Here is a 57,671-nt window from a genome sequence, read left to right on the forward strand (position 1 = left end):
TAACCAGACGGGACACTAGTGGGATTCGTAAACGCGTGCCAAACTCGCCTCGCGATGAACTTCCCCCTTAATATAATGTTGTGAGAAGGTGGGCTTTTACGTGACGTATGAAAGAAGAATCATCGGTTTTATCGACATCCTCGGATTTGGCCAGCTCGTATTAGATAGTGAAGATTCTTCGGCAAAATTTGATCTGATAAAGAGTGTTCTAGAAAAAATAAACAGCGTTGACGACGTTTACGGTTCCCCCGAGAGTTTTTTTGCTCATTCAAATTATGCCTATCTCTCGCCGACAGCAAAAAAAGAGATGGATGAATTCTATGAGTCAACGAAAGCCGCAGCAGGTCCGAGGAGGGTTCGAATCACCACTTTTTCTGACTCGATTGTGTTTTCATGCTCCGCAGATTCTGAGGGGCTAACAGATTTTCGCTATTTTCTAACGAAGCTTCTAGTTCACACCAGTCCGTTCAAGCTCCTGATTCGCGGCGGCATTACATGTGGGTCGCTTGTCCATACTGATGAACTGATATTCGGGCCAGCTATGAACAACGCTTATTATCTCGAGAGTAAGATCGCAAACTATCCCAGACTTGTGGTTTGCAAGAAATTTGAGGAGTTCATTGAAGAGCTTGGAGAAAACACTCTCACTGCTCTGGTCAAACACGAGCTTATTCGAAATGAAAATGAGACAGTCTCATACATAGACTGTCTAGCCTTATCCACGAATAAAGTGGCTCAGAACATGTGTGGAGCGAATGCATACGAGATGCTTCTCAATGAAAAGAGCACCATAGAGACGCTGATCAAAGATGCACCCGATGATCCGAAAGTCGCGTCGAAGCTAGAATGGTACGTCGAATATTTTAACGAGTTTCTCACGAGAACGTCTGAGGTAGAGGTCGTTGTATCCCACGTCCAAGGCATGCCTTTAGAGACAGTTTTGATTTCCGTGTCGGATCTCCGAATACGGATCCCCTCACATGTCGCTGTTGTCGGACCCACCTGCGCTGGCGCTTCGACAAGCCGAAAAGCAAAGCGTTAGGTCCATAAAAGGATGAGAATGCCAGTGGACACGATCGAATCAAATAATCTGAAGGTGTGCGTATGATCAGTCGCGGTTCGGAATGGCACAGATGGGAGCCACATATCCATGCCCCCGGCACCATCCTCAATAATCAGTTCGGTGCCACCGATCCTTGGAGTGCCTACCTTACCACCTTGGAAGGTCTGACGCCGGCAATCGAAGCGATCGCCGTCACCGACTATTACGTCACCGATACCTACGAGGAGTTCATCAAGCATAAGGCGGCCGGGCGGTTGCCCGGCGTTATGCTGCTCTTCCCGAACATCGAACTGCGCCTCGATGTGGCTGCGAAGTCTGGCTTTGTGAACATCCACTTGCTAGTCAGCCCTGAAGATCCCGACCACCTGTCCGAGGTGAAGCGCATCCTCAAGCGCCTACAGTTTCGCGCATTCAACGACCGCTTCGACTGCACCCGCGAGGAACTGATCAAGTTGGGCAAGCGCTCAAACTCAACAATCACCGACGACGGCGCGGCACTTCGACACGGTGCAACGCAATTCAAAGTTAACTTCGACGAATTGCGCAAAGTCATCGACGAAAGCGAATGGGCGAAGAAAAACATCCTGATTGCTGTCGCTGGCGGCGCTGGAGATGGTACGTCAGGCATCCGCCAGGCCGCCGACGCCACCGTCCGCCAAGAGATCGAGAAGTTCTCCCACATCATTTTCTCGAGCAGTCCGGCGCAACGCGAATTCTGGATCGGCCAGCGCGACTTGACGACTGAGGGCCTGCGCGCTCGGTATGACGGGTGCAAACCCTGTCTCCACGGCAGCGACTCCCATGACCAGAAATCTGTGGGCCAGCCCGTTGGCGATCGCTTCTCGTGGGTCAAGGGCTCCCTAGAATTCGATGCGCTCCGTCAGGCTTGCATCGACCCAGAAGGCCGCGCGTATGTCGGGGATCAGCCGCCGCGTTCGGCCATGCCATCGCAGGTCATCTCGCACGTCAGAATCGACAATGGAGATTGGGCAAGCACCCCTGACATCCCCCTCAACCCCGGCCTAGTCACAATCATCGGCGCGCGAGGATCGGGAAAGACGGCCTTGGCCGACGTAATTGCCGCCGGCTGCGACGCGATCACACCCGCTGGCTGGGATGCAGACGAGAACATCAGCCCGTCCTTCCTCGCTCGGGCGCGTAGACTCATCGGCGACGCGACAACGACATTGAGCTGGGGCGGAGGCGCTACGACTACGCGATCACTCGATGGTCGCGACGCCAACGGCCACACGTCATTTCCGCGTGCCCGGTATCTCTCCCAACAGTTCGTCGAGGAGCTTTGCTCGGCGAAAGGTGTCTCTGATGGGTTGGTCGACGAGATCGAGCGCGTGATTTTTGAATCCCATTCGCAGGAAGATCGCGAATGGGCGCTCGATTTTGCCGAGCTGCGCGACCAGCAAATATCACGGTTCCAGCAGGCGCGCGAGCGCGAATCGGAGGCGATCTCCGATATCTCGAACCGCATCGCTACCGAACTCGAAAAGGAAAGCCTCGTCGCCAGCCTTACCTCTCAGGTTGGGCAAAAGAAGAAGCTTATCGCGGGATATACGGCTGATCGGGCGAAGCTTGTTGTCAAGGGCACTGAAGTACAAGTGGCCCGGCACACCCAACTCAGCGAAGCCGCGCAGAAGCTTCGCAACCAGATCCAGGCCTTCGGGAATCAGCGCCGCACATTCGTCGCCCTGCAGGACGAGGCTCGCAGCATGCGCACAACGGGGGCCCCGGAGATGCTCCGCCAAGCCCAGACGCGACATAGCAACAGCGGCTTGAACGCACAGCAGTGGGACGACTTCCTACTTATCTTTAAGGGCGACGTTGACAAAAGCTTAGCGGCCTACATCGAGTGGGCAGATGGCGAGGTCCGCAAGCTCAACGGCGTTCCGCCACCGCCCAACGATCCGAGCATTGCCCTGATCTCCGACAACGCTGATGTCTCGAAACTTCCGCTCGCGCATATTGCGGCTGAAATGAGTCGGCTCGAAGCAGTTTTAAGCGCCGACAAAATCGTCCGCGAGCAATATAAGGCACTGACCGGTCGCATTGCGCAAGAGAATTCAGCGCTTCAGACCTTAGACACCCGACTCACCGACGCGAAAGGCGCGGCGGCGCGGCGTAAAGGCCTTCAAGCCGAGCGCGATGACGCCTACGGCCGCGTCTTTGAGGCGATCATTAATGAGCAGGACGCGCTGGCGGGCCTCTACACGCCACTGATGGCGAGGCTTGCAGCGTCATCAGGCACGCTCAGAAAGCTCAGCTTTTCGGTTCGGAGAATAGCCGACGTCCAAAAATGGGGCACGTTTGCCGAGGAGGAACTTCTTGACCGGCGCAAAACTGGACCCTTCTACGGCCGCGATTCTCTCATCGCCGCTGCGACCGAGGCGCTGAAACCCGCGTGGGAAATGGGTTCTGCGGCCGAGGTTCAAGCCTCCATGACAGCCTTCATGGTGAAATATCTCAGCGACCTGCTGTCCCATGCGCCTTATGCACCGACGCAACATGCCGAATTTCGTGCTTGGTTGAATCAGTTCGCGCACTGGCTTTTCGGCACCGACCACATCACAGTCCGGTACGAGATCACTTACGACGGCGTCGATATTCGTAAGCTGTCGCCCGGCACGCGGGGGATTGTCCTGCTGCTGCTCTATCTAGCGCTAGATGATTCAGATGATCGGCCTCTGATCATCGACCAGCCCGAGGAAAACCTCGATCCGAAGTCTGTTTTCGACGAGTTGGTCGCACTCTTCATCGCCGCGAAGGCAAAGCGGCAGGTGATCATGGTGACGCACAATGCCAATCTTGTAATCAACACTGACGCGGATCAAATCATCGTGGCCGAAGCCGGTCCGCACCCGTCAGGCGGCCTGCCGCCGATCCGCTACACAGCGGGCGGATTGGAGAACGCAGAAATCCGCAAGGCAGTCTGCAATATCCTTGAGGGCGGTGAAGCCGCCTTCCGCGAGCGAGCGCGGCGGCTTCGTGTACGACTTGATCGATAGGCTTAGGACGACTGTCGGGCTGCGCAATAGCGATCACAGCTCTGCCCCCGGTCTCGGTATAGTTACACGCTTTCGAAGTTACCGGGGGTGTTCGTGTCCTCATCGCTGGCGCTGTTGTCGAGCGTAATGAGCCAGACCTTTCCGCACACTAGTGTTCCCGCTCTGGTCAGCTTTTGGCTCGGCTCTTCTTGTACTACCAGCTTCTGCTTGCGTATTGGGCCTAGCGACAGACTTGAGAAACGGTCGCCGCTGCACATTTTTTGCTACACTCTCACCTATCCCTGCAGGCGGGTTCGCAATGCTACTGACCGTCCGGATACTCACCCTTCTTGCTGTACGGCTGTCCTACAGCTCAATTGTGCTTGCCGGAGTAGGCTCGATCACGGCCCCTATCACTGTTGATTATCGTCACATTCAACAGCTGCGCATCCAACATGTATCACTAGAGCGGGCGTCTTGAGACGACCGCCCCTCACGACGAACAGCTATAGTGAGACGACCCACCAAGCTCAAAAAGCTCCGATGGCTTCAGCCTGTAGTATTTCTTCTCTACGTCTTCCGATTGCTCAGCGTATGGCTGCGTCATCACCGCCTGCAGTTCTCGCAGCAAAGCGTAATTACCCGCCGCCGCTTGCTGATAGGCAGGCACAACGAACCACTCCCTCAAGCTGTACTTCGGGTTGATCAGCTTCATCTGACTGGACAGCTGCTCACGCGTGCCAGGTCGAGTGCGCGACTTCCATTTTGCGAGCCACGCTGACCAGCGCTGGTCCAGCCCTTCGGAGTCTGAAGCACAGGCTGGCCCCCTGTAGAAGCTCTTCTCGAGGGGCCCAATGTCGTCGGGCAAGTACGACAGCTCCCGGAAGAACATGGTGTAATCAACGGCCGTTTCCACCATCAGCGTTGCCAGCTCGCGGAACAAATCCGTATCAAAGGCGTCAAGTCCGAGTTTGGCCGCCCACATCTGCTCCATTTGCGCTTGCATCACCTTCGGGAAATCACTTTGAATTTCCTCGAGCTGCCGCAGACACTCTGGATGCCCGGCCAACAACGGTCGAACCGCCGAACAAAACGAGCCAAAGTTGCGTTCTGCCGCTGCTGGCTGATTGAGGAACGCGAAGTGATGCCCGCCACCGGTCCATGGTTGGAACTGCGGATCAAACACATCGCAGAATCCGAAGGGTCCATAGTCGAGGGTAAAGCCGCCCGCCGCACAATTGTCGCTGTTGAAGTTACCCTGGCAGTAGCCCACACGGATCCAGTTCGCTATAAGCGACGTCAGTCGGTTGCGGAACTCACCTGCAAGCACCACCACTTTTTCGGCGGTCGGCAGTGACTGGTCGATGGCGTCACCGTACTCACGATCGATCAGGTGCAGGACAAGCTTCTCGAGCTCTTCCATCGCCTGCGGGTGCTCCTGCTTGCGGGCGCGGCGACCAAAGAGCTCGAGCTGGCCTACCCGAATGAACGAGGGCGCGACACGGGTAGAGATGGCAACGGGATCGGACACCATCACATCCGGATCTTCTGAGCGCGAGCCCTCCGAGTACCACGGGCGCCGGACCTTCTCGGTAAGCGACACGTACAGGCTCAGGGACCGTGACGTGGGCACGCCGAGCGCATGCATATGCTCCTGGGCCAGGAACTCCCGCACACTGGACCGCAGAACGGCCCGGCCGTCCCCGCCGCGGCAGTAGGGTGTTCGCCCTGCCCCTTTCAACTGCATTTCCCAGCGTTGTCCGTTGATGACGCCTTCAAACACGGAAATTGCGCGACCGTCGCCGTAGCCGTTACCGGTCTGGAAGGGGCATTGCTGGTAGAACTCGGTACCGTAGATAGACAGTGCGTAGCCACTCGCCCACCCGACCTTGCGCAGAGGCTCCGGAACCCGGGACAAGTCGCCGGAGAACATACGCACGAAGTCGTCTGACTGCGCCAGGCTGTCGGCGAAACCCAGTTCGTGAAACAGATTTTTTCCGTGCGCGACGTATTCTGGGTGTTCGATTGGCGTGGGCCTGACCGGCACATAGTGGCCCGAATAGACCTGTCTTGGCGCGTGGTCAACGCCGCTTGCTTTCCCCTCAGGATCGCTGTTGAGCGTGTCCATGAGTGAATAGTCTGCCAACTGTGCGAGATCGTCGAGGGTCGCTACAGTGGTGGGCGTTTCCCGGTGACGTGGCGTTGTCATTGGGGCTCCTCATGGGTTGGTGATGATGGGCAATAGTGTGAGTGTGCATCAAGTTGGGGGTGTGTACGTGACAAGACGCAGAACGTGTCGGCCAGGACGGTGTTGATGGCGTTCACCCTGTGCGACGCGAATCCACCGACACAACTTTCCGTGCAGAGCTTTGCTATGCTCTCAGCTGCCCCTGGAGAAGCAACCGAATTTAGTTGCATCAGTAGTTTCGACGTACTAAAGTTAGTTGCAATGGATGAACAATTTGACGCAAAGGATTTCATGAGCAAATCAGAGAAACTCATAGCCAAATTTAAAACAACCAGAGGCGTGTTTGTCTGGAACGATTTGGTAGCAATGCTCGGTTCCATAGGCTTCGAAATGGAACAGGGTTCAGGTTCTCGGGTTCGCTTCGTCAAAGGCGACTTGATTATCAAACTGCATAAGCCGCACCCAGGCAACGAGGTGAAAGCCTATGCAGTCAAGCAGATTCAGCAAACGCTCAAAGCGGAGGGCTTGATATGAGTTTCATGGAATACAAGGGCTATCTTGGCTCTGTGGAATATAGCCAGGAGGATCACTGCTTATTTGGCAAGCTTATGTTCATCCGCGATCTGGTGAACTACGAAGCTGTGGATGTCACCTCTCTCGAAGCGGAGTTCAGGACGTCGGTAGAGGAATATCTGGCCGATTGCGCCAAACTTGGCAAAAAAGCAGATACGCCACTGAAAGGCTCCTTCAATGTCCGCATTGGTCCCGAACTTCATCGGCAAGCTGTGCAGGCCGCTGGCGACAAAAGCTTGAATGCGTTTATAAGCGAAGCTATTCAGGAAAAATTGCAACGCGCCGCTTACTGAGGAGATCAGAGGTCACGCCATTCCCGCACGACCGTCGATGCCCATCACGCGTCGATTACAAAGTCAGGGTGCAACCTGCCCCAGTGCGCTGTTAGCGCTTTCTTATGAAGCCGATTCATCGGCAGATGTTCTAGTGCCTCTGGCCATAGCGCCCTTGCCTTTTCAACGGCATCATCAAGGTGGGGCTTGATAGCTCGCCAGGGCACATCCGCTTTTCTTGCCCAGTGCTCGAAATGAGCAAACGAGACCTCATGCCAGGCCTTGGTCTTCCCCAGGTTCAGCGCAAAGTGTTTTTCGCCATCGATATACACGCAGGTCGTCAGAATATCGTAAGCGGGGGACAGTCGCGGCGTGAACCGATCAGGGTACAACAGGCTCCAGTTCTTGATGTGGGCGTCTCCGTTCGCCAGCAGAATATTGGCAAGCAGCCGTCGCGCAAACTGCTGTACATCGGCAAGCCCATCTCCGGAATATCGATAGATGATTTTGCCGATCTGCTCATAACTGGCGGAGCCGTACTTTTCATGAGGATATTTCACGAGGACCTGTGCAAAATCCTCCATGTGCACGCGCTGATTACCCCTTCTGTCAAAACGCTTGATCGCGAACGCGTTCTGCTCATCGGACAACTTTATTGCGGGAAGTGAGTCCAGCGTATCGACGGGCACCATCCGGATCTCCGGAATATCGACACCAATCACGGCTGCCAGGGTCATGGCGGTAAATTCATTGGCCGGCACGTCATCGTGTCTGGTGGAAGGCGTTTTGACTATCCATTCCCCTGGTCCATCCCCTGGCGACATGTTGAATCGACCTTCGCGCGCCTTCATCGAAAACTTCATCTGCACACCGGCTAGCGAGAATCCACCGACAGTCGATAAGTCTTCGAAACCCACGACGTGTTCGCTGTCCCGAAGTACAGCATCAGGCACCTCATCAGGCGCCATAGGCTCAACGATGATAGCGCCTGGCAGATCGCGACCGAGATGCGACAGCATCCTGAACTCATCGTCGATATGAATCTTGAGAACCCGTGCGAGGAATTCTCTCAATGCGCCTTCGGGCAGAAGATTGGACAAGACGGGATGGAGGCGTTGGTGCCTTACCCAGGGTTCCGCCATGACTTTATCTGCGTGAGGGAAACGAGGATGTGTTGTCAGGCTCAATGTGGGACGGTCAGGCGCTGATTTGAACTGGTCGGAGAAGCTCAGAGTGTTGCGCCCACCCTCACCGCCGGTCAGGTATCCGACAAGTGTGTCGTGCAGAGTGACCTTGTGGACTCGAACTCGCTGACCGCCGCTGCGCCTCACGTGTCGTCTCCCAATAACCCCTGCCAAGGGTCGTCTGCGAGAGACGGTGTTGCCTCAGCAACCTGGCTCGTTTCGCGCGCCCTTTTTTCGAGTACTGCTCGTACTGCATCAAGATGCTCGTCAGGTATGAGCAACACTGAACTATTCAATCCCTTGGCAATGAGCTCAAGTGTATCCAGCCGTGGGTTGCCCTGGCTCTCAAGACGCTGATACTGCTGTCGAGAAATACCCACCCGAAGATACATATCCGCCTGGCGGAGACCCAGAGCTTCTCGTCGGCGCTTGATCGCAGCTAGAAGGGCTCGCATGAGGTCACCATATAAGTTGCTTTTAAAACTATAAGCAACATTTTAGTTGCTAGTGACGAGTTAAAGCAATATTTATGTTTCTTAATGCGACACCTGAGGTGAGTTACATCCCACACTACTGGGCTGGGAGAGCGCTCCCGATTTATGCGGGGAGTATGGCGTCGTCAAGGCCGCCTCCCGCATAGGACGTCATCCTGGCCAACTTGAATTACGCACAGTTACCTGTAACATGCATAATTATCTATTAAGCAGATAACCATGCATAATCTTGAAGGGTTCCCATGAGAGAGTGGCACTATCCCCGCAACGATTTGACTCGGCAGTACCTCGGACTGCTTGAGCTTGGCATCACATCGAGCCTCGCTATCACTGCCCCTCGGCGTAGGGGGAAAACGCTGTTTATCCTTCAGGACCTTGCCCCCTTGGCACAGAAAAGCCACTACATTCCTGTTTACGCAAGTCTGTGGCAAAACATCAATGCACCTCATGAAGGCCTCGCCTTGGCCCTGAAGGAAGCTATCGCTGCTCTTGATAAGAAAGCGACATTCAGCCGACTGCTCAAGGCCAGGGTCACGAAAACCACAATCAGCAACGAGCTGCTGGGCAAGATGGAAGTCGAGTTTTCCAACAGCCCCAGCAAGCCTACCAGTGCTGAACTTGCGGAGCTTGACCAGCTGCTCAGTGCACTGGAAGAAAAGGCTGGCAAGTCCACGATCTTGCTTCTGATCGATGAGGTTCAACACCTTGCAACCACCAGTCAGTTCGATCCGCTTGCCCACGCCCTACGGACTATGCTCGACAGGCGACAGGGGCGCGTGAAAAGCATCTTCACTGGCTCTTCCAGACACTACTTGAATCTCTTACTGAACGAATCAAAATCGCCGTTTTACCATTTCGTGGAGCAGCATGATTTCCCCGATCTTGATGAACAATTCATACACTTTCTAAGAGCCAAACTGGCTAATGACCATGGTATGGCCGTCGCAATTCAGCCTTTGATGAAGGCATTTTCAGACCTCGATCAATCGCCGTACTGGATGATGAAGCTCATCGCCCGAATGATCACCTTCAAGGCCACGACGAACGAAGCGCTCGATCATGTTCTTCTGTTGATGGAAGCTGCTGAAGATTTTGAAGGCGTTGCCAGTCGACTGAAACCGATCGACAGGCTTATTTTCCAGGCGCTTTGTGAGGGCGCAAACCCATTTTCACAAAGCATCATGGCTCGGGTCGATCGGGAGACGAAGCTGAAAGGCGTTCAACCGAATATCCAGCGGGCCATCAGGCGCCTCTCCGAGGCTGGCCTGATCAGCCAATCGCCCAAAGGCCGCTACAATATCGAGAAGCCGGGCTTAAAGCGCTATCTGCAGCAATCGTAATGACTGTCTGCCGCCGAACAGAGGGCAAAAAAGCTGGGACGAGCTGATCGCTTATCTCAGCTATTCCTCCTCGGGTGCGCTTCGTCAGAGACCAAGAGCTTTTCGTCGGCGCTTGATCTCAGCTAGGAGGGCCCGCATGAAGTCACCGTATGAGTTGCTTTTGAAACTATAAGCAACATATTTTTTGCTTATAACGCGTCAAAGCAATCTTTATGTTTCTTCTTACCGCACCACAAAACGATTCCTGATCGTACACGAAGGTGCTGGCAGCCAGGCCAGTTTCAGGTCAAATCTTCTGTAGCTTTGCTATGCTCTCACCTATCCCTCCACCTGGATTCGCAATGCTACCAACCATCCGGATTCTGACCCTTCTTTCTGCACTGCTGTCCTTCAGCGCGCCGCTGTTTGCCGAAGTGCGCCCGGTCACGGTCCCTATCAATGTTGATTACCGTCACATCCAACAGCTGCTAGTCCAGCAGGTTTTCACTGGCACCGACAATTCGCTGCGGCCGTGGAGCGATGGGACCGGTTGTAACTACCTCACACTGACTGACCCTGTGGTGGATGGCTTTGAGGGCAGGCTTCGGGTCATCTCGAAAGGCCGCGCTCAAGTGGGTGCTGCGCTGGGCGGTAGCTGCATCAGCGTATTGAGCTGGAGCGGACATCTGGAGACGATCCATGAATTGGTGCTGCCGGAAGGACAGAATCGAATCGAGGCGCGCATCGTTGACACGCAACTCCTGAATGATAATGGGCAAGCCGAAAATATGCCGAACCAGCTCTGGACCATCATCAAGAATCAGGTTCACCCTCGCCTTGAAAACCTTCGCGTCGACCTCAATCGGCCCTTCCAGGACCTGAAACAGTTTCTTAGCCTGCTGACCCGGCCGCAGTCGGCCCAGTCTAGTTTGGCGCTGATTGAATCTCTTCGCCTCAGCGAAGTCACTGCTGGCGACGATGCAGTGAAGGCCATGCTGATGGCCGATGTGGCGTTGCCAGACAGCCTCCCGGACGCTTCGGAGGCACCGGTTGCTGTGCTGACTGCCGAGGAGCTGGCGCAGTGGCACCAGCAGCTCGACGCCTGGGACGGCTTCTTTACCTATGTCACAAAGAATCTGGCAGCCCAGGCCGGCTCACCTGAGCTTCAGGACGAATTACTGGACCTTCTGCTCGACGCGCGTTATCGGCTGAACGAGGCGCTTGTTGAGACCGAGCAGGGCGACTCAAGCCACAGCGATCCGGTGCGAGGCATCTTCCTGCACACCTGGCGACGGCTCGGACCCATCGTTCAAAGAATCGATCTGGAGCAGAACAACCCGGCATCGAGCCTGCACTACCTGAGCTTCATTGCGGCGGGTGATGCCCTGAAAGCGCTGGACGAGCTTGAGGGGTCTACCAATATTGAAGTCTCGCTAAATGGCCTTCGCCGATTGGCGCGGATGGTGGCGCCAACTGATCAGCTCGATCCGCTAGATTATGAGGAGGAAGTCGATCCGGAGCTGCGCAAGTCCTTCAATTTTGGCGAGCCGCCGCCCCTTCCCGACGCCCCGATCGAAATCAATTTTCTGAACTGGCTCTTCTCGCCAGCCTACGCCGCCGATGTTCCTGCCGCTTTCGATCCAGAGCTTACAAACCGTCTCAATATCTGGATTCCGCAGCACAAGGATATGCCTGAATATCTACCGCTCGCACATAAGGCACTCAATCATGCTGCCAATGCGACGCTGGTAAAAAAGCCGCTCGATCAGAGCTATCAGCCGATGTTCCGTCATGCGATGCTCGCCACGGCCTGGCAGGAGAGCTGCTGGCGCCAGTTCGTGAACAAGGGTGGTAAGCGTTTACCCCTGACCTCCCCTTCAGGCTCGGTGGGCATCATGCAGGTGAACCCCAGGGTGTGGCGCGGCTTCTACGATGTGAACGCCCTGAAGTGGGACCTCGTCTACAACGCCATGGCCGGCTCGGAAATCCTGATGCACTATCTGAATGATCTCGCCATCCGCAAAGGTGAACACACGATCACCAAGAATCCTGAAAACCTCGCACGAGCCAGCTATAGCGCCTATAACGCAGGCCCAGGCAAGCTGACCCGCTACCGAGACAGCAAGGCGACAAAACGCGAGCAGCGAGTCGACAAGGATTTTTTCAGGAAGTTTCAGGCCATGAAGAAAGATGATCCCATGGCGGTGCTGGCGTGCTACGGCGGCTGAGCACGACATCAGGCACCTCGTCAGGTTTCATCGGGTCGACGATGAGGACGCCTGGGAAATCAGCTCCAAGATCAGCAACCTTCCTGGCATCAGAGTGATGTGCTACAATCATCACTCTGATGCAAACGCAGGATGGTCATATGCTAGCCAATAACGACGGGTCCGCTATTTACGGTTTGTCAGCCTCGATCTTTACTAGTCCCAAGTCTTACATTGAGGCGGTTCGACAAGGTCTTCCGGGTTGCACGGTCAAAGCGGCTGTGGACGATTTTGGCGATCGCGATTTGTTCGTACGAATTCTCAATACCACGGCGCCAAATCTTCATCGTTTCTACAGCAAGAAATCGCTCGGACGCGAGGCATCAGAAGAACTGCTGGATGCTTTCCGTTTGATTCTTGAAGCGACCAGTGTTTGGGGCAGCAAATCGGCAGCGAAGCAGTGGCTGTCCTCACCGGTGCCTGCGCTTGATGGCGAACGGCCTATAGACCTGTTCGACACTTTCGAGGGACGGCGTTGGGTCACCGGAGTCCTGAGACACATCGAGACCGGCGATTTCAGCTGATGGAACTGTACAGAATCGCGCCTGAACGCTATCTGGAAAACTATTCTGGTCGCGGTGGAAGTTTCGAGAGTGGTGGACGTTGGAACTCTGCGGGGCATCCGGTGATGTATATGGCCCTCGCAGCCAGTGTCGCGCTGCTTGAGATCGCCAACTACATCTCTTCACCGAGGATGATTCCGCCATCCTTCAAGCTTGGGACGTACACCCTCGACACCAGCGTTGTAAACGTCGATGAGCTTGCCCACGATAAGCTGCCTGAAAGTTGGCGCGCCTTCCCCTACCCTCAGACAACTCAGGCAATCGGTGACGCCTGGATCACTGCGGGTCATGCGCTTGTGCTGATCCTCCCCAGCGCAGCATCACCATCGCTGCACGACCGGATCGCCCTGATCAACGCACTTCATCCCGACATAAAGCATCTTTCGCTGATCTCCAGCAGCGAAACGCTCTATAACGGGAGGATGTTCCGTTAGGGGTACTCTGCGTCTGAGATTCCGGTTCCAAGCGCGTAACGCGTACTCCGCCCACCACCCGGCAAACGGTGCAAGCACCCCAGCGACTGCAGCTCAACCAGGTCTCGAGTCGCTGTGGCCTTACTGACCTTCGTTAGAGCCTGATACTTTCGCGTATTGATACCATGCTCAAATTCTTCCCCGGCTGTATCCAGTAAGCGGTTCAGCACCTTGACCTGTCGTTCGTTCAGTACCTTGCCGCCGTGCACTTGCCAGAACCGCGCTTTGTTTAGCACCCGCTCCAGCCGGTGGAGTGCCTGCTGCAGTGCGTGTTCAAGTGTGTCCAGAAACCACTTCAGCCAGGGCGTGATCTCGAGCCCCCCGCGCTGTGTCTGCTCAAGAAGGTCGTAGTAGCCGCTGCGGCGGTCCATGATGGCGGCACTGAGCGAATAGAACCGGACCGACTGTCGCTCCGCCTGTGCCAGTGCCCGATCGGTGACGGCACGTATCAGACGACCGTTGCCATCATCAAAGGGATGTATGGTGATGAGCCAGAGATGCGCCACACCCGCCCGCAAGAGCGGGTCCATGCCGGCTGGCGGACTGTTGAACCAGTCGACGAAGGCCTCCAGCTCTGCTTCCAGCTTAAGCGTTGGCGGCGCCTCAAAATGGATTGTTGGTCGATCCAGCCGCCCTGACACCACCTGCATTGTTTGAGCACCACGCAGCTCGCCCACCCCCACCTTGGATAAGCGACCGCTGCCTTCCGGGAATAGCATTGATTGCCACTGACAGAGCTGCTCGATGGAGATGAGCGCGTCGGGCTGATGAGTCGCCTGAAGCAAAAGCGCTACCAGGGCCTCCGACTCCGGCGTAGTTCGGCTCGACATGCCGGCTCGTTCCAGCCCCAGCTGACGAGCAACGGAAGAGCGGACGGACCCTACGTCCAGGTGCTCACCTTCAATTTCACTGGTGCGGATGGCATTCTGAATCAGCGCCTCCATCTCCACTTCGAGATCCGCCTGAGCTGATGCGGCGTCTGTCTGGCCCAATAGCCGGCCCTGCAACAGGCGCAGATCGGCAAGCTTCGGACGAAGCACTGCCTCGTCCCACTCGAAAGCGGGCCAGTCTTTGAGCTCCCAGATAAACATGAGCCGAATACCCCGCTTATTCGAATCAGAATATGAGCCGATTATGGGTTATATTCGGCTCATTGGCAAAGTGATAGAAACAAAGGCTCTAGCTGATGAGATCAGACGCCACGCGGGCCTGTAAGGATCTGGCAGCTCGTTCGTAGGCAATATCGAGATACGCCGCGTAATGCCCCTTCCGCCGAATTCTGCCTTTCGCATACTGGTAAAGGTAGTTCGCAGACATGCCCGCCCGGCCGTCCTCTCTGAACTGTTGCACGTGCTTCAGCTCGTGAGCGATCAGTGCAATGCCGCTTGCGGAATAAGGGTCATATCGCCCAGGCGCGAAGTAGATGTGATGACCGAAGGTGAAGGCGCAGGGATTGCCATAAACATACCAGGGTATGCCGATGTGCGTTCTGGCGCTTTGCAGGTCGATCTCTGCAATGTACGGCGCGAGTTTTGCCTTGACGTCTTCAGGCAGCGGGCGGCCAGGTCGCGCGAATCTTGTGTTCATCAGTCCCTCCGGTGGTTGCTCGATGCACCTGACCTGTTATATGCGCAAGCCAATCTATGGCAGACTGTCGCCTTTCTGCATCGGTTGAGCAAAACAATAAATGGCTACCCTCGCTTCGGTTTATGAACGCATTGTACTGGCCCATCCCGCACGGGTTCTTGTGCTATTCGCGCTGCTACTCCTTGTTGCCAGCCTCAGGCTCGACCAGTTCCGGCTTGATGCATCCGCCGAGTCGCTCACGCTGGAAGATGACCAGGCGCTGGAGCAGTTTCGCGAAACCAGCCGCCGCTTCGACAACTCTGAAGATTTTCTTGTCGTCACTTACTCCCCTGCCGGCGATCTCTTCACCAGCGAGGCAATTGCCAGGCTGAGGTCACTGCGCGACGAACTGGCCGCGCTGGAGGCCGTAGGCTCGACAAACAGTATCCTCAGTGTGCCCCTGCTCTACAGTCCAGAACTCACTCTGGACAACGTGGATTCGGAGCTGCGTACGCTGGACGAGCACGAGGTACCGCTGGATACAGCCCGGGCAGCACTGCTCAACAACCCCCTGTACCCTGATCTGTTGATCAGCGAGGACGGCCGGTCCACGGCCATTCAGCTCAATCTTCCGACGCCCGAGCGCTACTATGAGCTGCTCTATGCCAGAAACGACTTACGGGATCAGGCCAATGCCGGGGGGCTTTCGGCTGAAAAAGAACGTGAGCTGGATCGGCTCGAGAACGAATTTATCGACCTCAAGGCACAGCTGACCGAACGGCAGGATCGCACGATCGCCGAGGTACGTTCGATTCTGCAGCAGTATCGCGATTCTGCCGAACTGCATCTGGGCGGCATCCCGATGATCGTAGCCGATATGATCGATTTCATTGAAAGCGATCTCTCCACCTTCGGCCTTGGCGTTCTACTGTTCATGATACTGACACTGGCGCTGATCTTCCGGCAGTGGCAGTGGGTCGCGGTGCCGCTGATGTGCTGCCTGTTCACCGTCTGGCTCGTGACGGGCTGCCTGAGCTGGGTGAACTGGCCAGTCACCGTCATCTCCTCGAACTATATCTCGCTGCTACTCATCATGACCTTGTCGCTGACCATTCACTTGATCGTACGCTATCGGGAGTATCAGCACGCCAACCCGGCGTTCGACGAGCGTCAGGTCATGATGGCCACTGCCAGCGCCATGGTCAGGCCCTGTTTTTACATGACAGTCACCACAATTGTCGCCTTCGGCTCCCTGACCTTCAGCGGCATACGCCCGGTGATCGATTTCGGCTGGATGATGACCATGGGCATGGCTGTCGCATTCTTCGTCGCTTTCGTGGTGTTCCCGGCCCTGCTGGTGCTGATGCCGCCACCTCTGAGTAACCTGCCTGCCGATTCAGACCGCGCTTTCACGCGCATCTTTGCCAGCCTGACCGAACGCTATGGCGGTTTCGTGCTCTGGGGCAGCGTGCTGCTCGACGTGCTGTTTGTGGTGGGCATCACCCGGCTGTCGGTGGAAAACAGCTTTATCGATTACTTCAAGTCCGATACCGAAATCCACCAGGGCATGATCACCATAGATAGAGCCCTTGGCGGCACTGCGCCGCTTGATCTCGTGATCAATGACGAACCGGCACCGGAGGGTAGTGACGGCGATGCCGCAGCGCTTGAGTGCGACCCCTTCCTCGATGAGTGCGAGGCGGGTGATGAATGGCGCGACACCTGGTTCACGCCAGACAAGATGAGCCGGCTCGAGGCGGTGCACAACTACCTTGATGGCCTTCAGGAGACAGGTAAGACACTCTCGATCGTGACAACACTGCGTCTGCTGAAAACCATCAATGAGGACCGGTCACTCGATGCCGTACAACTTGCCTTCGTGCCGAAAGTACTCCCTGAGGACCTGGCTTCCACTCTGCTTGATCCCTATATTTCGGAAACACATGACCAGGCGAGATTGACCGTTCGCCTGCGTGACTCTTCACCGACGCTCAGGCGGGACGAACTGCTCAAGCAGATAGAGCATCACATGACCACCGAGTTGGGCTATGAAAGGGATGAATTTACCCTCACCGGGATGACGGTCATGTACAACAATATGCTCCAGAGCCTGTTCGATTCGCAGATCAAGACCTTGGGCATCGTCTTTCTCGCCATTGCCGCCATGTTCCTGATCATTTTCCGGTCCTTCAAGCTGGCACTCATCGGCATCGCGCCGAACCTCCTTGCCCCGGCGAGCATGCTGGGGCTGATGGGCTGGTTGAACATACCGCTGGACATGATGACCATCACTGTGGCCGCTATCGTCGTCGGTATTGCTGTAGATGACACCATCCACTACATCCACAGGTTCGGGGTGGAGTTCGATCGCGACCAGAACTACCTGGCGGCCATGCATCGCAGTCACCAGAGCATAGGCCGGGCCATGTTCTATACCTCGCTGACGATCGTCATGGGCTTTTCGATACTGGTGCTCTCCAACTTCATCCCGACGATCTACTTCGGCCTGTTCACTGGCTTTGCAATGATCGTCGCCATGGTGGCTTCGCTCACGCTCCTCCCGAAGCTCATCCTGATGGTGAAGCCTTTTGGTTCAGAGCGCTCCCCGGTGTCAGGATAGTTGACCAGCAGCAGCTCACTGCCCTGGCGCTTTGAGGATCGATCTCTGCGATGTACGGCGCGAGTCTTACTCTCATCAATATCCCCGAGAAAAGCGATTGCACAGGTGTAAATGCTGGCGAGCGTGTAAACTGTAGACACATATAATAATTAGAAAGCTAGCCTATGCACGAAGTTGTCTCTTTTCAGTCCGCCGCTATCGTAGGTACCGATGAACTGTACCGCAGCCCTCACTCCGTCGTTTATCGCGGTTATTACAAAGACGCACCTGAAGATAGTCCCACGGTTATTCTGAAACAGCTGAATGTAGACTTTCCGACGCCAGAACAGCTGGCCCGTTTCAGGCACGAATTCGCACAGACCCAGGCCCTACAGGGCACCGGCGTGATCGGGGCTCAGGAGCTTTTCCGCCACGAGAACACCATGGTCATGGTGCTTGAGGACATCGGAGGTCTATCGCTGGACAGACACTGGTCCGGCATCGCAGTGCCCCTGGCAGAATTTCTGCCGCTTGCGCTTTCGATCGTTGATGCCTTGATGGCCGTTCACCAGAAAGGGGTTATTCACAAGGACATCAATCCTTCGAACATCGTCTGGAATTCAGCGACAAAGCAAGTGAAGTTGATCGATTTCGGGCTCTCTACTGAGTTGACACAGGAACGCAGCCGGGTCGACAGTCCGGCTCAGCTGGTAGGCACGCTTGCCTATCTTGCCCCGGAGCAGACCGGCCGCATGAACCGCGCGATTGATTATCGCTCGGACTACTATGCGCTCGGCATGACCTTCTATGAGTTGTTGACCGGACAACTGCCATTGGCATCCAATGATCCGCTGGAATGGGTTCACTGGCACATCGCCAGGACCGCTTCACCGCCCCACATAATCAATCCCGCCATACCTGCTGTGCTGTCCGATATCGTACTGAAGCTTATCGCCAAGACAGCCGAAAACCGTTATGCGAGCCTCTCAGGCCTGCGTCACGATCTTCAGGCCTGCCATGATCAGCTTCGAACCAGGGGCGAGATAGTTGCTTTTGACATCGCGACTCACGACATCGCTGACACTCTGCATCTGCCGCAACAGCTTTACGGACGCGAAGCAGCACTCGGAACGCTGTTAAGCGCTTTCGACACCATGCTTGAGGGCCAGAAAAGCCTGGTAAGCGTCACGGGGCCGGCTGGCATTGGTAAATCTTCACTGGTCCGGGAGCTGCTGAAACCTATCGTGGCACAGCGGGGCTTTTTCGTTGAAGGCAAGTTCGATCAGCTGGACAAGGGCGCCCCATACGCGTCACTCGTCCAGGCTTTCAGAGCGCTGATTCAGATGCTGCTTGCCAAGAGCGACGAGCAGATCGCCGAATGGAGAACTCGTTTGCTTGAGGCCGTGGGGCCTAACGCGGGAGTTGTGGCAGATGTCATTCCAGAGCTGGCTTGGATTATAGGCACACCGACAGTTGTCCCGGCTTTATCCGCGGCCGAAAACCGCAACCGATTCACGGTCACCTTCCAGGCTTTCGTCAAGGTCTTCTGCAATACCGACCACCCACTCGTGATCTTCCTTGACGACGTTCAGTGGGCCGATCTTTCGTCCCTGAAGCTGATCGAGCAGCTCATGCGAGATCCGACGACTCATCACCTGCAGATACTGGTGGCCTACCGCGATGACGAGGTCACCGCTTCGGCGCCTGTTTCAGCGTTGTTCAGAGCGCTGGAAAGTACTGATTTGCACGTCACTCGTATCTCGCTGAACCCGCTTGAACAGTGTGACGTGGAGGCGCTGCTCGCTGAAGCACTTCACTGCAAACGAGAAACAGTCGGCGCGCTGGCGCAGCTTGTGGTCGAGAAAACCCTCGGCAACCCTTATTTCATTAATCAGTTTCTGCACAGCCTGTACCAACAGTCACTCCTGAGTTTCTCGCAGGCCGCCATGCAGTGGACCTGGGACACCGACCAGATTGCGCAGGCCGGCATCACCGACAACGTGATCGAGCTGATGGTGGACAAGCTTCGAGAATTTCCGGAAGAAGCTCAGCATCTCCTGTGTGTGGCTGCCTGTATCGGCAACGAGTTCGACCTTGAGTCGCTGGCTGCCATTAGTCGGATGAGGGTTCCACACGCCGCAGCGACCCTGCTCAGCATGCTGCGCTCAGGTCTGCTCCTTCCCTTGAACGACGCCTACAAATGGACCCCGCATCTTAATTGGCAGCAGCTCGAGAATGGGAAGGCAGCCCTTGGTGCAGACACTGCGCTACCACGCTACCGCTTTGCTCACGACCGGGTTCAGCAGGCTGCGTACTCTCTCCTGCCATCGGCGTCAAAGGCAGGCATTCACTATCAGATTGGCAACGCTCTTGGGCAGGACGAGGGCTATCAGAACAGGGGCAACACCTTGTTCGAAGTTGCCAAACATTTCTATCTGGCGAGGACGCTGTTTACCACTTCGGAGGACCGGCTGCGCTACGTGGACATCCAATTTAAGGCCGGTCAGCGCGCAAAATCTTCGGCTGCCTTCGGACCCGCCATGCGCTATTACAGGAGAGGTCTGTCGCTACTCCCCGAAAATAGCTGGAAGGCACACTATAGCCTGACCTTGCAACTCCATACCGGCTTCGCTGAAATGGCGTATATCAACGGTGATTACACTGATATGCACGCCACCATCGATAACGCTCTGAAGCAGACCACCGACCAGCTGGACCAGGTCCCTCTCTTTGAAATCCGTATCCTGGCACTGATTGCACAACACCAGTCGGCCGGGGCCGTCACGGAAGCCGTCGATACCCTACGTCGACTCGGTATTGCATTGCCGGACCACCCCGAACAGAGCGATATAGAGCATGCTCTGGGTGAAACGACGGCTCTGCTGGCGTCCACCTCACCGCAAGCGCTTGCCGACCTGCCCCTGATGACCGATCCTCAGTATCTGGCTGCTATACGAATCATGAACCGGATACTGTCGGCCAGCTACCAGTCATCACCTCAGCTATTTCCAATACTGGTCTTTATCATGGTGCAACTATCCTGTCGCCATGGAAATACACAGGGCTCCACTTATGCGTACGCCACCTATGGCATCATTAGTTGTGGATTTCTAGGCGATTATGAAACCGGATATCGGTTCGGCAAGCTCGCCCTGAAACTGGTCGACCAGCTGTCGGCCGAAAATTTCAGAGCCAAAAGCAGTTACGTCTTTGCGGCATTTCTACAGCATTGGAAAGAGCCTATCGCCGATACGCTGCCGGTGCTCAGAGACAGCTATCAGAGTGGACTCGCCACCGGTGACTTCGAGTTCGCGGGCTGGGCCGCCATGATGACAGGCGTACATGCCTTTTTTGCGGGTGAAACCCTGCCTGAGATAGAAAAGGTGAGTAAGGAACACTGGTCGGTAATAGATCAGCTGAAACAACAGACCGCCTACCTCCACTTCTCGATTTTCCTGCAGGCCATCGCCAACCTGCAGAACGATAGTGATCATTCAACGAGCCTGACCGGCAGCTATTTCGACGAACACGCATCGGTGCAGATATTCCTGGAGGCTGGCGATCGGACGGCACTGTTCATTGTGTACTTCAATCGCCTGGTCCTGTCATACCTGATGGGGGACCATCCCGGCGCTGCCCAGGCTGCGACTGAGGGCGAGCTGTACCTTGATGGTGTGGTCTCGTCTGCCTACGTACCACTATTCTATTTTTACGCCGCACTGGCAGGCCTTGCTCAATCACGCGAGACGGAAAAGCTACAAAACTGTATCGATAAAATGGCGGTCTGGGCCAAGCACTCGCCAGTGAATTACGAGCACCGGCTGGCATTGTTGACTGCAGAGCTCGCGCGGATATCCGGGGATCATTCCTTGGCCACCATTGAAGTCTATCAATCGGCGATTGATACAGCTCGCAAACGCGGCTTTCTGCAGGACGAGGCCCTGGGGAACGAACTGCTGGCGGCGTTTTTCGAGCAGCAGGAGCAACCGGATTTTGTTCAACTGTATCTGACCAAAGCCTATCACCTCTACCGATTCTGGGGCGCCGAGGCGAAATTATGGCAGCTGAGAACGCAGTACCAGTCTTTCGCGCGCCAGCTGGAGGTTTCGCATCAGGAGAATCTGCCGGGGTTCATGGATATTTCCCATGCCCAGCCAGCGAGTGCACTTGACTCGATGTCGGTCATCAAAGCCTCGCAGGCCATCTCCAGTGAGATCCAGTTTGAGAGACTGTTGCAGAAGCTCATGACGGTGGTGATAGAAAACGCCGGCGCCCGACGGGGGTACTTGTTACTCGCCAACGAGAATGACACTACGGGCGTGTGTGAATGGACCATTGAAGCCGAAGCTGTGATGGGCGAAATGGTGGAGGTACAGCTGAGCCGTCCGATTGATTTCTCCAGCGATCAAAGCCTACCGACAACGATACTGCAGTATGTCGCGCGAACACGTGAGCCTGTGATCCTGGGCGAGACGATGCCAAGCAGCCAATTTTCCAGCGATCCCTACCTGCAACACAAGCAGCCAGCATCGGTGCTGTGCGCCCCCATCCTCAGGCGCAGCACGATTCTCGGGATGATTTATCTGGAGAATTCGCTGGCCAGTAATGCGTTCACGCCGGAACACATGCAGACCATTCAGTTCCTGGCCGCACAGACTGCCATCTCTCTCGAGAATGCCTCACTCTATAGCCACCTTGAAGCCAGGGTTGCCCAGAGAACCCGCGAGCTCAATGAAGCCAACGAAAAACTGACCTACCTCGCGACGACGGATTCACTCACACAGGCCTTCAGTCGGCACCACTTTCTCGAACTGGCTACGCAGGAATTGCATCGTACCTTGCGGTTCAACCGCCCTCTTGTAATCATGATGATCGATATCGACCACTTCAAGAAAATCAACGACACCTATGGACATGCCGTAGGCGATCAGGCTCTGCTGATGGTGGCATCAATCATCAGGCAGGGCCTTCGTGACCTGGATATATTTGGCCGGCTGGGCGGTGAAGAATTTGCTGTGCTCGTGCCTGAAACAACACTTGAGGAAGGCCTTCAACTTGCCGAACGTCTACGCGCCCTCGTTGAGAAAACAGCCATCGAATCGCCGCCTCACAGCTTCCATGTGACCATCAGCATAGGGCTGAGTGCTGCGCTCGGTCCGGATGCGACAATTATCAGTCTTCTGCAGCAGGCCGACAAAGGGCTGTATAAAGCCAAGCGGAACGCGCGCAACCGGACTGAAATCGGCTAGCGCTTAAACTTTCGCCCGACGCGCCCGCCAAAAATACCCAGCGCAGCAATCATCGCTAACGGCAAACTGCCAGGCAGGCTTACTTCAGCTGGATTCCCAGGGCCTGGGTTATCAGTGCCATCACCGCTGTCGTAAAACGTGATCAGGGTTTCGCCATAGGCGTAGGCCGCGAGAATCGGCGGGCAGTCCTCATCTTCATAGGGAACACAGTTGGCAGGGATGTAATAGGCTTCGGACTCGTAGGCAAAGACGTAGGTGTCTTCCATGGAGACGCGATTCATGAAATTGTAGGTCTGCCCGTCGAACCCTTCATCAAACAGAAACATGCGGAGCATGTCGGACATATCAAAAGCCGTCTGTCCTGGCTCGTGATGAACATAGCCCACATTAAACCATGGCTCGCTGCGTTCGCTGGCATAGGTGGCGAAGAACGCACCGAAAAAGAGAACCTCCACAGTTGTGTACTCATCGCTGGCGCCGTAGTCGAGCGTGTAGTTCAGATCGATCTGCTCCGGGACCCAGTTGATGTCGATCCTGATCTGCTCCGGCATGATATAGCTGGCGTGGGCGAACGGAGCCAGTAACAAGGGGGCTGTTAACAAGCAGTGTCGAGCGAATGGAATGATGGTATTCGAAGCGTTGAACATGAGCTGATCTTCCCTTTAAAAACGATGGTATGGAACTTCCTTGCGATACCAGACTTCGAATTTCTTGGGGCAGGCGAGTTTCCGCAGATGGTAAAGCGGATCATCCAAATTACCTAGTACTTATGCATCATATTGTGACTTGGATTTGTACGTAATCCCTTGCTGTCATTGAAGTTCCTAGTGTCTTGAGCAGAACTATCGCTATGCACAAATGATTATCGTTCTCATTATTGACTTCATTACCGTATATTCAGACAATGTGTTGCTTTTGAACAGGCCTCCATGAGCGAGCGTCTGACCTCCCCCACTGTCCAGGAAGTACCTATGATGAATAGTAAGGCCCAAAATAATGGGCCAAAGCCACGGCGGCAGAGTTCCACATCCATCTTGCTATGCTGCACCACGCTGACAGCCATTCCCATGACGGCGAATGCAGACGAGACTGGCGACGCCAGTAGCGGGGAAGTGTTCCGCCTGGCGCCAATCATCGTCAATACGCAGGCGCTGTCGGACGATGACTCGATGTCGACCGTTGCGCAGGAACTCTGGGTCGGTGGCAAGGTCGCTACAAGTGTGCTCGACACACCAGCCTCTGTTTCGGTCATTACCGAAAAGGAAATCCGGCAGCGCAACGCCAGTACGACCGAGGAGGTCCTGCAATACACGCCTGGCATCATCACCGATTTCTACGGCACTGATGACCGCAACGATTATTTCAAGGTTCGGGGCTTCCAGGCTACGACCTACCGCGACGGCCTCACCCTGGGCTCGATGCGCGGTGTTCGTGAGGACGCCTTCGCCTATGAGCGCGTTGAAGTGCTACGCGGCGCCAACTCCACGCTGTTCGGTCCGGCAGACCCGGGCGGTTCGGTCAACTTCGTGAGCAAGCAGCCAAAGTTCGAATCTTTTGGCGAAGGGTACCTCGGCTATGGCTCGTTCGATCACAAGGAAGTTGGACTCGATGTTGGCGACGCCTTGAATGCCAATGAGACTGTAGCTTACCGCTTCACTGGCAAGATCCAGGACAGCGATCGCGAGTACGATGAATCAAAGAACGACAGCGCGCTGGTCATGGGCGGCCTGACCTGGAAGCCGACTGTATTTACTTCAGCCACCCTTATTCTTGATCACCTGAAGAACGACAATACGCCTAACAGCGGTGGCTATCCGATGGACCGCGAGTACGACCGCAGCAAGTTCTTCGGTGAACCGGACTTCAACTATTACGATGTCGAACGCACCAGCGTAACCGGGTTGCTGACCCACGACTTCGATAATGGATTCCTGCTGAGCACCAACCTTCGCTACAGCGAACTGACCGACGATTTCGGCTATATCTATCTGACGGATTCTGCTGCGCGGACTGGCACCGTGGTCGACCGTGACTATTTTGGCACCGACAGCGAAGCTCAGGAATTAATCGGCAACGCGATCGTGCAGTACGATGCGCAATTTGATCGATTCGACAGCAGCACGCTGGTGGGCGTCGAATATCGCGATGCTTCCACCGAAGACAGCTCCTTTTATGGTGACGCCACGCCGATCGATATTGCGAATCCTGTTTACAGCGGCGCGCCTTCGGCACTGGCTGTCTACAGTGACAACGAACAGGATTACACGACTAAATCGATCTTCCTGACACAGAACCTGTCATTCAACGACCGATATATTGTGACTGCGGGCGTACGTCATGATGCACTTGATCTATCCAGCAGAAACATCAGTGGCGTCAAGGCTTCCGACGATTTCTCCGAAACCTCACTGCGAGGCGCACTGACTTACAAGATCAACGAGCAGATCTCCAGCTATGTCAGCGTTGTGGAATCCATCGCACCACCTTCGATCGGTACTGATCCTGAGCGCGGCGAGCAATTCGAGGTCGGTGCGAAATATGCGCCTGCTGGCATGAACGCGCTGTTCTCGGCAGCCGTGTACGAGCTCACCAAGAAAGACGTGACGATTGCTGTGGTACAGGCTAACGGTACGATCGAGCAGGAGACTGTGGGCGAATCCCGGGTACGTGGTCTTGATCTGGAAGCCAGGGCAGACTTGAGCAACAACCTGAGTCTGGTCGGTGGCTACGCTTATCTGGATTCGGAAGTCGTACGCAGCGCTCCACTCCGTGATGGCACGGTGATTGAAGGCAAGGAGTTCGCCATAACGCCGCAACACACGGCCTCGCTCTGGAGTTACTACACACTCGCCGACCTGGATATGAGCTTCGGCCTCGGGGCCCGCTATACTGGGGAATATTATTTCGACGCTGCGAACACCAAGGAGAGTGATTCAGCCACGCTGTTCGATGCGGCCTTCACCTACCAGGTGTTCAGGAATACGGATCTGAAGCTCAACATCAGTAACCTGCTCGATGAGCAGCATATGGTGGGTTCTGGCACCGCGGATTACTACAATCCTGGCCGGGAGATGAAAGCTCAGATCGCCTACAGCTGGTAGTCGGTCTGCCAGGCCAGGCGAATGGCCGATGCTACATGGCCATTCGCTTCGCTGTCGGAAAGTTCACCTGCGCTGTATCGATCCTCAAGGACGACCGCCAGGTTTATTCTGGCGGCCGAGACACAATCAGGTGTCTGAAGCAACTGAAAACCTGCCGAAACAGAACAATCGAAAGAGCGCTGGCCGTCTGGCTAATAGCCAGGCCACCAAGACGGCTGACAGGGTCAGTAGCATGAACCAGACCAGTACAGCCATGGATGCATGATCCGCCAGCAGGCAAAATACCCCTGCCAATATGAGCATTACACTGCCAGTGCCACGCATCGCAGAAGTCGCCGGTCGGGTTTTGCCTTGCTCATGCACCTGATGCCAGTGGACCGGCATCGCGAGCGCAAGCCAGGCCATGCCGGTAAAGGCGCTGATGAAGGCGGCTAACAGATATAATGATTCAGACATGAGCCACGTCTCCTGCCTCGAACGACACGTTCGAAGGTTGCTGGGCATACTCGCGCGCAGCCAGCTTGCGAGCCGCAAACAGAGACAGTGCCGAGGTCGCGAGCAGGCTCAGATCCACCCCGGCCACTGGCCAGTAAGTCTCCAGAAAAATGGTCTTGATCAGGTGATCCCCGGTGGTCAACCAGTTCAATACGACGGCGGCCACACCAAGGGCTGCGATGGCATAGCACTGTTCACGCCATGCGGGGTTGAGTAAATTGCGCGCTACCGGGGCACTACGGAAGACCGCGTGCGCAAAGGCCAGCAGCCAGAACCCCCAGAACGATGCGGCTTCCCAGTCACCTCTGCCTTCCATACCTGCCGGTAATAGCCTGTTCACCACCAGCATACCGACCGCAGCGATTACCATGCCCGTGCAAGTCGCAACGGCCAGTGCATCGACAATTCTCGCGCCCTGGCTGCCCTTCTCCGCATGCTTCCGCTTACGTTTTTCAACGAAGAATATAAAGCCAGTGGCAATACAGACACAGCCGATTAGACCACCGAAGACATAGAGCCAGCGCAATAGCCAATGTTCGAAATGCTGTAAATGGAGCCCCGTGAGGAACTCGTTGATCTCGTCGACGACCGAGCGAGGCGGATCCTCTCGTAACAGATCTCCGGTACTGGCCTTGAAGTGAATCCCCTCACCCACAAGCGCGACCCGATCGCTGCCAGCCCGATACACCGAGACATAGCCATTGATGTCGTTGCGATGATTAATCGTCAGCAAACCCACTTCGCCAGCCATGTCACGTTCTGCCCACATGCGTTTGGCCTCGCTGACCATGACATCGACCGAGGCCATCGGAGCAGGCACCCCGGCGGGCTCGAGGGGAAGACCCGTCTCAGCGGATTCCAGTACTTCTCCCTGGTCATGCAGCGGTTTGAGGAGCGAACTCCCGGCGGGAAAGTAGATGAAACTGGCAAAGATGATCAGTCCGGTAAAGGCGAAAAAAAGATGGAACGGCGTACCGACAACACCGGTCAGATTGTGGAGATCCAGTGTACTGCGCTGGGTACGCTTCCACGGCCGGAAGGTGAAGAACTCCTTGAAGATCTTGCGATGCATCACGATGCCGGTGACCAGCGCGATCAGCATGGTGAAAGCGGATAGTCCGACAAGCCAATAGCCAAGATTGTTCCAGCCCAGGTGCAGGCCATAATGCATCGGATAGAACCATTCGCTACCAATCTTCAGCTGATCGTCCGGCAGCATTTCTCCGCTGCGAGGGTCAATCGTCGTCCAGCCGTGAACGTGTGCGTGATCGTCCGCGCTGTCCTTGAGACGATTGGGAATGGCAAATTCGCCACCGATCTGTAGCAAGGGGTCACGATGCGTGGTGTACGCGTAGAGGCTCGTCAAAGTCAGCGTATCTGGATCCGGCATTGGACCCACAACGCGCATTTCAGTGAAAGCCCAGTCATCAGGATGAGGTTTCAGGCGTTCGTACACGTCCTTGAGCATCCCATCGTACGAGGGCATGACCTGCGGCTCGAATCGAGTATCCGGAATGGCCCAGCGATCGATCTCACGATCAAACACCGACAATGCTCCAAAGAAAAACGCCACAATGAGCACGTAGCCGAGCACCAGACCGTACCAGGTGTGAAGCCAGGCCATTGCCTGACGAAAACTGTTCTGCACGATGCGCTCCTAGTCGATGAGAAGAAGTTGGAGTAGCCAGGCCGTAGCCGTCATACCAATCGCACCGCCAGCAAGTACAATCCATACCCGGCGAAGATCGGGGGTAACGAAGGCCCACAGGAAGACGGGAACGATAAGCAGGAAGGCCAGCATCATCATAAGATGCTCGGCGCCATGAAAGCTCACACCCAATGTCACCAAGCCGGCTATACCGAACGCGACGAAGCCCCAGGTAAAGCAATAGCTCCCGAGCAGACTCAGGACGAGCCGATGCAGCGTGTCGAACACAGCGCCGCTGCCTTTGCCTGCGGCTTTTGGATTCACTGCGGCTTTCGATATACCAGTATTTGCGCCCATGTTTACTAGCTTCCTCTTGCTATGGAACAGCACTTTTGCGAATGATAACACGATCCATTCTCATTTATGCTATGAGGCGCTACAATAAATTCAGAATCTGAACGTATCGGTCCTAGACCATGAACCCAAAAACAACTGGCCTCTCCTATGACCGGATCACCCATCTATGGGAGAGTGAAAGTTTCAATCGAGCAAATGGTATCGAGGCCCATAAGCGGGCTATCAGGTTTTCGAAAAATAGAGGCCAGGCGCTCGATGTCGGCTGCGGCTGCACCGGAAGGTTTATCGATCTGCTCATGAGTGAAGGGTTTTCACCTGAAGGCGTGGATATTTCCGTGAGAATGGTGCTCCTGGCTCGAGAACGTCACCCAGACGTGAACTTCCATCATCAGAACATCTGCGAGTGGGTGATTCCGAACAAATATGACTTCATCACGGCTTGGGATAGCATCTGGCATATACCGCTGGAGCAGCAAGAGCAGGTGATAGGCAAGTTGGTGTCGAGCCTTAACCCAGGCGGTGTGCTTATTTTTTCTTTCGGTGGTACGGATGAACCCGGCGATCATACCGATAACTTCATGGGACCAGAGATGTATTACTCGAGCCTGGGCACAAATGGATTCCTTGAATTAATCATTCGCCTCGGATGTGCCTGCAGACATCTGGAGTACGATCAGCACCCGGAGCTACACACTTATCTGATCGTTCAGAAGCTTTGATGGTTGTTGTTGGCATAGAGCACCTATGAAAGTTGAGCTGCAATCATACAACCCCAAGTGGCCGGAGCTTTTCGAGCAGGAAAAGAGCTTCTTGCTTACGAGGTTGGCTGTGTGGTTCAGTTGAGCACGTCGGCAGCACTGCTGTGCGGGGCATGATCGCAAAGCCGATCATCGACATCATGTTTGGCGTCGAACACCTCAAGGCTTCAAGTGGCGCGATTGACGTTCTGCAAAGGAGTGGGTACTGCTACTACCCCTACAAGCCAGACCAGATGCATTGGTTTTGTAAGCCCTCGCCGGATTTTCGTACGCACCACTTACACCTGATACCGTATGGAAGCCCGCTGTGGAAAGAGCGCATCAGGTTCCTAGATATTCTCCGGTCAAATCCGCAAGTAGTCGAGGACTACGAGCTTCTGAAGCGAACTTTGGCGGCTGAAATGGCGTCTGATCGAGAGGCATATACCCGGAATAAGTGGTCATTCATCAAGAAAGTTCTGGACGATTCAGCCCTGAGACAACAAACGCCTTTGACGAAGTGAGCATTTATGCGATTTAAAGCAATCCCGATCATACGAATTTTCGATGAGGCGCAGGCCAAAGCTTTTTACCTGGATTTCCTGGGCATGTCTCTGGATTGGGAGCACCGCTTCGAGGCCGACTTCCCTATCTACATGCAGGTATCCAGAGGTGATCTGGTCTTCCACCTGAGCGAACATTCAGGGGACTGCACGCCAGGTTCGAAGACCTTCGTGAAAACCGATGAGCTCGAGGCCCTGCACCACGAAATTACCTCGCGTGGTTACAGATATTCCAGGCCGGAAATCACCACCGCGACCTGGGGTGACAGGATGTTTGAAGTGGTGGATCCGTTTTCAAACAGGATATTGTTTAATGAGGGTTGAACGAGCGCACTGCCCAGAGGAAGTTGGCTGAAAACTCAAACCTGTGGATGCCTGAAGACACCCTCCGTCTCCCTGAGCATGCATTGAAGTGCTTCAAACGGGATCGGCCTGCTCATGTAATAGCCCTGCAGAACGTCACAGCCCATGCTGGTGAGGATGTCGAAAGTATTCTTCGTTTCAACACCTTCGGCCACGATTTTCAGCGCCAACGCGTGCGCCATCCGAATACTCGTTTCAACGATCACCTGATCGCCGCCTGTGGCCTGGTCCAGATTCATCACAAAGGAGCGATCCAGCTTGATCTCCTGAACAGGGAGCCGCTTGATGTACGCGAGCGAAGAATAGCCTGTACCAAAGTCATCGATAGACAAGCCGACGGCCATCTTGTGCAGGGCGTGCAGCACTGCCAAGGCCCGGTCAGGATCACTCATCATGGCTGTTTCTGTGACTTCCAGAATGAGCGCGCCTGGCGGCAGGTCCTAGCGATTGAGCGAGCGTTTGACCTTGCTGGCAAAGTCCCGGTCGCGTAGATTTACGGCCGAGATATTGATAGCCACTGTGATATGAAAGCCCTGCTTCCGAAGGGTGGCGATACTGCGCAAGGCTTCGTCCAGCACCCATTCTGTCAGCGCATGGATGATTCCCGTCTGTTCAGCAACAGGAATGAATTCGTCTGGTCCTATGAATCCATGCTGAGGGTGTTGCCACCGAAGCAGGGCTTCTACCGAATCAATCGACAAGGCGTGTGCCGTGATCTTGGGCTGAAACGCCAGCGAGAGTGAGTTCTCCTTAATTGCCTTACGAAGGTCGCCAGCCAGGCTGAGCCGGCGTTCGCTATAGGGATTGATTTGCTCGCTATAGAGCGAGTAGAGGGTGTTCAGACGCGAGCAGGCATCGACGGCGATTTGCGCTTTTTGCAACAGCGGCTCGATCTCCAGCCCATGGTCAGGCAACAGGGCGATCCCGGTAAGCGCGCCTACTTCAATAACGAGCTCCCCCGAAGCGCATGGCTCGGATAATTCCAGCACGAACTTGTCCATGGCCGTTGTCAATGCTGGGCCTAATGTCGGGTCTTCGCTGTTGACCGGTATAGCAGGTAACCGTAGACCCAGCGCGAACGACGCCCCTTCTATACTACAGATAAACTGCTTCTCTTCCGTACTCAGCGACACGATGCCCGGCAACGCAGCCGCCTGTGCCTCGAGCCTCTGACACAACAGTTGAAGAACCTGGTCTGCTTCAGTGTGTCCGAGCGTCTTGTTCACCTCGTGAAAACGGGAGAAATGGATGAGACAGATGGCAAAACGAGCCTCTATAGACTCCTGCTGTTGATACCATGATTCAAGGTAGGCACGATTGGGTATCTGCAGACGGTGATGATAGAGCGCCTGTCGAAGTAGACCAGCCTCTGCCGCACGTCGTTGCTCGGTTTCCGCCAGTAAGGCCAGCTGTGATTCAGACCGTTGCCTTCGCTCCTGGGTCAGGCGATCTGCCAGGGCAAAGGACAGCAATATGGCCTCGAGCGCCGAAAATAACGGCGGGCTATTCTCGGTCCACGCCGAACGTGGAATGACATCGAACACGGCCAGGGTAAAAAACAGGATGGCCAGCAAGACGCCAACCCAGGCAATGGTGTAGTAGCGAGCCAGCGTGCTGCCCTTCAGCCACATGTAAGGGCCAGTCAGCATGCAGCTCAGGAATGTTGCAAAGAGGACGACGACGGATGCCAGGATCACCGTCTTGTATTCACCAAACAGGGCTATCAGGAAAATGCAGGCAGTAGCTGCAGCAAGGCCCATGAACCATTGGTACAGTTTCGGTGCATGTATATCCAGCCGCAGGAAGGTCACCGTGAAGAGACCGGCAGATATTACCATTGTGGGTACAGAGAATCTGAAGATGTGATCCTGAATGGCGGCTAGTTCAGGAAAGAAGAATTGCGCCCACAGACCCGTGATGGACATTTGCGTGAACAGCGTTCCGAGAACGAACAGTATGTAAAACAGATAAACACTTTCGCGCAGAGATAGAAAAAGAAAGAAGTTATAAAGCAGCATGGCAAGCATAACGCCGAAATAAAGGGCGTGCTTGAGAATGTCGGCCTGCGCATGTTCGTAGAAGTGTTTCGGGGCCGAGATCGTCACAGGGGTTTGCATGGAGCTTTGCGAACGAATTCTGAAATAGAGTGTCGTCTCGTCGCCCGGCCCCAGCCACATCGGAAAGCTGAAGAAGCGACTATTGATCAAGCGGGTGGATAAAGGACTATGGTCGCCCGTACCGACGTGTTCGACAATAGCGCCGTCCTGAACGCGGTAGTATTCAATGTGGTCGAGTATCGGGTGGTCAATGCTGACGATGCGCTCGATGGGCCGATCGCTACTGTTAAACAGCTGAACTCGCAGCCAGAGCGTACCTGACTCGAAACCGAAATTAAGAGCTTTTGTTCCGTTGAGCTGCCATGGTGCCGAACTCGCCTGCTTCAGGTCGTCGAGGGTTTGCGGGACGCTCCCGTCCGACTGCTGCTTATCGAGCTGATAATACAGGTAGTCGTGTAGTGGCCGCTGTGCCTCGCTGGAGGCGGCGTCGAATCTTTCAACAGTCAATGCATTTGAAGACGCAGAAGCGCTGGCGACGATGAGGATGCAGAGTGCACTGAGTACGCTGAGAACCAGAGCCACCCTCGTTCTGCCAAACGGAATCAATCCACCCCCTTCGCTTGCAAGCCTTGTGAGAACGCTATATCAATCTTTGATATGCGTGAGTTGCAGGAAGTATAGACGCCGCTCTTCTTTCCGCTAAGCTTCAACCGGAGAAAGGCTGGCTTTGGCCCCCATCAAGCGCTGACTTGCACGTCAAGACTGGCAAACTGCTGGACTATGTAATTAAGAAGGCCGTAGATGAAGGTGGCAATGCCCACCTTTTCAAGAAGCTCTTCAGCCGTAGCCAATAGCGAGTAGGTAAGATCCCACCCATGTTCCTGAAAATGAAGTCCACCGATAATTTCGAGGCCGATGGCTGAGCTGTTGCGAGAAAACCTACGATCTCACCGAGCGGGTGCCGCCCTCACATGAAGAAAGTCGCCGCGATCCTGCCCGCCAGCGTCGTGCCTGAACATAGAGTTTCAAGGCCAGTAGCGGCGCTCGCCGTCTCATCCATCGCGCATGCATCAGGCTGGTCCGGCTGATCCGCGCCCGGAAGCGCGCCAATATGGCCGCTGTCTCACGTTCCACCGCATGGCTTTCGATTCGTCGCAATCCATCCAGCCCGGCTGCGAGTTGCGCAGGTTCCATGCGGCAGAAGCCCTGGTACAGGTCGACGGTAGACTGAATGTCGTGCCCAGGCGGCAGCTTGCCAAGATAGGCTTCCTGTAATCGCCCTGGAACAGTGAGGCTGAGTTGACGGCCCTTTGCGCCGCGGCTGCCTGTCACGGAGCTGACATGGACGCGATAATCGACCAGGCAATCCGGGATATTGTCCACCGAGTAGCCCGCCGAAACGAGACGTGCCCAGAGGTCGCTATCCTGAGCCGTCCAGTAAGCCGGATCGTATGCACCCACCGCCAATATCACACTCTTTCTGAACATGACGCCTGGATGAAGCAACGAATTCATGAACATCATCTGGAACGCGAGCCAGTCGGGACCCTGCTCAGGTGTCCTGAGTTTGAGCGGCTGGTCGTTCTGGTCGATTTTGCGGAACCCACAGGACAGCGCGGCGAGCTCAGGTCGCGCCTGCATGGCCGCGAACTGAGTCAGCAGTCGGTCAGGGACGTAGAGATCGTCGGCATCAGCCCGGGCGATGAGCTCCGCACTACAGTGTTCGAGGCCGAGATTGAGTGCCGAAGAAAGCCCTCCCGAGGCAGAGCGCCGTATACACACGGCAGATCGCTCGTCGAGGCCGTTCTGCTCGCGCACAAAGGTCTCGAGCAGGTCAGCGCTCTCATCCGTACTGCCATCGTCTACGAGAACGTATTGCACGCCTCCAGGGGGCGTCTTCAGTGCGGCCAAACTGGCCAGCGTCGATGGCAGATACCGGGCACCGTTGTGCACGGCCATCAACACGCTTACCGGGACCACTGGCTCAAGTTGTGATGCTGTAGTTTGAATGTTACTACCCTTTGGGTTAACGTAGCCGGTTGACTTTCTTGACCACTTGGGTTTACCGCTTTCTCAGTCGTGCGCTGAGGGAGTGTCCACGAAGCGCCCTGAATGTCGACCCGCCAAGATTCACGTGAGCGGGCGATTGCAAGCAGGATATACCAGAGTCTGAACATGTATATATTGAACGTCATCAAAACCGTCTTGTCTGTGCTCGACGGCCCAATGAAAAGAAAATGTATAGCCCTGCAATTTGTTTTTTTGATAGCCGCCTTCTTCGAAGTTATCGGTATTGCCAGTATAGGACCATTCATCGCAATCCTGTCCAATCCGGACATCATTCACAACAACGACATCCTGTCTTCTCTATACCAGCAATTTGGTTTCGAGAGCGACCTTCATTTCATCATGGCCACTGCGCTGGGCTCTCTCATCATGATTCTGCTCTCCAATACCGTGGCAGCCCTGACAATGTGGCTGACCTTCCGGTTTTCGGTGTCACTCGGCAGCAGCCTGCAGCAGAAGATCTACAAGAACTTTCTCTTCAAGGACTACCTTTTTCACAAGACAGGAAACTATAACAAGAGGATCGCCGTAGTATCTGCGCAGGTGCCCAGGTTTGTTTACATGCTCTTTCAACCTTTCCTGGTGCTCACAAGTCAGCTATTCATAGCGATCATTATCCTTATCGGCCTGCTGATTCTGAATCCGCTACTCGCAGTGATTGCCGGCGGCATTATTGGCGGCTCATACCTGCTGACTTATATATTCCTGCGAAAAAAACTGTCATACCATGGCGCGATCATCTCGGAGAAAAACACCCTGGTGCAGAGCATACTGTCAGAGTCATTCATTGGCATAAAAGACGTCAAACTCGACTCCATAGAGCACAGGTATATCGATCGTTACAACACCGTCAATGTGAGAGGATTGAAGTCACAGGCCTTTATTGCGTTATCGGGCTCATTGCCAAGATTTGTCATAGAGTCCATTTCGTTCGGCGCCATTCTCATTCTCGCGCTGGTGCTGCTGACAACGCAGGATGATATACGCTCTGTCGTGCCCATCTTGAGTATCTATGCGCTGGCGGGCTACAAGCTGCTGCCTACGATGCAACAGGTCTACAAATCCGTGTCCAGTCTGAGCGGGCACGGCTCTGTTGCCGGAGTGGTCAGGAAGAGTCTGGACGAAAAGCCGGCAGAGCCACCGGAAGGCAGCAAACCGCTGATACCGATGAACATCGATCAGGTCGAATTATCGGGGGCCAATTTCTTCTACAACAAGGATGGCGCGCCCGCCATTCATGACGTATCGCTGACTTTGCGCCGTGGTGAAATCTATTCCCTGGTGGGCCACTCGGGGTCGGGCAAGTCGACGCTGGCCGACGTCATACTGGGGCTGCTCAAGCTTCACTCGGGCAAGTTGCTCGTCAATGACAAGGCACTCATGAGCGACGACCTGCCCTCCTTTCGCAAGAAGGTAGGCTACGTGGCGCAAACCATATTCATTCTTGACGACAACGTGGTGAACAACGTTGCCTTCGGTGTACCGGAAGACGAGATTGACATGGACCGGGTCAGGCACGCGCTTACCTTGGCGAATGCCGACGAGTTTGTGGACTCACTGCCGAAGGGCATCTATTCGCACCTCGGGCAGGATGGAAAACTGCTGAGCGGCGGACAGAGGCAGCGGATTGGTATCGCCAGAGCCCTATACAAGGAAACGGACCTGCTGGTGCTGGATGAACCCACCAGCGCCCTGGACATGGAGTCTGAACACAAGCTGATGATGACGCTAAATTCCCTCAAGAAGGATCTCATCATCCTGGTCATTTCTCATCGACCAGCCTCCATCAAGATGTCCGACAAGATCATTCTGATGGCAGCCGGTGAACTGGAAGATATTGGCGCCTACAAAGAGCTTGTCGACAGGAACGATCACTTCAGGGAGATGATGGCGCGCACGACCGAATAATGGAGCAGACCAGCGCCAGGCTTCATCGCCACGCAAAGCCGGCGTTGGTCGCGAACTCAATCATTGGACGAACAGAGGAACACCGTGGCAGATCCAAAAAAGACGGGCAATAGCCCAATTTTCATTCTTGGGCCCGGTCGCTCAGGCACCACCCTCTTGCGCAGCCTATTATCGGCGCATTCACGAATCGCAGTGACCCCGGAGACTCACTTTCTGGCCCACGCCCGCAGATGGGGCTTGAGCGAGGGCGCTCCTCGGGATTTCGAGGCGTATTGGGCGGACTATACTTCCTGGCTACGATTCCGGGATCTCGAGGTGGCCCCTGAACGCTGCCGTGAGTTGATAGAGCGCAGCGGCGACTTTTCCTTCAGGACGATTTTTCAATCGGTGCTGATGGCCTATCAGGAAAAGGCTGGCGTCGCACGGATCGGCGAAAAGACGCCCGGTCATTCCGCGTTCATTCCCACCCTGCTCGAATGGTTTCCGGATGCACGCTTCCTGTTCACTCAACGCGACCCTCGAGCCGTCATCGCCTCTCAGCTCAAGACCTGGTATGTAAAAAAGAGATTGACCCCACGCTCACTGCGCCACGGACTCTTCACCGGGAATCGGGAGCAGGAGCTGGTATTTTTCGCGAATGACTGGGTGGATAATTTCGAACAGCGCTTCGCGCCTTATGCCGATGATCCCAGGTTTCGCAAGGTTATTTATGAAGACCTCGTTCGCAATCCGGAGGCAGAAATGCGCTCGATCTTCGACTTCCTGGAAGAGGATTTCGAGGCATCCATCATGGATCAGCGTAACGATGACACCTTGCCAGCTGATCAGGTGCAGCCGGCACAGATGCAGGCGTGGCGACAGGAACATATTGAGCGGAGCAAAGCGCCCATATCCGCTGATTCGCTCGACAAATGGAAAAGTGACCTGACTGCTGCCGAAGTGGCCATGATCGAGGGTCGATGTGGTGACGCCATGCGCGCCCATGGCTACGAGCCTACCCGCTCGTCGAACGCGCGACTGGCGGGGCGAGCGGCGGCCGCCCTCATCGAAGTCACCGACGCTTCAGGAAAACAGGGACGCAAGCTGGCTTCTGTCGGACGGCGCGGCGCTGGCAAGGTGCGCAACGGGATTGCAGATGTGCTACTGGGAATAGCCCGAGCCAGCATCGCCAGAGGCCTTTCTCCAGCGTGGTTCGCCTACAAGGGGATCCAACGCGAGACGGTCCAGGAGTATTTTGCGCGACAGTCTGGCGCTGAGGATGCCGGCGTCTATGACACCGTGCATCCTGAGAATCGAGCGCAAAATGCCCTGCCGGTCAATGTCAGCTCGCGAGATCAGCTTCCCGATGACCAGGGCTGGTGGGGATATTCCTTCTGGGACGTTCCGGAGCGGATCAGTCATGAAACCTTCCTGGCGACTGTGCCCAATTGCCTCATCACCTGGTACAAGGACCCCGCCAAGAAAGACGATTTTTATCCGGCCATACTCAACAAGGATTCCCGTGCCTTCGACATGCGCGAACTGCGCTTCCGCCCCCTGCATGCCAGCACGCTGTTCCGTTCGCCGAAGCCAGCCCGCCTCAAGAAGGCCACCTGGTTCATCGAGCGGGTATATCACAACCATTCACATTGGCTGACCGCCCATCTGCCGAGACTGCTGCTGTTGCGTGAGAAGGGCCTGCTCGATCAGGTGATTTTACCGCCTGAGCGTACCGATGCCATCGATGGTTCACTTCGCATGCTGGGATTGAAGCCGGAAGAGTTTCAGACCTACGACCCGACGCGACCGCTCTTCGTCGAGGAACTCACCATACTGGGCACCGACCGCTTTCGGCCAGAACTACTTCAGATGGTCCCGGCCGCGTTCGGGGTTCATGATGCACCGCCTCCGCACAGGAAGGTCTTCATCAGTCGTCTTCAAGCCGCTCGCCGGCGCCTGGTGAATGAAGACGAGATATGGCCGCTGCTGGAGCCGCTGGGTTTCGAGCGCGTGTTCATGGAAGACCTGTCATTCGAGGATCAGGTCAAGCTCATGCGCGAAACCGCCGTCCTTGCAGCGCCTCACGGGGCTGGCTTGACCAACATGATTTTCTGTCAGAAAGGCACTCATATTGTCGAGATGGCGGATTTGAGCTTCCCGAACCCGAACTTTTATGCACTGGCCGCTGCGATGGGGCATCACTATTGGCTGATTCCGGCGACCTCCATCGGCGACGTTCACCCACTGGAAAAGGATCTACGGGTCGACCCTGCGGCGGTGAAGAAGACCTTCGAGCAGCTGGAAAGATTTTCCACTGATCAGGCCACGGAATTATCCGGAGCCAGCGCAGTCGTATGAAGCATCCCTTGAAACCCCGTCTTGATGACAAGCGTCTCAAACGGTCTAAAAAGTTCTGGCTGCATCGTCTGACTGCCCCGTTCAGGGCACTGCCTGAATTTCTGATCATCGGCGAAATGAAGTCGGGCACATCGAGCCTGTTCTATTACCTGCAACGCCATCCAATGATTGCCTCACCATTGAGAAAGGAAATCCATTTCTTCAACATTGGGCATCGAAAAGGACTTGGATGGTATCGAGCCCATTTCCCCTTGCGAAAGAACCTGACGGAACACCAGATCACTGGTGAGGGCTGTCCTGAATACCTCTTTGCCCCAGGCGCGGCGGAGCGGATTCAGCGAACCATTCCGAATGCGCGGCTCATCGTCCTCCTGCGCGATCCCGTTCAGCGGGCGATATCCCATTATCATCATGAGATCAAAATGGGTCGGGAGTACTTGCCGCTCTTCGATGCCTTGACGGCTGAGGAGGAGCGGATAAATGACTCGGATATGGCTAGTCCGGAAGGTCTGGAGACTTACCTTCATGCCTCCTATAAACTCCGGGGACGTTACGCGGACCACCTGTCCAGGTTGTTTACCATCTTCGACAGGAAGCAGGTGCTGATACTTGGGAATAACGAGCTGCTACGCGATCCGGAAGCCGTCACCAATAAGGTCTATGAGTTCCTGGGCTTGGAAAGAATGACCGGTGACATCGACTTTCCCAAAAAGAATGTCGGCAACAGAGAACCAGTGCCCTCAGAAGTTATCAGTTATCTTGAAGAGTATTTTGAACCCCACAATCAGACGTTATTTACTCTGCTTGGGAAAAAAATAGATTGGTAGCACAGTTCGTTCAGGAGATCGCATGAAGGACACGGATTTGAGCATTGCCGTGGTCATCCCATGCTTCAATGCTGAGGCCTATCTCGCTCAGACCATAGGCTCGGTACTGGCGCAGACATATCCAGCTGCCGAGATCGTAGTTATCGACGATGGCTCCACCGACGGCAGCCTGGCCATTGCGCGGGAATATGAAGCCGCCTTCCCTGGCCTCATCAGGGTGCACAGCGAAAGGTCAAGTAACGCGCCCCGTACTCGCAACATCGGCGCAGCGCTCACCAGCGCTAACGCCCTGATGTTTCTCGACGCTGATGACGTGTTGGCGCCGGATGCGCTTGAAGCCCTTGCGACCGCCTTAGCAGCCAATCCCGGCGCCATTGCCGCTTGCCCATGGCGGCGCCTCGAACTTCAGGACGAGAAATGGCTCAGCCTGCCCGCCACCTGCGCCCCTCGAAAGGCTGATCAGGATGCCTTGAGCGGCTGGCTGACCGGATGGTATTACCCACCGTGTGCAATGCTCTGGTCACGACAGGCCTACACTGATATTGGCGGATGGGATGAAGAAGCCACCTCCAATCAGGATGGTGATCTCGTCATGCGCGCGCTGGTCGACGGCGTCAGCTTGATCGAAACTGATGCCGGTACCGCCTATTACCGCAAGCTGCCCGATGGCCAGACCTCCCTGAGCGGCAAACGACACAGCTTCGACGGCCTGAAAGGTCGAGTTCGGGTGATCGAGAAAATTGCACGAATGCTGGAAGAGTCGGGACGCATCGAACCGTATCGTGCATCGATCAGGCGGGCTTTTCTGCTGCTGTCTGCCGAGGCGGCAGATCGTTTCGATGGTCTGAGCCATTACGCCCGCACAAAAAGCCAGGAGTACGCGCCTTCAATACTGAGTCGTGCGATGGCTCGAGCGGAGGATTTTCGGAGCAGCGCAGCACCATCAAGACCCGCGGCTGCTCCGCCACGTGACCAGGTCGAAGAGATCAGCTTTGGACTGGATGAGGCCCGTGAGCTCTCGAGCGCCATCAATAGCGACGATAGCGTTCAGACAACGGCTATTCAACGCCCCACCGTCAGCGTCATTATTCCGGTGTACAACCGGGCGCATCTTCTGCAACGCACAATTCGTGGCGTTCTACAGCAAACCTTTGAAGACTTCGAAGTGCTCATTATCGATGACTGCTCAAAAGACGATCCGGCTTCGGTGGTCGCCGCGATTCAGGATCCTCGCCTGCGTTATATTCGTCAGCCCGAAAACCGGGGTGTCGCCGCTGCTCGCAACCGTGGACTGCGTGAGGCCCGGGCACCTTTCGTCGCCTTTCTCGACGATGATGATGAATGGTTCCCTCAGAAGCTGGCGCTGCAGGTGAGTCTACTCGAGGCCGCCGCTCCGGAGGTGGGTCTTGTCTACACTGGCACGGAAACGATTACCGATAACGGTAGCCGCACGATAGATACGCCCTCTGCGCATGGTGATCTCTACCAGGAGCTGCTGATCAGGAACATTCTGCATGGCGCGCCGGCCAGCGCCTTGATGCGACGCAATGTGATCACCAACGTTGGCTTTTTTGACGAGACACTGCCTGCGATCGAAGATTACGACTATTGGCTGCGCGTGAGCCGCTATTACAGGATCGAGTGTGTGAGCACACCGCTCGTTCGTTACAACGATTTTCGTGAGCAGTCGGATGGGCAGCAGAACCAGGAGCGGCGTTCGCTCAACATTCAGGCTAACCTCGAGGCGCGGGCGCAGTTCTACAGAAAACATGGCAAACAGATGCGTCTGGCCGGCGTCGCTCACCTTTTCCTCATCGAGACTGCCCGCCGGGGGCTGGTAGATGAATGGCAGGACAGGCAGGCCGCGAGGCGCCTGTCGTTGCAGGCGCTGTTCCTGGCGCCCAGGTCCTGGCCGGTTCGCCATATGTTGATGAGGTCTTTCGGCGTGTTGAAAGCGCTACGTGTCTTGAAAGGTCTGCGACCGGCAGGAGCAAAAGGATGAACAGGATGGACGCATCAGCACCACTTGAAACAGCAAAACCGGTAGCGCTCAAACGCGTGTTCGTTTCTCCAGGACACAACGATCCCTCGGAGCCGATCAACGGGCTTGCGCGCGAACTGCGAAGCCTGGGGGTCAAGGTCTACCCTGCTGACCTGTCGATGACTGACGACCCTTATCAATGGCTGAATTATGCGCTGCGCAGTCAGATCCTCGTCTTCAATCGCTACGACAATGGTGATGGTCGGTATCTTCAGCGCCAGTTGTATCGTGCCAAACTGCTTGGCTGTAGTGCGGTGCGATGGTGGGTAGGTACAGACGTACTGAACTGTCTCGAGTCTCAGCACACCATGCAGGTGGCCAGAGAGGTCGACGCGGCGGTGGACCTGAATATCGCCGTGTCTCCTCACCTGGTCACCGAGTTACGGGACATTGGAATAGAGGCTGAATATGTACCCTCTTTTTGTGATTTCAGCGCACTACCAGATAATGCTCCGTCCCCGCTGCCAAAGGGTGTGCTGACCTATCTACCGACTCACCGGAGAGCTTTTTACGGCGAAGCCGTTCTGATCGCCGCCATAGAAGCAAATCCAGACCTCGAGTTCCTGGTCATCGCCGATGAGTCCCATGCCCTGGCCCATTACCCCAATGTGACCAGCCTCGGATGGATAGATGACCTTCGGGATATCTGGTCCCGAGTCGGCCTCCTGCTGCGCGTGACCGAACACGACGGCATGCCACGCATGGTGCTCGAAGCACTCGCTCGCAGCAGGTATGTCATTTATTCAGAAGTTTTTGAGGGATGCTGGTTCGCAAAGTCCACTGAGCAGGTCCTTGAACACCTCGATAACTTCAAGGCACTTGGCGACCCTAACCTACACGGCCCCTCTATTGTAAAATTTTCAAAAAGTGCGAAATTTCAGTACCTTGAGAAGCTCGAAAACCAGCTCCGGCCCGGCTTTTCCCTGATTCGCTTCTGGCAGCAGCTTCAGGCCTATAAAAAACTGGGCTGACAAGGAGCTCAGTAAGCGTGGGCGCTGGGCGGCCATTTTGATGTCATGACTGCCTGGCTGGAGCAGGTGGGCGTGAGATCTGGCACGAAAATCGCTGCGTATTGAATGCCTGACAGTTCCGCATCATCGAGCCGTGGCTATCAGGCTCTGCGGTTCTCGCATTAATTATACTGGTATATAGCTGAATTTATATCTGCCGCCTATTATCGGAGCAGTTTTGACTTCGTGTTCTTCGATATCAGCCTGGCCACCAGAACCTGATGATATTGCTTGCACTATTTGCATAATTAGAGGGATGATTAATTACGGATGTAGTCCGTCACGGCATTATTGCATATCTTTACAGATTATATCTTTACATCAGCACTGGCTAATGTTAGCTGTTGTTTCGATTATATTATATTTGCAGATGGGTCAACAGAGTTTATTAGCCTGCCAGAAAGACCTGCTATAACAACTGGAGAATAATAATTTCTCATGGCAAAGATAACTGTTGTAATTCCCGCCTATAATGCTGCCAACACCATTCAGTCCTGCCTGGACAGCGTGTGTCAGCAGCGACGACCAGCGGATGAGATCATCGTCGTTGATGATGGCTCTTCCGATGACACCAGCCGACTCGTATCGGCCTATGGCCACGATGTCAAGTTGATCGTTCAGGAAAACCAGGGGAGCGCCAAGGCACGCCAAACTGGCAGCGATGCTGCAAAGGGCGACTATATCGCCTACCTGGACTCGGACGACTGGTGGCTTGACACCCATCTGTCTGAGGTAGAGCGTGTCTTGAATGCGGCCACTGTCGACTTTCTGTTTACAGACTTGAGACGCGCCTGGCCTACGGCCTCTCCTTCCGAATACTCTGCAAGAAATAGCACTTTTTTCCCTTGGTTCAAGGAGAGCTTCCTGGAAAAGGCGAAAGCTGTCCGCGGTGTGGATAACTGCTACAAATTCAGTCAGCGCCAATCACTGAATCTCCTGTTGAGAGGCTTCCCGGTTTATCCATCCACTGTTGTCGTCAGCAAGAGAGCATTAAATAAGGTAGGTGAATGGGATGTCAGATTCAGAAGATGTCAGGACTTCGATTTCTCCTTGCGCGTAGCACGACATTTCGGAATTTTCTATTTTGATGATGTGCACACGATTCTTGGCTTACATGATGTCAATGCTGACGTTAACAAATATGTTCTGATGCAGACATTGGGCGACATCAAGGTATTGGAGACCCACTTGTCAGAAAATCAGCACCATCGAGAATATGCTGAGTCGGTCAAACTCGCGCTGTCTTCCAAGCTATATAACCTGGGTAGACGATATATGGCTCAGGAAGACTACAAGAACGCTATCAACACCTTTATCAGGTCGGCCTCCTTCCCCGGAAAACGCATGAAAGCGCTTATCCAGTCACATCTGAGTGCTTTGTTGGTCTTCAAACATCGCTGGGTCAGTCTGCGAGACAAGACTTCGTAGTCGCTGTTTCGATGAATTTCCCCCTGCAGTTCACGTTCAAGATACTCGCCTTTGCCCCGCAACTTTCGGTCACGGACGCTCGAGGCAAAGAGCTTGCCTATGTGCAGCAAAAACTGTTCAAGCTCAAGGAAGCGGTGACCGTCTACGCGAATTCGGACAAGCAGCAGATCGACTACGAGATCAAGGCCGACCGGATTATTGATATTTCCACCAGATTCAACTTTCGTAGTGCCGATGGCACCAAGGTCGGTAGCGTGAAACGCCGGGGCATGCGTTCACTCTGGCGCGCAACTTATGAAGTCTATGACGCCGCAGATGCGATCAGCTTCACGATCAGTGAGGCGAACCCCTGGACCAAGATGATCGACAGTGTGCTGGGTAATGTGCCCGTGCTGGGCTTCCTCACCGGCTACTTTCTGCACCCCAGTTACAACGTGATCCAGAATGACAGGACCGTGGCGCGTATGACCAAGCAGCCGGCATTCTTCGAGGGCCGCTTTATGGTTGAGCGCCATGAAACACTGTCTGAACAGGAAGAGCAAAGCATCCTCCTCGGCCTGATGATGCTTGTACTCATGGAACGGGAGCGCGGATAGTATCAGTGGCTCTTGAAGGCAGGCATTGCACACTACACCGGCGTAATGTCGAACCCTCCCTCTTCCTGGTTAGCCGACAACATGACTCGATTGCGGCCAGCATCTTTCGCAGCGTAGAGCGCGTCGTCTGCCGACTTGATCAGTCCGTTCATTTCATCATGCGCCTTGGGGACGGTTGACGACACGCCAATGCTGACAGTCAGGGTAATAGTATTACCTTCCCACTGGACTGGCGTACTGGCCACCTTTTCACGCATTCGTTCAGCCACCACGCCGGCACCCTCAACATTGGCGGCTAATACGCTGCTGCTCAGCATCATGAGCAGAACAAGGAGAAGCCATCTATTGAGGTCAGTTATCATAAAGAAGTGAACGCACTCTCAGTTTTTCATTCAGCAGCGAGTATAGCTGAAACCGGAAGGTTGTCCTGGAGATGAGTATATCGTTTCAATGGGCGGCATATAGGGCTGATACCCTTGTCGCCATGAGCAGGTACTGTGCAGCCACCCCACGAAGATCTCCCTTTCGTCATATCCCATGGAAGAAAAGATGAAGCAAAGCTTGAAAGCCCTGATCAAACGTTCAGAACAGTGGGCGTACCATCTCAAACACAGGCAGCAGGCGTCATAACGACATCAAATTCTCGGAGGCTACCACTGGCCCCTACTTTTCGGATCTGGGCTGGGAACAGCTAGGGAGAACCTGATCGACCCATCCTGATGAAGCTGGGGATGTTTTCCCTGACGATCGCACGGTAGACTGGGGCACGCTCAACAGGCAGTCGCTTCAGGATTACCAATCGCATCGCATGAGAACCTCACGAATCTATATCGATCCAGCTGAGCATGGCGGCCTTGCGGCGACCATGGCCCAGCCGGACAGACAGCTCCAGCTCAGCGGCCAGTCCGCGCATTATCTCGCTACCGTGCTTCGCCTTCGTGAAGGCGATGGCATCGTGCTCTTCGACGGTCTCGGCTCAGAGTTCGAGGCGATCATTGGTACGGGTTCAAAACGCAGCTTGAGTGTGCAGCTGCAAAACGAACTACCCGGTCTGCCACCCTCCCCCTGTCGGGTCACGCTGGTTCAGGGCGTATCCAAAGGCGATCGAATGGATTTTGCCGTTCAGAAGGCCACTGAACTCGGCGTGCACCGTATCGTGCCCCTGCTGACCAGCCGTTGCGACGTCAAGCTCGATGACGAGCGCAAGGCCAAGCGTCTCAGACACTGGCAACAGATTGCCATTTCAGCGGCTGAGCAATGTGGACGCAGCGATGTCCCGGCGATCCTGCCCTTCGTTCAGCTGCACCCCTGGCTGGAAGAAGGTCATCAGGGCTATATTCTTCACCCAGCCGATGTGGCTGCATCCAGTCTGGATCCTGCGGCATTCGGCCTCGTCAATCCCTGCCTGCTGGTTGGCCCGGAAGGCGGCTTCAGTGATGACGAGGTGAACGATGCACTGAGAGCTGGCTACCACGCCTGGGTGCTCGGCCCGAGAGTACTTCGCACTGAGACCGCACCGCTCGCCGCACTCACGGTCCTGCAATGGCAGTCAGGTGATCTCAGAGGCAGCTCGAATGCCTGAGCGCAGCAGACGTTTGTGGCCCTGGGGGCTGCTGCTGGTGCTCATCACAGCGGCACTCGTCTACCTCATGTTCGCCAATCGCAGCCAACCGCCGCAGCGGGAAGTGGTTGAAACAAGTTTCACGGTTGACGTGAGAACACTCGAAAATCAGAGCATCGCCCCTGAAATCCCGCTTCTCGGCATCATTGAATCAACCCAGCAGACGCAGATCCGCAGCCGGCTGAATGCGACGGTGGAGACGCTGCATGTACTTGAGGGCGACAGCGTCAAGGCAGGCGAACCCTTGCTCAGCTTCAACGAAGCCGAAGCGCTGGTACCGCTGACGCAACGTCAAAGCGAAGTCGCTGAACTCGAGGCCCTCATCGCTGAACAGAAGGCCAGAGCGGCTGCCGACCGCGCTGCACTGAAGACCGAACAGCGTCTGCTGGCGCTCAGCGAAAAAGCGGTAAATCGACAGGAATCCCTGACACGCTCGAATGTCACCTCGCAGGAACGCCTCGAAGCGACGCAGACATCACTGGCCCAGCAACAGCTTGCCCTCATCAACCGTCAGTTTGCCGTAGAAAACGCAGAGAACCAGCTGGCCCAGCTCCAGGCTCGCCTGGATCGAGCCAAAGCCCTCCTGGCGCTGGCGGAACTGGATTATGCACAGGTTGAATTGCTCGCACCCTTCGATGCACGGGTCGCCTCTGTCGCCGTCGCGGCTGGTGATCGCATCAATATATCAGAACCGCTACTCCAGTTAGTGGGGCTCGATAGCCTCGAGGTTCGCGCCCAGATTCCCAACCGCTGGGTGCCAGCCGTGCAGGGCGCACTGGCTTCGGGTCGCCTGGATGACAGTGATGCGCTGGCGACCGCCCTGGCGACGGTCTACGGCAAGCGTCATGAATTGCTGCTCAAGCGGGTGGCCGCACGCACCAATGCCAGCACTGGGGGCATCGATGCTTTCTTCGCCTTCGTGAACGAACCACCGTTCGCCGTCAACAAGGCCGTCCCGGTAGTTCTACTGCTGCCGCCGTTGGAGAATGTCTACACGGTGCCTGAATCGGCAATTTACGGCGATGATACCGTCTATATCGTCGAAGAAAAACGCATGCAGCCGCGGGCTATCCAGCGGCTGGGCCGCTTCACCGGCCCAAAGGGGCTTGAACAGGTCATTTTCCGCTTCGATACAGCTGGCGCCTCAGAGCCCGCCGATATGGAGGGTGCGCAGGTCGTCGCCACACAACTGCCGACCGCGACGACCGGGCAGCTGGTCAAGGTGCGCGAAAGCAACGATTCTCCGGCCGCCGTACGATGATTCAGAACGCTGGCCAGCACCGCAGTGACCTGATCGGACTGTTCGCCCAGCACAAGGTCGCGGCCAACCTGTTGATGATCATCATGCTGATGGCAGGTGTGGTCGGTCTCATCAAGCTCAACACCCAGTTCTTCCCCACCTTCGCGCTGGATTTCATCACCGTCAGGGTCATCTGGCCCGGCGCCTCGGCCGAAGATGTCGCGCGTTCGATTACCTCTCCCCTTGAGCAGGAGCTACAGGACCTCGATAACGTCAAGGAGATGCGCAGCACTTCCGCACGTGGCTTCTCTTCCATCGTCATCGAGTACGAAGAGGGCAGCAATATGAGTATCGCCCTCGACAACGTGAAGGACAGGGTGAGCCTCGTCAGGAACCTGCCTGCAGAGGCCGAAGATCCGCAAATACGCACGTTCAATCGTCATGAAGACGTCGCCACGCTGATCGTCACTTCCGAAGGCTCGCTCACAGAACTCAGAGCCGTGGTTCGCGATCTGGAGGACCAGTTGCTCGAGCGCGGCATCGCCAAGATCGAATTTACCGGCCTCCCGGAAGAGGAGCTGGCGATTCAGCTTGATACCGCCGAAATCATCGATCTGCAAAGGCCCTTACCAGCCATAGGCCGCCTGATCGTCAATCAGAGCCAGGACATTCCCGCAGGTACGACAGGGCGTAAGGAAGCTGCGCGCGAACTGCGATCGTTAGAGCAGAAGCGTGATGCCGAGAGCTTCCGTCAGTTGGCGCTGCTCACCACCACCAGCGGGGAACAACTGCGTCTTGGCGATGTCGCGGACATCGAGCGTCGGCCGAAGGATCAGACGGTGGAGGTGCTCTACAACGACAAGCCCGCAGTCCTGATGAAGCTACTGCGGACCGAAAACGCTGACACGCTCGAAAACGCCGCCATTTTGCAGACCTGGCTGGCGGATATCGAAGGCACCCTGCCCCCCAGCATCGAAGTCCTGCCCTTCAGCGAAGCCTACGTGCTCATTCAGGAGCGTATCGATCTACTGCTGAAAAATGGTCTCGGTGGGCTGGTGCTGGTCGTCGCCATCCTGTTTATTTTCCTCAATGGCCGCGTGGCCTTCTGGGTCGCCATCGGCATTCCGGTCAGCTTCATGGGCACGCTGTTCGTGCTGTATCTCATCGGTGGCAGCATCAACATGGTCAGTCTGTTCGCACTGATCATGGCGCTCGGGATCATCGTCGATGATGCCATCGTCGTCGGTGAAGACGCCCTCACCCACTACACTCAGGGCGAAAGCGCGCTGAAGGCAGCAGAGGGCGGCGCGCGACGGATGTTCGTCCCGGTCATGTCATCATCGCTCACTACCATTGCGGCCTTTCTGCCGCTCATGCTGATCAGCGGCATCATCGGCAGCATTCTCAAGGCCATTCCGATCGTCATCATCTGTGTGATCATCGCCTCGCTCATCGAAAGCTTCCTGATACTGCCAGGTCACCTCGAAAGCTCGTTCGCGAAGAACCGACACCGCAAGCCGGGAAAGCTTCGCCTCAAGCTGGACGCCGGCTTCAATCACTTTCGCGACAAGATGTTCCGGCCTCTCGTCAGTGCCGCTCTCAGACACAGGGCGCTCACCCTGTCGATGATTCTGTGCAGCTTCGTATTGAGCATTTCATTGCTGGCTTCAGGGCAGATCAAGTTCACTTTCTTTCCCACCCCTGAAAGCACCCTCATCACCGCCAGCGTCAAGTTCGTCGCCAGTGCTGACGAAGATGAGGTCAGAGCCTTCGCTATCGAGATGGACCACGCGCTTGAGCGGGTGAACCAGGAACTGGGCGGGGATACCGACCTGGTGTACCACTCAGTAGTGCGCCTCGGACAAGGGACCTTCGATGGTGGCCGAAGCTTCCAGACCGGCGAGCAGTATGCCAATGTGCAGGCCGAACTGATTTCCTCCGACCAGCGCGAGGTCAGGAATACCGAACTCATCGCCGCCTGGCGCGCAGCCTTGCCTGAAACGGCGGGCATTGAACAGATTTCGATGACCAGCCCTCGCGGCGGCCCACCCGGTGAAGACATCGACATTTTCCTGAGTGGCGCGCAGCCGGAAACGCTCAAACTGGCAGCGGGTGAACTCATCAACGTGCTGGGGAATTTCGAGGGCGTCAGCAACATTCAGGACGACCTGCCCTACGGCCGACAGCAGTCGATCTATAGTCTGACACCGGCCGGAGCAGCACTGGGCCTGTCCGTCGCGGAAGTAGGTGCGCAGCTGCGGGCGGCTTTCGACGGCCAGGTGCTGCAGATCTATTATGACGACGAAGAAGAGGTGGAAGTCCGCATCATGCTCAGCGATGCCGCCCGCGACTACCATCGCACACTTGCGGCCTTCCCCATCATCACGCCCTCAGGGGCTGCCGTTCCCCTCGACGACGTCGTCAACATCGAACCCCGGCGGGGGCTCGAGGTGCTGCGCCACACCGGCGGCAAGCTCGGCATTCATGTCACGGCGGATGTCGATGCCTCGGTCACCAATGCCAACACCATACTGACGGGTCTGGCTGAAGACCAGCTGCCGGACATTGCGGCTGACTATGGCCTGCGCTTTGAACTCCAGGGGCGTGCCGAAGAACAGCGGGATACTGGCAATGACATGCTGCTTGGTGCGGTTCTCGGCGTCTCACTGATGTACCTTATTCTGGCCTGGGTCTTTTCCTCGTACCTCTGGCCGCTGGCGGTCATGATTGCGATTCCCTTCGGCCTCACCGGTGCGGTATTCGGCCACTGGCTGCAGGGCCTCGACCTGACGATTCTTTCACTGTTCGGATTTTTTGCGCTCTCAGGCATCGTGGTGAATGATTCCATCATCCTCGTCAGCTTCTACCAGGACCTGCGGCGGGAGGGCATGGCTGTGGCGACAGCGCTGGTCGAAGCGACCTGTCAACGGCTTCGGGCGGTCCTTCTGACTTCCCTGACTACTATTGCAGGCCTGTTACCGTTACTATTCGAAACTTCGTTGCAGGCTCAGTTCCTGATTCCCATGGCCTCGAGCATCTCCTTTGGGCTGGCCTTCGCGACTGTACTCATACTATTTGCCATTCCCATCATGCTGTCGCTGCTCGAAGGCGCTCAGGCACGGCTGGGCTCGCTGTTCAAAGGAAAAGGACATCCTGAAACCCCATGACACCTGCTGACCTTTCCACTGCGGAGCTGCTGCAATACGCCTCCATCCCGGTCGTGGCTGCCCTGATTGGCTGGATAACCAACTGGCTCGCCGTAAAACTCACCTTCAAACCTCTGGAATTCGTCGGCATCCCGCCTTTTCTGGGCTGGCAAGGCATCATTCCATCGAAGGCCCGCAAGATGGCTGACCTCTGCGTCGATGCCACCATCGCCAAACTGGGCACCGTTCCGGAGATATTCGAGCAAATCGACCCTGAGCTGCTGAGCAAGCACGTCATCGATTCGCTGATGCCGCGAATCGAAGAGTATGTCGACGATGTCATGACGCGGGAACATCAGACCCTGTGGGAAAACCTGCCGATGCGGGCACGAAAGATCGTCTACGATCGCGTGCGAAAGAGTGCGCCATCCCTGGTGGACAAGCTCGTCACGGACATCGGTCTGCAGATCGACACGCTGCTGGATCTCAAGAAGCTGGTGGCAGATTGCCTGGAAGAAGACCGAGAGCTGCTCAACAGGCTGTTCCAGGAGTGTGGCGAAGCGGAGTTTCGCTTCATCATCAACAGTGGCTTCGTGTTCGGCTTTATCTTCGGCCTGTTTCAGATGGTCGCCTGGTATTTCTATCCAAGTTCCTGGGTGTTGCCGGTGTGTGGCTTCATTGTCGGCTGGGCGACCAACTGGATTGCACTCAACATCATTTTCCGCCCGGTCAGACCGGTCAAGGTTGGGCCATTCACAGTCCAGGGCCTGTTTCTCAAGCGACAGCCGGAAGTGGCGAATGTGTTCTGCGATATCGTTACACAGGAGATCCTGACCGTCGGCAACATTCTCAATTTCATGCTCAATGGTCCGCAGTCAGGCCACATGCGCGCCATCATCCGCAAGCACGTCAAGCCGCTTGTGGACGAAACAGCTGGCATCACCAAGCCCCTGACTCAGATTGCCTTTGGCCCTGCTGGCTTTGCCAAACTTCGCGAACAGGTCGGTGAGCAGGCCATCAAACTCTCTCACGAGACTTTTGATGACCCCCTGTTCAACAAATCGAGAGCCACTGCGGTGGCGGCGATCATGCGGGAACGTATGATGCTGCTCTCGCCCGAGGAGTTTCAGGCCTTGCTCCGTCCCTGCTTTCAGGAAGACGAAGTCAAGCTGATCATGATAGGCGGCATACTCGGGCTGCTGGCCGGCGTCGCGCAGCTTATCTGGGTATTTGGGGAAAGCATGCTGTAAGCCGTCTGTAACCTGAATCACCGATAATTTCCGTTAACCAGGTTTGACAAAACTATAACAAAAGGTAAGACTTGCTTACCGTTTATTTCTTGAACAAGACAGGATGTTGAATCGGAAAGACCGGAACAGGGTGCAGCGCAGATCCCCTCGGGGCTGTGAGTACGTAGTATGTTTACAACTGGTAATTTCGAAAAGTATAGGATGACCACGTAATGTCGACTTCCCAGCTCGCTGGTTTAAGCCATATCAAACCCAGAAGCAGCACCGAGCGGCGCCTGTTCAGAGAGCTTCTGGAACTCGGCGCCTATCTCAATCGTGCCCAGACTCTGGAACAGCTGAATCTCGTTCAGCAATACCGCCAAATGATCGAGGAGCGGTGTGATGTGCTATCTGGTCTGCGGCGGTGATACGCTGTTGAGAGACCAGTTCTTTGCTCCTCACACTTAGCCGGGCTTTTCTCGCGCTGACTCTGTCAGCGCTTCTCGTATTTCTGGTTGGTGCTCCTCTGCTCGTTCGCCATTTCGGCGGCCCCTTCGTCGATGCCTATCTTGCGCCGCTGGCACTCAAGCGGCTTGATGGCGAGCTCAGCTTCAATCCTCTCAAACTACAGCTCACGATAGACGATCTTGAACTGGGACATCATGGTCCGTCTCCTGGCGCATCACAGCCGCCAGTGAAGGTCGGACAGGTCGAGCAGCTCACGCTGGATTTCTTCGATCGCAGCCTGACGATCGACAATGGCTGGCTCACCATGGACTCTGCCGCCACAGCACTGGGGATCGACCCGACCAAGGCCTCCGGTCTTCGCGCTGAAGGCTGGCTGCAGCCCTTGAATCGGCTGTTTCTGGCCGCGGCGAAGAGCGACGAATACTGGCCCTCTGAACTCGAATTGCCACGGCTCATTTTTCAGGCGACAGTCCAGCAGGTCGTCCTCAACGATGTTGAGGCGCGTCTGAGCGACACCGGCTCGGTGTTCAACATCTTCAGTCTCACCGGCAGCGTACTCGCAGATGACAGGCAGGACGTCGAGGCAGGAGGTGTCAGCGACACACCGCCCCTGCACAACTGGGACGTCGATGCCCGTATCAATAAGCAACCCTTCCAGCTCTCAGTCCGGCCACAGCGAACGCCCGGGGGCGCTATATTCTATCTCGAGCTCAAGGACCTGCAGTTCGCAGCTGCCGACTTTTCCACTACGGGCCTTGCGTTGCCGCCGCTACCGGGCCTTCGTGATGTGACCTTGCTTGAAGGACAAATCGGTATGCAGGGCGAACTGGTCGTCGAGTTCGAAGCCGAGAAGCGCGCACTCACCGCCATCGAGCTTCAGCTTGGCTTCAGTGGATTACGCGGCCAGGGTCAATACACCGATGCATCGGGGGCAAGCAGAACGCTGGACTTGCGCACCGAGCAGTTTTCGGCGGATATCAATCAGCTGCAGTGGCTGGCCGAAGACCAGCTCTGGACGCCTGAACGAATCCGGTTGCAGGCCAGTAGCGAACTGGTGCTGACTTCATTCCGATTTCGACCTACGTCTGCCCCAGCGGAATCCTTTATCAGCACAAAAGCAGCGGCAGCCGAGCTGCTGATCGACTGGCAAAAGGGCACCTTGCTGGAGGTGCATAGCGAACAGTTGACGATTCAGAGTCTCAAAGCTCATCTCGACGACCGGCTTCTAACGCTTGCGGAAGGTGCGCTCGAATTGTGTGGACTACCTCCCGGCCTCGCACCTGACCGCGAGCGGATCAGCATCAGTACCAGCATCGAAATGTCGGCGCTGACAGCGTTCCAGGATAACTGCTGGTTCAGACAGCTGATTCTCGACGGCACCGAATTGGCTATCGCAGATGATGAGGCGGCGAACCGGCTCGAACCGCTGCGTGTTCTCGAGCACCGCCTGGTGGTCACTGACTTCAGCACACAGAGCTCCGCAGAACCAACCGCCATCGAATTCACCGGGACTATGCCGGGTAGCCAACCCGAGACCCAGACGCCTGTAAATCTGGTGGTGAATCTGCTCGACAGTGCACCTGAACTCATCCGATTCAGCATGACTGATTATCAGTCACCACAGCTTGCCTTGATCGGTGACTGGCTGCAGCGCCTCGCAGGGCTTCAACAGGCTTCGGTCACAGCAGATTCTGGCGGGCGAGTCACAGACTCGAAAGCCTTGATGCTTGAGATAGGTCGTCTCGGCGACCAATACTCTGGCTTTGCCCAGATTCGCAAGCCCCCTGAAGGCACGGTCCAGGCGTCCCGGGCACTCTCCTTCACTGTCACCCCCTACGGAGCGCTCTCCGAAGAATTGTGGACGCCGCTGCTGGAGACGCTGAGGGAACTGAACGATCAGCCCTGATACGGCCTGGTCTCAGCTACTGACGGCCACCTCGTCCTGCTCATGCCGGTCCAGCCACTGTGCCACAGTGATGGCATCGTATTTCATGTCCACTGCCTGCTCGATTTCAGCTACCACTTCGGCAGCCTGCATGTCTGCAGAGACATACAGCGGAAACAGCTGTTCCTGACTTCGGACAGCCTTCAGGACATCTGCCACCGTAATATGCTCGAGCGAACGGCCAGGCGTGAGCCCCTCACCGTGCGTCCCGGCAGATACTAGCAGGCCGGCCTTCACCAGTTTCTTCAGCAGCCGATGATTGATTTCGGGGCCTGCACGAAGCGTTTTATCCAGCTCTGTGAGCAGACAGAGGCCTCGCCCTTCGTGAAAGGTTCGGGCGACCTGGAAGAAGAGGCCCAGGCCAACCCGCTCATCGAGACAGGCGCTGGTCGACACCTGACGCTCCCGGGTAATGTATTTGACGTTCTGTGAATAAAACGCCACCGAGGCTCCCATCAGCAGAATGAGCCAGGCGACGTAAAGCCAGATCAGCAGCAGAATACCGACGGCAAAACCAGAATATATGGCCTGGTAATTGGAGTTGAGCACAAACTGCGTAAACCCGTAGATTGCTGACTGCCAGGCTACCCCCGCCACCACACCACCGATCAGCGCATACCGCAGCTTGACCCGCGTATTGGGTATGAAGGTGTAGACGAAGGTGAACAGCGCAATGATCATCAGATAGGGCATCAACCGGCTCATAATCGAAAACAGCAGACCGAATGGCTGAATGGTCAGCAGGTCCTTCACCATATCGGAGCCCACCACCGTCGCCGTAGTGCCCAGCGCAGAAACGATCAGCACCGGCCCGATCACGATCACACTCAGATAATTGCTGAAGCGCTGGGCCATCGAACGGACCTGGCCGACACGCCAGATTTCATTGAAGGCACGCTCGACCTTCTGTATGAGAGAAATGACGGTGTACACGAGCATGGCGAGGCCAACCGATCCCAGCACCCCGACCTGCATATTGTCCACAAAACCCAGAATCTGCCCCACCAGTGCCTCACCTTCCGCGCCGAGAGGCTCGACGGCACTGTGCAACAGCGGCTCGAGATTATTGTGGGCGCCAAGGCCTTTGAGGACGGAAAAGCTCAATGCAATCATCGGCACGATGGATAGGAGGGTCGTGTAGACCAGGCTCATGGCATGAAGCGTGATATTGCCGAGCGAAACATCTCTCACCACAGCGAACAGCACCCGGGAGGCATGCCACAAGCCGTGCATCACCCGTCCGCGGTTGTCCTGTTCGTTCAGCCACAGCCAGCGTTCTATCCGCTGCAGCCACGGCGGTAAGCCTTTACTGCCGTAATTGACCTCGTCTATTGGCGAGGCGACACTTGCTTCTTCTCGTGTTTCTTCCACCCGTTGTGTCCCTATGCTCATGCGGTCGTGGTCATGGCTGACATTCAGTACTGCCACAAGTGTAGTCATACGCCAAAGATTAACCCTTGTCGCCTGCCAGCCTCGTGACACGGCCAGTGTACTGAATTTACCAATCTGCACCTTCTGCCTATACTCGATGGATGAGCGTAGACCTGTTCGAAGTAAAGATTCCTGCCAGTGAAGTCCAGCTTGGGATGCATGTCATCCGGCTCGACCGACCCTGGGAAGAAACCGATTTCCTGCTGCAGGGATTTGTCGTCAAGGATATTGACGAGATCCACGCGCTGCGGGAACAGTGCCAGTTCATTTACATCGAGGGCAAGTCCTACAAGTCCACCAATTACCTGGCGGACCGCACGCCTCAACCACCGTCCCGCGCTAAGGTCACGTCTCGCACGCCACAATTCGTGTATATCAACAAGATCGACGTGAGTGAGGAAATTGGTAAGGCCAGAGAAAGCTACAAGAGCGCCAAGAGCCTCGCCACCAGTATTCTCACTGGCATCCGCATCGGCAAGACGCTTGACATCAACAAGACCAAGGACGTGGTAGACGATATTGTCGACAGTCTCCTGCGCAATGACGATGCGCTGATGTGGCTATCGAAAATTCGTAATCAGGATGAGTATACGGCGGAGCACTGCCTGAACGTGTGCATTCTGTCTGCCGCCTTCGCGAAGCGGCTCGGCCTGCCAGAGGACGAGATCCGTCTCGTTGGCCTCTGCGGCATGCTCCATGATGTCGGCAAGATGAAAATCCCGCTGGAGATACTGAATAAACCAACGTCGCTCACGCCTGACGAGTTCGAGCTGATGCGCAAACACGCCGAATACGGCCGGGATATCCTGATGAGCCAGCCCGGCATGCTGAACAAGGCGGTTGACGTGGCCTATAACCACCACGAACGGCTCGACGGCAACGGCTACCCGCGAAAGCTCAAGGCCAACCAGATCCCGTATTACGCCAAGCTGGTGGCTATCGTGGATACTTATGATGCCATCACATCGAACAGGACATACAGCCGTGGACGGGCGTCCATGGAAGCCCTGGATATCATCTACCGCTTCAGGGGCACGCAGTTCGACGACGAGCTTGCCAAGGAATTCATCAAGATGATTGGCATCTACCCGCCCGGTTCGATCGTCGAACTGCATACCGGAGAAGTAGGTATCGTGGTGATGCAGAACCAGAAGAGCAAGCTGAAACCCAAGCTCGTCATTGTGCTCGATACGCAGAAGCGAAAGGCCGAACTCAAGGTGGTGCTCGATCTCATCAAGGAGCCGGCAGATGCCGACGGGAAGATCTATACCATCAATCGCGAGTTACCTGATGGGAGCTTCGGTGTGAAGCTGCAGAAGTATCTTGAATCGGGACTCGTGCTCAATTACCCCACCCTTGACGAGCGTCAGTCATGAGCCATCATCGCAACGGACACCACGGTAGCCAGCAGCAGGAGCGGCGCAAATTACAACGCTATCTCTGTAATGAGAGCTTCATCAACTGCCAGGTTCGTCTTCTACTGGCCCGATGCGAGTGCGAAAGCGATGAGAGCGCTGATCGCTATGGCAGCCCCATTGCCGTCACGCCCACGAACTTCAATCACCAGGGGCTCGGGTTCTTTCATCATGAGCCGGTGGATATCAGTCGCTTCGCCGATACCGATCAGCGCCGACAGGCGCCTCACGCCCTGTTCGACTTCGACTATCGATGGGCGCCGGATCCCGAGGGTGTCGCTGTCGGTCTTATTGAAATTCGCGATTTGCCAGCCCAGTTCGTGTATGTGACCGACTCGGACGTAGGGACCAACTACGGTCTGAGATTCGTGCCTGAAATGCCTGACTCGCCGGGCGACGCCACGGCCACGGCAGCTGCGCGGCTGCAATCCAGCCTGCTCGTCATTGAAAAGGCACTAGCGCAAAGTTCAAGTTTGGAGCGCTATAATTTAGACTAGGCGGGACCGCGCTCATCAGAGCGTGCGCGAACCAGAGAATGCCACCATGTCTGAAGCAAGCAGCCCCGCACCAGCAGGTGAGAAGGGCGTCCGTGCCCAGTCCAAGGTCGAAGAGATCATCAATGCCGTGACTCACGGTCTCGGTGCATTCGTCAGTGTGGCCGCCATTACCATCCTCATCGTGCTTGCGAGCCAGGAGCGTGATGCCTGGGCCATAGTAGCCGTGTCGATTTACGGCGCCTCACTGTTTCTGCTCTATCTTGCCTCCATGCTGTATCACGGTGTAGACCATCCCCGCGCCAAATATCTTCTCAATCAGTTTGATCATTGCGCCATCT

General features: G+C 55.7%; 42 protein-coding genes and 1 pseudogene (1 of these 43 running past the window's edge). 30 read left to right on the forward strand and 13 right to left on the reverse strand.

Translation table 11 applies throughout. The annotated features are described in order from the left end of the window. Positions 1 to 100 precede the first annotated feature (100 nt). Both ABD735_RS16630 and ABD735_RS16635 read left to right on the forward strand, forming a co-directional pair. Positions 101 to 1,042, forward strand: a complete 942-nt coding sequence (locus tag ABD735_RS16630; protein ID WP_344808536.1) for a hypothetical protein — start codon at positions 101 to 103, stop codon at positions 1,040 to 1,042. A gap of 62 nt (positions 1,043 to 1,104) precedes the next feature. Next, complete coding sequence (locus ABD735_RS16635) at positions 1,105 to 4,080, forward strand: TrlF family AAA-like ATPase (protein WP_344808538.1); 2,976 nt, start codon at positions 1,105 to 1,107, stop codon at positions 4,078 to 4,080. A 472-nt stretch (positions 4,081 to 4,552) separates the two neighbouring features. Here the strand turns inward: ABD735_RS16635 and ABD735_RS16640 are convergent, their stop codons facing one another. Further along, positions 4,553 to 6,268, reverse strand: coding sequence for a protein adenylyltransferase SelO (locus tag ABD735_RS16640; protein WP_344808540.1), 1,716 nt, complete (start codon positions 6,266 to 6,268; stop codon positions 4,553 to 4,555). 105 nt (positions 6,269 to 6,373) lie between these two features. On the opposite strand from ABD735_RS16640, the gene ABD735_RS16645 reads away from it, so the two are divergent. After that, on the forward strand, positions 6,374 to 6,781 hold the full coding sequence (locus tag ABD735_RS16645; RefSeq protein WP_344808542.1) for a type II toxin-antitoxin system HicA family toxin: 408 nt from the start codon (positions 6,374 to 6,376) through the stop codon (positions 6,779 to 6,781). Then, positions 6,778 to 7,113 (forward strand): type II toxin-antitoxin system HicB family antitoxin, encoded by a 336-nt coding sequence (locus ABD735_RS16650; RefSeq protein WP_344808544.1) that lies wholly within the window; start codon positions 6,778 to 6,780, stop codon positions 7,111 to 7,113. Before ABD735_RS16645 ends, ABD735_RS16650 begins: the two co-directional genes overlap by 4 nt. A gap of 44 nt (positions 7,114 to 7,157) precedes the next feature. Here the strand turns inward: ABD735_RS16650 and ABD735_RS16655 are convergent, their stop codons facing one another. Further along, positions 7,158 to 8,423, reverse strand: coding sequence for a type II toxin-antitoxin system HipA family toxin (locus tag ABD735_RS16655; RefSeq protein ID WP_344808546.1), 1,266 nt, complete (start codon positions 8,421 to 8,423; stop codon positions 7,158 to 7,160). Further along, the gene (locus tag ABD735_RS16660; protein ID WP_344808548.1) at positions 8,420 to 8,731 is read right to left on the reverse strand and encodes a helix-turn-helix transcriptional regulator; all 312 of its coding nucleotides are present in this window, start codon (positions 8,729 to 8,731) and stop codon (positions 8,420 to 8,422) included. The genes ABD735_RS16655 and ABD735_RS16660 overlap by 4 nt, the downstream gene beginning before the upstream one ends. A 422-nt stretch (positions 8,732 to 9,153) precedes the next feature. On the opposite strand from ABD735_RS16660, the gene ABD735_RS16665 reads away from it, so the two are divergent. From ABD735_RS16665 to ABD735_RS16680, 4 genes are all read left to right on the forward strand, one after another. Continuing rightward, on the forward strand, positions 9,154 to 10,110 hold the full coding sequence (locus tag ABD735_RS16665) for an ATP-binding protein (protein ID WP_344808550.1): 957 nt from the start codon (positions 9,154 to 9,156) through the stop codon (positions 10,108 to 10,110). A 341-nt stretch (positions 10,111 to 10,451) separates the two neighbouring features. Further along, on the forward strand, positions 10,452 to 12,317 hold the full coding sequence (locus ABD735_RS16670; RefSeq protein WP_344808552.1) for a lytic transglycosylase domain-containing protein: 1,866 nt from the start codon (positions 10,452 to 10,454) through the stop codon (positions 12,315 to 12,317). Positions 12,318 to 12,457: 140 nt separating this feature from the next. Beyond that, complete coding sequence (locus ABD735_RS16675) at positions 12,458 to 12,880, forward strand: antitoxin Xre/MbcA/ParS toxin-binding domain-containing protein (RefSeq protein WP_344808554.1); 423 nt, start codon at positions 12,458 to 12,460, stop codon at positions 12,878 to 12,880. Next, on the forward strand, positions 12,880 to 13,353 hold the full coding sequence (locus ABD735_RS16680; protein WP_344808556.1) for an RES family NAD+ phosphorylase: 474 nt from the start codon (positions 12,880 to 12,882) through the stop codon (positions 13,351 to 13,353). The genes ABD735_RS16675 and ABD735_RS16680 overlap by 1 nt, the downstream gene beginning before the upstream one ends. On the opposite strand, the gene ABD735_RS16685 is transcribed toward ABD735_RS16680, so the two are convergent. Then, entirely contained in the window at positions 13,350 to 14,483 is a 1,134-nt protein-coding gene (locus tag ABD735_RS16685; protein WP_344808558.1) for a DUF4172 domain-containing protein, read from the reverse strand. The genes ABD735_RS16680 and ABD735_RS16685 overlap by 4 nt on opposite strands. Positions 14,484 to 14,571: 88 nt before the next feature. Next, complete coding sequence (locus ABD735_RS16690) at positions 14,572 to 14,979, reverse strand: eCIS core domain-containing protein (RefSeq protein ID WP_344808560.1); 408 nt, start codon at positions 14,977 to 14,979, stop codon at positions 14,572 to 14,574. 100 nt (positions 14,980 to 15,079) lie between these two features. Here ABD735_RS16690 and ABD735_RS16695 point away from each other — a divergent pair, with 100 nt between their 5' ends. Both ABD735_RS16695 and ABD735_RS16700 read left to right on the forward strand, forming a co-directional pair. Next, entirely contained in the window at positions 15,080 to 17,578 is a 2,499-nt protein-coding gene (locus tag ABD735_RS16695) for an efflux RND transporter permease subunit (RefSeq protein ID WP_344808562.1), read from the forward strand. 164 nt (positions 17,579 to 17,742) lie between these two features. Continuing rightward, positions 17,743 to 22,806, forward strand: a complete 5,064-nt coding sequence (locus ABD735_RS16700) for a diguanylate cyclase (RefSeq protein WP_344808564.1) — start codon at positions 17,743 to 17,745, stop codon at positions 22,804 to 22,806. Here the strand turns inward: ABD735_RS16700 and ABD735_RS16705 are convergent. Then, on the reverse strand, positions 22,803 to 23,453 hold the full coding sequence (locus tag ABD735_RS16705; protein WP_344808566.1) for a hypothetical protein: 651 nt from the start codon (positions 23,451 to 23,453) through the stop codon (positions 22,803 to 22,805). The genes ABD735_RS16700 and ABD735_RS16705 overlap by 4 nt on opposite strands. A 324-nt stretch (positions 23,454 to 23,777) precedes the next feature. On the opposite strand from ABD735_RS16705, the gene ABD735_RS16710 reads away from it, so the two are divergent. After that, on the forward strand, positions 23,778 to 25,907 hold the full coding sequence (locus tag ABD735_RS16710) for a TonB-dependent siderophore receptor (RefSeq protein ID WP_344808568.1): 2,130 nt from the start codon (positions 23,778 to 23,780) through the stop codon (positions 25,905 to 25,907). 126 nt (positions 25,908 to 26,033) lie between these two features. Here ABD735_RS16710 and ABD735_RS16715 read toward each other — a convergent pair whose 3' ends face one another. The 3 genes from ABD735_RS16715 to ABD735_RS16725 are packed head-to-tail and all read right to left on the reverse strand — an operon-like array spanning position 26,034 to position 28,407. Continuing rightward, on the reverse strand, positions 26,034 to 26,363 hold the full coding sequence (locus ABD735_RS16715) for a DUF3325 domain-containing protein (protein WP_344808570.1): 330 nt from the start codon (positions 26,361 to 26,363) through the stop codon (positions 26,034 to 26,036). After that, a complete protein-coding gene (locus tag ABD735_RS16720; RefSeq protein ID WP_344808572.1) occupies positions 26,356 to 28,050 on the reverse strand; it encodes a PepSY-associated TM helix domain-containing protein in 1,695 nt (564 codons plus the stop codon). Before ABD735_RS16720 ends, ABD735_RS16715 begins: the two co-directional genes overlap by 8 nt. A 9-nt stretch (positions 28,051 to 28,059) precedes the next feature. Continuing rightward, the gene (locus tag ABD735_RS16725; protein ID WP_344808574.1) at positions 28,060 to 28,407 is read right to left on the reverse strand and encodes an iron uptake protein; all 348 of its coding nucleotides are present in this window, start codon (positions 28,405 to 28,407) and stop codon (positions 28,060 to 28,062) included. Positions 28,408 to 28,526: 119 nt separating this feature from the next. On the opposite strand from ABD735_RS16725, the gene ABD735_RS16730 reads away from it, so the two are divergent. From ABD735_RS16730 to ABD735_RS16735, 3 genes are read left to right on the forward strand one after another with little or no spacing between them, the layout of a single operon-like run. Further along, positions 28,527 to 29,126, forward strand: a complete 600-nt coding sequence (locus tag ABD735_RS16730; RefSeq protein WP_344808576.1) for a class I SAM-dependent methyltransferase — start codon at positions 28,527 to 28,529, stop codon at positions 29,124 to 29,126. Between the two features lie 32 nt (positions 29,127 to 29,158). Beyond that, positions 29,159 to 29,668 carry a GrpB family protein gene (locus ABD735_RS20195; RefSeq protein ID WP_425548624.1) on the forward strand — a complete coding sequence of 170 codons (510 nt, stop codon included), beginning with the start codon at positions 29,159 to 29,161 and terminating at the stop codon, positions 29,666 to 29,668. 6 nt (positions 29,669 to 29,674) lie between these two features. Next, entirely contained in the window at positions 29,675 to 30,031 is a 357-nt protein-coding gene (locus ABD735_RS16735) for a glyoxalase superfamily protein (RefSeq protein WP_344808578.1), read from the forward strand. A 35-nt stretch (positions 30,032 to 30,066) separates the two neighbouring features. Here the strand turns inward: ABD735_RS16735 and ABD735_RS16740 are convergent. Beyond that, positions 30,067 to 32,709: pseudogene (locus ABD735_RS16740) on the reverse strand (EAL domain-containing protein). Positions 32,710 to 33,066: 357 nt separating this feature from the next. Continuing rightward, positions 33,067 to 34,086, reverse strand: coding sequence for a glycosyltransferase (locus ABD735_RS16745; protein WP_344808580.1), 1,020 nt, complete (start codon positions 34,084 to 34,086; stop codon positions 33,067 to 33,069). A gap of 216 nt (positions 34,087 to 34,302) precedes the next feature. Between ABD735_RS16745 and ABD735_RS16750 the strand changes: the two genes are divergently transcribed. The 7 genes from ABD735_RS16750 to ABD735_RS16780 all read left to right on the forward strand — a co-directional run bounded on the left by ABD735_RS16750 (position 34,303) and on the right by ABD735_RS16780 (position 44,341). Continuing rightward, on the forward strand, positions 34,303 to 36,102 hold the full coding sequence (locus ABD735_RS16750) for an ABC transporter ATP-binding protein (protein WP_344808582.1): 1,800 nt from the start codon (positions 34,303 to 34,305) through the stop codon (positions 36,100 to 36,102). 84 nt (positions 36,103 to 36,186) lie between these two features. Then, on the forward strand, positions 36,187 to 38,439 hold the full coding sequence (locus ABD735_RS16755) for a sulfotransferase (RefSeq protein ID WP_344808584.1): 2,253 nt from the start codon (positions 36,187 to 36,189) through the stop codon (positions 38,437 to 38,439). Then, a complete protein-coding gene (locus ABD735_RS16760; protein WP_344808586.1) occupies positions 38,436 to 39,266 on the forward strand; it encodes a sulfotransferase family protein in 831 nt (276 codons plus the stop codon). The genes ABD735_RS16755 and ABD735_RS16760 overlap by 4 nt, the downstream gene beginning before the upstream one ends. A 22-nt stretch (positions 39,267 to 39,288) precedes the next feature. Further along, complete coding sequence (locus ABD735_RS16765; protein ID WP_344808588.1) at positions 39,289 to 41,268, forward strand: glycosyltransferase family 2 protein; 1,980 nt, start codon at positions 39,289 to 39,291, stop codon at positions 41,266 to 41,268. Next, the gene (locus tag ABD735_RS16770) at positions 41,265 to 42,278 is read left to right on the forward strand and encodes a glycosyltransferase family protein (RefSeq protein WP_344808590.1); all 1,014 of its coding nucleotides are present in this window, start codon (positions 41,265 to 41,267) and stop codon (positions 42,276 to 42,278) included. The genes ABD735_RS16765 and ABD735_RS16770 overlap by 4 nt, the downstream gene beginning before the upstream one ends. Before the next feature lie 477 nt (positions 42,279 to 42,755). After that, positions 42,756 to 43,745, forward strand: coding sequence for a glycosyltransferase family 2 protein (locus tag ABD735_RS16775; protein WP_344808592.1), 990 nt, complete (start codon positions 42,756 to 42,758; stop codon positions 43,743 to 43,745). Between the two features lie 11 nt (positions 43,746 to 43,756). Then, positions 43,757 to 44,341 (forward strand): LURP-one-related family protein, encoded by a 585-nt coding sequence (locus ABD735_RS16780; RefSeq protein ID WP_344808594.1) that lies wholly within the window; start codon positions 43,757 to 43,759, stop codon positions 44,339 to 44,341. 32 nt (positions 44,342 to 44,373) lie between these two features. Here ABD735_RS16780 and ABD735_RS16785 read toward each other — a convergent pair whose 3' ends face one another. Then, positions 44,374 to 44,661 carry a GGDEF domain-containing protein gene (locus ABD735_RS16785; RefSeq protein ID WP_344808596.1) on the reverse strand — a complete coding sequence of 96 codons (288 nt, stop codon included), beginning with the start codon at positions 44,659 to 44,661 and terminating at the stop codon, positions 44,374 to 44,376. A 488-nt stretch (positions 44,662 to 45,149) separates the two neighbouring features. Here ABD735_RS16785 and ABD735_RS16790 point away from each other — a divergent pair, with 488 nt between their 5' ends. From ABD735_RS16790 to ABD735_RS16815, 6 genes are all read left to right on the forward strand, one after another. Continuing rightward, positions 45,150 to 45,923, forward strand: coding sequence for a 16S rRNA (uracil(1498)-N(3))-methyltransferase (locus ABD735_RS16790; RefSeq protein ID WP_344808598.1), 774 nt, complete (start codon positions 45,150 to 45,152; stop codon positions 45,921 to 45,923). Continuing rightward, entirely contained in the window at positions 45,916 to 47,223 is a 1,308-nt protein-coding gene (locus tag ABD735_RS16795) for an efflux RND transporter periplasmic adaptor subunit (RefSeq protein WP_344808600.1), read from the forward strand. Before ABD735_RS16790 ends, ABD735_RS16795 begins: the two co-directional genes overlap by 8 nt. Next, positions 47,220 to 50,369, forward strand: coding sequence for an efflux RND transporter permease subunit (locus ABD735_RS16800; protein ID WP_344808602.1), 3,150 nt, complete (start codon positions 47,220 to 47,222; stop codon positions 50,367 to 50,369). Before ABD735_RS16795 ends, ABD735_RS16800 begins: the two co-directional genes overlap by 4 nt. Continuing rightward, a complete protein-coding gene (locus tag ABD735_RS16805; RefSeq protein ID WP_344808604.1) occupies positions 50,366 to 51,598 on the forward strand; it encodes a DUF445 domain-containing protein in 1,233 nt (410 codons plus the stop codon). Before ABD735_RS16800 ends, ABD735_RS16805 begins: the two co-directional genes overlap by 4 nt. 212 nt (positions 51,599 to 51,810) lie before the next feature. Further along, positions 51,811 to 52,005, forward strand: a complete 195-nt coding sequence (locus tag ABD735_RS16810) for a hypothetical protein (RefSeq protein ID WP_344808606.1) — start codon at positions 51,811 to 51,813, stop codon at positions 52,003 to 52,005. A gap of 23 nt (positions 52,006 to 52,028) precedes the next feature. Then, the gene (locus ABD735_RS16815; protein WP_344808608.1) at positions 52,029 to 53,951 is read left to right on the forward strand and encodes an AsmA family protein; all 1,923 of its coding nucleotides are present in this window, start codon (positions 52,029 to 52,031) and stop codon (positions 53,949 to 53,951) included. Between the two features lie 12 nt (positions 53,952 to 53,963). On the opposite strand, the gene ABD735_RS16820 is transcribed toward ABD735_RS16815, so the two are convergent. Continuing rightward, positions 53,964 to 55,430, reverse strand: a complete 1,467-nt coding sequence (locus tag ABD735_RS16820) for a YhjD/YihY/BrkB family envelope integrity protein (protein WP_344808610.1) — start codon at positions 55,428 to 55,430, stop codon at positions 53,964 to 53,966. A 92-nt stretch (positions 55,431 to 55,522) separates the two neighbouring features. On the opposite strand from ABD735_RS16820, the gene ABD735_RS16825 reads away from it, so the two are divergent. The 3 genes in view from ABD735_RS16825 to trhA are tightly spaced (at most 46 nt apart) and all read left to right on the forward strand, a layout consistent with a single transcriptional unit that may run on beyond the window. Then, positions 55,523 to 56,797, forward strand: a complete 1,275-nt coding sequence (locus tag ABD735_RS16825; RefSeq protein WP_344808612.1) for a cyclic di-GMP phosphodiesterase — start codon at positions 55,523 to 55,525, stop codon at positions 56,795 to 56,797. Continuing rightward, entirely contained in the window at positions 56,794 to 57,333 is a 540-nt protein-coding gene (locus tag ABD735_RS16830) for a hypothetical protein (protein WP_344808614.1), read from the forward strand. The genes ABD735_RS16825 and ABD735_RS16830 overlap by 4 nt, the downstream gene beginning before the upstream one ends. A gap of 46 nt (positions 57,334 to 57,379) precedes the next feature. Continuing rightward, positions 57,380 to 57,671 carry the 5' portion of a PAQR family membrane homeostasis protein TrhA gene (trhA, locus tag ABD735_RS16835; RefSeq protein ID WP_344808616.1) on the forward strand. It continues 395 nt past the right edge of the window, so 292 of the gene's 687 nt are visible here — the first part of the coding sequence; the start codon lies at positions 57,380 to 57,382; its stop codon lies beyond the right edge, outside the window.

Origin of the sequence: Allohahella marinimesophila (genome assembly GCF_039538005.1) — a bacterium.
GTDB classification, from domain to species: Bacteria; Pseudomonadota; Gammaproteobacteria; order Pseudomonadales; family Oleiphilaceae; genus Allohahella; species Allohahella marinimesophila.

What these genes read in the sequence shown, in the direction of transcription:
- ABD735_RS16685 (WP_344808558.1), bottom strand. Translation starts at nt 14,483, where the DNA reads ATGTTTATCTGGGAGCTCAAAGACTGGCCCGCTTTCGAGTGGGACGAG.
- ABD735_RS16730 (WP_344808576.1), top strand. Translation starts at nt 28,527, where the DNA reads ATGAACCCAAAAACAACTGGCCTCTCCTATGACCGGATCACCCATCTA.
- ABD735_RS16760 (WP_344808586.1), top strand. Translation starts at nt 38,436, where the DNA reads ATGAAGCATCCCTTGAAACCCCGTCTTGATGACAAGCGTCTCAAACGG.
- ABD735_RS16680 (WP_344808556.1), top strand. Translation starts at nt 12,880, where the DNA reads ATGGAACTGTACAGAATCGCGCCTGAACGCTATCTGGAAAACTATTCT.
- ABD735_RS16770 (WP_344808590.1), top strand. Translation starts at nt 41,265, where the DNA reads ATGAACAGGATGGACGCATCAGCACCACTTGAAACAGCAAAACCGGTA.
- ABD735_RS16825 (WP_344808612.1), top strand. Translation starts at nt 55,523, where the DNA reads ATGAGCGTAGACCTGTTCGAAGTAAAGATTCCTGCCAGTGAAGTCCAG.
- ABD735_RS16820 (WP_344808610.1), bottom strand. Translation starts at nt 55,430, where the DNA reads ATGACTACACTTGTGGCAGTACTGAATGTCAGCCATGACCACGACCGC.
- ABD735_RS16790 (WP_344808598.1), top strand. Translation starts at nt 45,150, where the DNA reads ATGAGAACCTCACGAATCTATATCGATCCAGCTGAGCATGGCGGCCTT.
- ABD735_RS16785 (WP_344808596.1), bottom strand. Translation starts at nt 44,661, where the DNA reads ATGATGCTGAGCAGCAGCGTATTAGCCGCCAATGTTGAGGGTGCCGGC.
- ABD735_RS16735 (WP_344808578.1), top strand. Translation starts at nt 29,675, where the DNA reads ATGCGATTTAAAGCAATCCCGATCATACGAATTTTCGATGAGGCGCAG.
- ABD735_RS16800 (WP_344808602.1), top strand. Translation starts at nt 47,220, where the DNA reads ATGATTCAGAACGCTGGCCAGCACCGCAGTGACCTGATCGGACTGTTC.
- ABD735_RS16725 (WP_344808574.1), bottom strand. Translation starts at nt 28,407, where the DNA reads ATGGGCGCAAATACTGGTATATCGAAAGCCGCAGTGAATCCAAAAGCC.
- ABD735_RS16700 (WP_344808564.1), top strand. Translation starts at nt 17,743, where the DNA reads ATGCACGAAGTTGTCTCTTTTCAGTCCGCCGCTATCGTAGGTACCGAT.
- ABD735_RS16690 (WP_344808560.1), bottom strand. Translation starts at nt 14,979, where the DNA reads ATGAACACAAGATTCGCGCGACCTGGCCGCCCGCTGCCTGAAGACGTC.
- ABD735_RS16795 (WP_344808600.1), top strand. Translation starts at nt 45,916, where the DNA reads ATGCCTGAGCGCAGCAGACGTTTGTGGCCCTGGGGGCTGCTGCTGGTG.
- ABD735_RS16715 (WP_344808570.1), bottom strand. Translation starts at nt 26,363, where the DNA reads ATGTCTGAATCATTATATCTGTTAGCCGCCTTCATCAGCGCCTTTACC.
- ABD735_RS16710 (WP_344808568.1), top strand. Translation starts at nt 23,778, where the DNA reads ATGATGAATAGTAAGGCCCAAAATAATGGGCCAAAGCCACGGCGGCAG.
- ABD735_RS16650 (WP_344808544.1), top strand. Translation starts at nt 6,778, where the DNA reads ATGAGTTTCATGGAATACAAGGGCTATCTTGGCTCTGTGGAATATAGC.
- ABD735_RS16645 (WP_344808542.1), top strand. Translation starts at nt 6,374, where the DNA reads ATGGCGTTCACCCTGTGCGACGCGAATCCACCGACACAACTTTCCGTG.
- ABD735_RS16695 (WP_344808562.1), top strand. Translation starts at nt 15,080, where the DNA reads ATGGCTACCCTCGCTTCGGTTTATGAACGCATTGTACTGGCCCATCCC.
- ABD735_RS16830 (WP_344808614.1), top strand. Translation starts at nt 56,794, where the DNA reads ATGAGCCATCATCGCAACGGACACCACGGTAGCCAGCAGCAGGAGCGG.
- ABD735_RS16705 (WP_344808566.1), bottom strand. Translation starts at nt 23,453, where the DNA reads ATGTTCAACGCTTCGAATACCATCATTCCATTCGCTCGACACTGCTTG.
- ABD735_RS16775 (WP_344808592.1), top strand. Translation starts at nt 42,756, where the DNA reads ATGGCAAAGATAACTGTTGTAATTCCCGCCTATAATGCTGCCAACACC.
- ABD735_RS16780 (WP_344808594.1), top strand. Translation starts at nt 43,757, where the DNA reads ATGAATTTCCCCCTGCAGTTCACGTTCAAGATACTCGCCTTTGCCCCG.
- ABD735_RS16670 (WP_344808552.1), top strand. Translation starts at nt 10,452, where the DNA reads ATGCTACCAACCATCCGGATTCTGACCCTTCTTTCTGCACTGCTGTCC.
- ABD735_RS16640 (WP_344808540.1), bottom strand. Translation starts at nt 6,268, where the DNA reads ATGACAACGCCACGTCACCGGGAAACGCCCACCACTGTAGCGACCCTC.
- ABD735_RS16805 (WP_344808604.1), top strand. Translation starts at nt 50,366, where the DNA reads ATGACACCTGCTGACCTTTCCACTGCGGAGCTGCTGCAATACGCCTCC.
- ABD735_RS16635 (WP_344808538.1), top strand. Translation starts at nt 1,105, where the DNA reads ATGATCAGTCGCGGTTCGGAATGGCACAGATGGGAGCCACATATCCAT.
- ABD735_RS16810 (WP_344808606.1), top strand. Translation starts at nt 51,811, where the DNA reads ATGTCGACTTCCCAGCTCGCTGGTTTAAGCCATATCAAACCCAGAAGC.
- ABD735_RS16745 (WP_344808580.1), bottom strand. Translation starts at nt 34,086, where the DNA reads ATGGCCGTGCACAACGGTGCCCGGTATCTGCCATCGACGCTGGCCAGT.
- ABD735_RS16675 (WP_344808554.1), top strand. Translation starts at nt 12,458, where the DNA reads ATGCTAGCCAATAACGACGGGTCCGCTATTTACGGTTTGTCAGCCTCG.
- ABD735_RS16660 (WP_344808548.1), bottom strand. Translation starts at nt 8,731, where the DNA reads ATGCGAGCCCTTCTAGCTGCGATCAAGCGCCGACGAGAAGCTCTGGGT.
- ABD735_RS16765 (WP_344808588.1), top strand. Translation starts at nt 39,289, where the DNA reads ATGAAGGACACGGATTTGAGCATTGCCGTGGTCATCCCATGCTTCAAT.
- ABD735_RS16750 (WP_344808582.1), top strand. Translation starts at nt 34,303, where the DNA reads ATGTATATATTGAACGTCATCAAAACCGTCTTGTCTGTGCTCGACGGC.